The 55,041-nt window shown below is 65.5% G+C and carries 61 protein-coding genes (1 of these 61 only partly in view); 25 read left to right on the forward strand and 36 right to left on the reverse strand.

What is annotated here, in order from left to right; genetic code table 11:
• Positions 1-1,048, reverse strand: a 1,048-nt coding sequence (locus L288_RS27170) for a sigma 54-interacting transcriptional regulator (RefSeq protein WP_021237311.1), incomplete at its 3' end; no start/stop codon positions are given.
• Positions 1,049-1,376: 328 nt separating this feature from the next.
• Between L288_RS27170 and L288_RS27175 the strand changes: the two genes are divergently transcribed.
• The 3 genes from L288_RS27175 to mdoH all read left to right on the forward strand — a co-directional run bounded on the left by L288_RS27175 (position 1,377) and on the right by mdoH (position 5,846).
• Entirely contained in the window at positions 1,377-2,198 is an 822-nt protein-coding gene (locus tag L288_RS27175; protein ID WP_031304029.1) for a flagellin N-terminal helical domain-containing protein, read from the forward strand.
• 212 nt (positions 2,199-2,410) lie between these two features.
• A complete protein-coding gene (locus L288_RS27180; RefSeq protein WP_021237313.1) occupies positions 2,411-3,895 on the forward strand; it encodes a glucan biosynthesis protein in 1,485 nt (494 codons plus the stop codon).
• Between the two features lie 55 nt (positions 3,896-3,950).
• Positions 3,951-5,846, forward strand: coding sequence for a glucans biosynthesis glucosyltransferase MdoH (gene mdoH / locus L288_RS27185; RefSeq protein WP_021237314.1), 1,896 nt, complete (start codon positions 3,951-3,953; stop codon positions 5,844-5,846).
• A gap of 19 nt (positions 5,847-5,865) precedes the next feature.
• On the opposite strand, the gene L288_RS27190 is transcribed toward mdoH, so the two are convergent.
• The 8 genes from L288_RS27190 to L288_RS27225 form a co-directional block, all read right to left on the reverse strand.
• Complete coding sequence (locus L288_RS27190) at positions 5,866-6,597, reverse strand: sigma-70 family RNA polymerase sigma factor (RefSeq protein ID WP_021237315.1); 732 nt, start codon at positions 6,595-6,597, stop codon at positions 5,866-5,868.
• A 13-nt stretch (positions 6,598-6,610) separates the two neighbouring features.
• Positions 6,611-8,731 carry a flagellar biosynthesis protein FlhA gene (gene flhA / locus L288_RS27195; RefSeq protein ID WP_021237316.1) on the reverse strand — a complete coding sequence of 707 codons (2,121 nt, stop codon included), beginning with the start codon at positions 8,729-8,731 and terminating at the stop codon, positions 6,611-6,613.
• 9 nt (positions 8,732-8,740) lie between these two features.
• Positions 8,741-9,562, reverse strand: coding sequence for a lysozyme family protein (locus L288_RS27200; RefSeq protein WP_021237317.1), 822 nt, complete (start codon positions 9,560-9,562; stop codon positions 8,741-8,743).
• A gap of 241 nt (positions 9,563-9,803) precedes the next feature.
• Entirely contained in the window at positions 9,804-10,112 is a 309-nt protein-coding gene (locus L288_RS27205) for a hypothetical protein (protein ID WP_021237318.1), read from the reverse strand.
• Positions 10,113-10,121: 9 nt separating this feature from the next.
• The gene (gene flgM / locus L288_RS27210) at positions 10,122-10,400 is read right to left on the reverse strand and encodes a flagellar biosynthesis anti-sigma factor FlgM (protein ID WP_021237319.1); all 279 of its coding nucleotides are present in this window, start codon (positions 10,398-10,400) and stop codon (positions 10,122-10,124) included.
• Positions 10,401-10,445: 45 nt separating this feature from the next.
• Positions 10,446-10,994 (reverse strand): flagella basal body P-ring formation protein FlgA, encoded by a 549-nt coding sequence (locus tag L288_RS27215; RefSeq protein WP_021237320.1) that lies wholly within the window; start codon positions 10,992-10,994, stop codon positions 10,446-10,448.
• A gap of 65 nt (positions 10,995-11,059) precedes the next feature.
• The gene (locus tag L288_RS27220) at positions 11,060-11,551 is read right to left on the reverse strand and encodes a flagellar motor protein MotB (RefSeq protein ID WP_021237321.1); all 492 of its coding nucleotides are present in this window, start codon (positions 11,549-11,551) and stop codon (positions 11,060-11,062) included.
• Positions 11,551-12,219 (reverse strand): MotA/TolQ/ExbB proton channel family protein, encoded by a 669-nt coding sequence (locus L288_RS27225; protein ID WP_031304031.1) that lies wholly within the window; start codon positions 12,217-12,219, stop codon positions 11,551-11,553. Before L288_RS27225 ends, L288_RS27220 begins: the two co-directional genes overlap by 1 nt.
• A 262-nt stretch (positions 12,220-12,481) precedes the next feature.
• Between L288_RS27225 and flgB the strand changes: the two genes are divergently transcribed.
• From flgB to L288_RS27290, 13 genes are all read left to right on the forward strand, one after another.
• Positions 12,482-12,853: a flagellar basal body rod protein FlgB gene (gene flgB, locus L288_RS27230; RefSeq protein ID WP_021237323.1), complete on the forward strand. Its 372-nt coding sequence runs from the start codon at positions 12,482-12,484 to the stop codon at positions 12,851-12,853.
• A 2-nt stretch (positions 12,854-12,855) separates the two neighbouring features.
• A complete protein-coding gene (flgC, locus tag L288_RS27235) occupies positions 12,856-13,266 on the forward strand; it encodes a flagellar basal body rod protein FlgC (RefSeq protein ID WP_030540087.1) in 411 nt (136 codons plus the stop codon).
• Positions 13,263-13,922, forward strand: a complete 660-nt coding sequence (locus L288_RS27240) for a flagellar hook assembly protein FlgD (RefSeq protein ID WP_021237325.1) — start codon at positions 13,263-13,265, stop codon at positions 13,920-13,922. Before flgC ends, L288_RS27240 begins: the two co-directional genes overlap by 4 nt.
• A gap of 42 nt (positions 13,923-13,964) precedes the next feature.
• A complete protein-coding gene (locus tag L288_RS27245) occupies positions 13,965-14,828 on the forward strand; it encodes a flagellar hook-basal body complex protein (protein WP_021237326.1) in 864 nt (287 codons plus the stop codon).
• A 135-nt stretch (positions 14,829-14,963) separates the two neighbouring features.
• Positions 14,964-15,707, forward strand: coding sequence for a flagellar basal body rod protein FlgF (locus L288_RS27250; RefSeq protein ID WP_021237327.1), 744 nt, complete (start codon positions 14,964-14,966; stop codon positions 15,705-15,707).
• A 70-nt stretch (positions 15,708-15,777) separates the two neighbouring features.
• Positions 15,778-16,566, forward strand: a complete 789-nt coding sequence (flgG, locus tag L288_RS27255) for a flagellar basal-body rod protein FlgG (protein WP_021237328.1) — start codon at positions 15,778-15,780, stop codon at positions 16,564-16,566.
• A gap of 140 nt (positions 16,567-16,706) precedes the next feature.
• Complete coding sequence (locus tag L288_RS27260) at positions 16,707-17,348, forward strand: flagellar basal body L-ring protein FlgH (protein WP_201766631.1); 642 nt, start codon at positions 16,707-16,709, stop codon at positions 17,346-17,348.
• A gap of 17 nt (positions 17,349-17,365) precedes the next feature.
• Positions 17,366-18,601 carry a flagellar basal body P-ring protein FlgI gene (locus L288_RS27265; RefSeq protein WP_021237330.1) on the forward strand — a complete coding sequence of 412 codons (1,236 nt, stop codon included), beginning with the start codon at positions 17,366-17,368 and terminating at the stop codon, positions 18,599-18,601.
• Positions 18,601-18,912, forward strand: a complete 312-nt coding sequence (locus L288_RS27270; protein ID WP_021237331.1) for a rod-binding protein — start codon at positions 18,601-18,603, stop codon at positions 18,910-18,912. Before L288_RS27265 ends, L288_RS27270 begins: the two co-directional genes overlap by 1 nt.
• Positions 18,909-20,246, forward strand: a complete 1,338-nt coding sequence (flgK, locus tag L288_RS27275; protein WP_021237332.1) for a flagellar hook-associated protein FlgK — start codon at positions 18,909-18,911, stop codon at positions 20,244-20,246. Before L288_RS27270 ends, flgK begins: the two co-directional genes overlap by 4 nt.
• A 12-nt stretch (positions 20,247-20,258) precedes the next feature.
• Positions 20,259-21,104 carry a flagellin gene (locus L288_RS27280; RefSeq protein WP_021237333.1) on the forward strand — a complete coding sequence of 282 codons (846 nt, stop codon included), beginning with the start codon at positions 20,259-20,261 and terminating at the stop codon, positions 21,102-21,104.
• Between the two features lie 220 nt (positions 21,105-21,324).
• Complete coding sequence (motA, locus tag L288_RS27285) at positions 21,325-22,188, forward strand: flagellar motor stator protein MotA (protein ID WP_021237334.1); 864 nt, start codon at positions 21,325-21,327, stop codon at positions 22,186-22,188.
• A gap of 3 nt (positions 22,189-22,191) precedes the next feature.
• Positions 22,192-23,247, forward strand: coding sequence for a flagellar motor protein MotB (locus L288_RS27290; RefSeq protein WP_021237335.1), 1,056 nt, complete (start codon positions 22,192-22,194; stop codon positions 23,245-23,247).
• Positions 23,248-23,345: 98 nt separating this feature from the next.
• Here L288_RS27290 and L288_RS27295 read toward each other — a convergent pair whose 3' ends face one another.
• The 6 genes from L288_RS27295 to L288_RS27320 all read right to left on the reverse strand — a co-directional run bounded on the left by L288_RS27295 (position 23,346) and on the right by L288_RS27320 (position 28,939).
• Positions 23,346-24,695: a sensor histidine kinase gene (locus L288_RS27295; RefSeq protein WP_021237336.1), complete on the reverse strand. Its 1,350-nt coding sequence runs from the start codon at positions 24,693-24,695 to the stop codon at positions 23,346-23,348.
• Positions 24,692-25,411 carry a response regulator gene (locus tag L288_RS27300; protein WP_021237337.1) on the reverse strand — a complete coding sequence of 240 codons (720 nt, stop codon included), beginning with the start codon at positions 25,409-25,411 and terminating at the stop codon, positions 24,692-24,694. The genes L288_RS27295 and L288_RS27300 overlap by 4 nt, the downstream gene beginning before the upstream one ends.
• 70 nt (positions 25,412-25,481) lie before the next feature.
• On the reverse strand, positions 25,482-26,123 hold the full coding sequence (locus tag L288_RS27305) for an EF-hand domain-containing protein (RefSeq protein WP_031304034.1): 642 nt from the start codon (positions 26,121-26,123) through the stop codon (positions 25,482-25,484).
• Between the two features lie 177 nt (positions 26,124-26,300).
• On the reverse strand, positions 26,301-27,518 hold the full coding sequence (locus L288_RS27310; protein ID WP_021237339.1) for an argininosuccinate synthase: 1,218 nt from the start codon (positions 27,516-27,518) through the stop codon (positions 26,301-26,303).
• A gap of 148 nt (positions 27,519-27,666) precedes the next feature.
• Positions 27,667-28,590, reverse strand: coding sequence for a hypothetical protein (locus L288_RS27315; RefSeq protein ID WP_152522045.1), 924 nt, complete (start codon positions 28,588-28,590; stop codon positions 27,667-27,669).
• Positions 28,591-28,735: 145 nt separating this feature from the next.
• Complete coding sequence (locus tag L288_RS27320) at positions 28,736-28,939, reverse strand: DUF4169 family protein (protein WP_021237341.1); 204 nt, start codon at positions 28,937-28,939, stop codon at positions 28,736-28,738.
• A gap of 164 nt (positions 28,940-29,103) precedes the next feature.
• Between L288_RS27320 and hemW the strand changes: the two genes are divergently transcribed.
• Positions 29,104-30,276, forward strand: coding sequence for a radical SAM family heme chaperone HemW (gene hemW, locus L288_RS27325; protein ID WP_031304035.1), 1,173 nt, complete (start codon positions 29,104-29,106; stop codon positions 30,274-30,276).
• An 18-nt stretch (positions 30,277-30,294) separates the two neighbouring features.
• On the opposite strand, the gene grxD is transcribed toward hemW, so the two are convergent.
• The 7 genes from grxD to L288_RS27355 all read right to left on the reverse strand — a co-directional run bounded on the left by grxD (position 30,295) and on the right by L288_RS27355 (position 35,386).
• A complete protein-coding gene (gene grxD / locus L288_RS27330; RefSeq protein WP_021237343.1) occupies positions 30,295-30,627 on the reverse strand; it encodes a Grx4 family monothiol glutaredoxin in 333 nt (110 codons plus the stop codon).
• Positions 30,628-30,686: 59 nt separating this feature from the next.
• Entirely contained in the window at positions 30,687-30,920 is a 234-nt protein-coding gene (locus tag L288_RS27335) for a BolA/IbaG family iron-sulfur metabolism protein (RefSeq protein WP_021237344.1), read from the reverse strand.
• A gap of 20 nt (positions 30,921-30,940) precedes the next feature.
• The gene (locus tag L288_RS27340; protein WP_021237345.1) at positions 30,941-31,264 is read right to left on the reverse strand and encodes a DUF1476 domain-containing protein; all 324 of its coding nucleotides are present in this window, start codon (positions 31,262-31,264) and stop codon (positions 30,941-30,943) included.
• A 57-nt stretch (positions 31,265-31,321) separates the two neighbouring features.
• Positions 31,322-31,915 (reverse strand): 3-isopropylmalate dehydratase small subunit, encoded by a 594-nt coding sequence (leuD, locus tag L288_RS27345; RefSeq protein WP_021237346.1) that lies wholly within the window; start codon positions 31,913-31,915, stop codon positions 31,322-31,324.
• A gap of 109 nt (positions 31,916-32,024) precedes the next feature.
• Positions 32,025-33,479: a 3-isopropylmalate dehydratase large subunit gene (gene leuC / locus L288_RS27350; RefSeq protein ID WP_021237348.1), complete on the reverse strand. Its 1,455-nt coding sequence runs from the start codon at positions 33,477-33,479 to the stop codon at positions 32,025-32,027.
• A 139-nt stretch (positions 33,480-33,618) separates the two neighbouring features.
• Positions 33,619-33,771, reverse strand: a complete 153-nt coding sequence (locus L288_RS43600) for a hypothetical protein (RefSeq protein WP_021237349.1) — start codon at positions 33,769-33,771, stop codon at positions 33,619-33,621.
• 22 nt (positions 33,772-33,793) lie between these two features.
• Positions 33,794-35,386, reverse strand: coding sequence for an isocitrate lyase (locus tag L288_RS27355; RefSeq protein WP_021237350.1), 1,593 nt, complete (start codon positions 35,384-35,386; stop codon positions 33,794-33,796).
• Between the two features lie 136 nt (positions 35,387-35,522).
• Between L288_RS27355 and L288_RS27360 the strand changes: the two genes are divergently transcribed.
• The gene (locus L288_RS27360; protein ID WP_021237351.1) at positions 35,523-36,920 is read left to right on the forward strand and encodes a helix-turn-helix domain-containing protein; all 1,398 of its coding nucleotides are present in this window, start codon (positions 35,523-35,525) and stop codon (positions 36,918-36,920) included.
• Positions 36,921-37,155: 235 nt separating this feature from the next.
• Positions 37,156-37,686: a porin family protein gene (locus L288_RS27365; protein WP_021237352.1), complete on the forward strand. Its 531-nt coding sequence runs from the start codon at positions 37,156-37,158 to the stop codon at positions 37,684-37,686.
• Positions 37,687-37,751: 65 nt separating this feature from the next.
• Here the strand turns inward: L288_RS27365 and L288_RS27370 are convergent, their stop codons facing one another.
• Together L288_RS27370 and L288_RS27375 are read right to left on the reverse strand one after the other, a co-directional pair.
• Entirely contained in the window at positions 37,752-37,955 is a 204-nt protein-coding gene (locus tag L288_RS27370; protein ID WP_021237353.1) for a hypothetical protein, read from the reverse strand.
• 263 nt (positions 37,956-38,218) lie between these two features.
• Complete coding sequence (locus L288_RS27375; protein ID WP_021237354.1) at positions 38,219-39,157, reverse strand: right-handed parallel beta-helix repeat-containing protein; 939 nt, start codon at positions 39,155-39,157, stop codon at positions 38,219-38,221.
• A 45-nt stretch (positions 39,158-39,202) separates the two neighbouring features.
• On the opposite strand from L288_RS27375, the gene L288_RS44085 reads away from it, so the two are divergent.
• The 3 genes from L288_RS44085 to L288_RS27385 are packed head-to-tail and all read left to right on the forward strand — an operon-like array spanning position 39,203 to position 41,268.
• On the forward strand, positions 39,203-39,334 hold the full coding sequence (locus tag L288_RS44085) for a hypothetical protein (protein ID WP_269077971.1): 132 nt from the start codon (positions 39,203-39,205) through the stop codon (positions 39,332-39,334).
• Entirely contained in the window at positions 39,331-40,827 is a 1,497-nt protein-coding gene (locus L288_RS27380) for an ABC transporter substrate-binding protein (RefSeq protein WP_021237355.1), read from the forward strand. Before L288_RS44085 ends, L288_RS27380 begins: the two co-directional genes overlap by 4 nt.
• Before the next feature lie 18 nt (positions 40,828-40,845).
• Complete coding sequence (locus L288_RS27385) at positions 40,846-41,268, forward strand: DUF4112 domain-containing protein (protein ID WP_021237356.1); 423 nt, start codon at positions 40,846-40,848, stop codon at positions 41,266-41,268.
• Between the two features lie 9 nt (positions 41,269-41,277).
• On the opposite strand, the gene L288_RS27390 is transcribed toward L288_RS27385, so the two are convergent.
• The 5 genes from L288_RS27390 to L288_RS27410 form a co-directional block, all read right to left on the reverse strand.
• A complete protein-coding gene (locus L288_RS27390; RefSeq protein WP_021237357.1) occupies positions 41,278-42,075 on the reverse strand; it encodes a ribonuclease T2 in 798 nt (265 codons plus the stop codon).
• Complete coding sequence (nadC, locus tag L288_RS27395) at positions 42,068-42,910, reverse strand: carboxylating nicotinate-nucleotide diphosphorylase (protein ID WP_021237358.1); 843 nt, start codon at positions 42,908-42,910, stop codon at positions 42,068-42,070. The genes L288_RS27390 and nadC overlap by 8 nt, the downstream gene beginning before the upstream one ends.
• An 88-nt stretch (positions 42,911-42,998) precedes the next feature.
• Positions 42,999-43,985, reverse strand: coding sequence for a quinolinate synthase NadA (nadA, locus tag L288_RS27400; RefSeq protein WP_021237359.1), 987 nt, complete (start codon positions 43,983-43,985; stop codon positions 42,999-43,001).
• 41 nt (positions 43,986-44,026) lie between these two features.
• Entirely contained in the window at positions 44,027-44,746 is a 720-nt protein-coding gene (locus L288_RS27405; protein ID WP_021237360.1) for a DUF4230 domain-containing protein, read from the reverse strand.
• Positions 44,731-45,609 carry an MBL fold metallo-hydrolase gene (locus L288_RS27410; protein ID WP_031304036.1) on the reverse strand — a complete coding sequence of 293 codons (879 nt, stop codon included), beginning with the start codon at positions 45,607-45,609 and terminating at the stop codon, positions 44,731-44,733. Before L288_RS27410 ends, L288_RS27405 begins: the two co-directional genes overlap by 16 nt.
• Before the next feature lie 116 nt (positions 45,610-45,725).
• Between L288_RS27410 and L288_RS27415 the strand changes: the two genes are divergently transcribed.
• Positions 45,726-46,619 carry a tyrosine recombinase XerC gene (locus tag L288_RS27415; RefSeq protein WP_021237362.1) on the forward strand — a complete coding sequence of 298 codons (894 nt, stop codon included), beginning with the start codon at positions 45,726-45,728 and terminating at the stop codon, positions 46,617-46,619.
• A 42-nt stretch (positions 46,620-46,661) separates the two neighbouring features.
• Here L288_RS27415 and L288_RS27420 read toward each other — a convergent pair whose 3' ends face one another.
• The 4 genes from L288_RS27420 to rsmI form a co-directional block, all read right to left on the reverse strand.
• Entirely contained in the window at positions 46,662-47,261 is a 600-nt protein-coding gene (locus L288_RS27420; protein WP_021237363.1) for a DedA family protein, read from the reverse strand.
• A 64-nt stretch (positions 47,262-47,325) separates the two neighbouring features.
• Positions 47,326-48,300 (reverse strand): glutathione synthase, encoded by a 975-nt coding sequence (gene gshB, locus L288_RS27425; protein ID WP_021237364.1) that lies wholly within the window; start codon positions 48,298-48,300, stop codon positions 47,326-47,328.
• Between the two features lie 116 nt (positions 48,301-48,416).
• Entirely contained in the window at positions 48,417-48,770 is a 354-nt protein-coding gene (locus L288_RS27430; RefSeq protein ID WP_021237365.1) for a YraN family protein, read from the reverse strand.
• On the reverse strand, positions 48,767-49,609 hold the full coding sequence (gene rsmI, locus L288_RS27435) for a 16S rRNA (cytidine(1402)-2'-O)-methyltransferase (RefSeq protein ID WP_021237366.1): 843 nt from the start codon (positions 49,607-49,609) through the stop codon (positions 48,767-48,769). The genes L288_RS27430 and rsmI overlap by 4 nt, the downstream gene beginning before the upstream one ends.
• A gap of 11 nt (positions 49,610-49,620) precedes the next feature.
• Between rsmI and L288_RS27440 the strand changes: the two genes are divergently transcribed.
• On the forward strand, positions 49,621-50,823 hold the full coding sequence (locus tag L288_RS27440; RefSeq protein ID WP_021237367.1) for a penicillin-binding protein activator: 1,203 nt from the start codon (positions 49,621-49,623) through the stop codon (positions 50,821-50,823).
• Between the two features lie 5 nt (positions 50,824-50,828).
• Here the strand turns inward: L288_RS27440 and L288_RS27445 are convergent, their stop codons facing one another.
• Together L288_RS27445 and L288_RS27450 are read right to left on the reverse strand one after the other, a co-directional pair.
• Positions 50,829-51,602, reverse strand: a complete 774-nt coding sequence (locus L288_RS27445) for an ABC transporter ATP-binding protein (protein ID WP_021237368.1) — start codon at positions 51,600-51,602, stop codon at positions 50,829-50,831.
• Positions 51,596-52,591, reverse strand: coding sequence for a FecCD family ABC transporter permease (locus L288_RS27450; RefSeq protein WP_021237369.1), 996 nt, complete (start codon positions 52,589-52,591; stop codon positions 51,596-51,598). Before L288_RS27450 ends, L288_RS27445 begins: the two co-directional genes overlap by 7 nt.
• Before the next feature lie 122 nt (positions 52,592-52,713).
• Between L288_RS27450 and L288_RS27455 the strand changes: the two genes are divergently transcribed.
• A complete protein-coding gene (locus L288_RS27455) occupies positions 52,714-53,523 on the forward strand; it encodes an ABC transporter substrate-binding protein (RefSeq protein ID WP_021237370.1) in 810 nt (269 codons plus the stop codon).
• 36 nt (positions 53,524-53,559) lie between these two features.
• Here L288_RS27455 and L288_RS27460 read toward each other — a convergent pair whose 3' ends face one another.
• Positions 53,560-55,041, reverse strand: the 3' portion of a protein-coding gene (locus tag L288_RS27460; protein WP_021237371.1) for a TonB-dependent receptor plug domain-containing protein. 378 nt of this gene lie beyond the right edge of the window; 1,482 of the gene's 1,860 nt are visible here — the last part of the coding sequence; its start codon lies off the right edge, out of view; its stop codon occupies positions 53,560-53,562.

Here is a 55,041-nt window from a genome sequence, read left to right on the forward strand (position 1 = left end):
CGCGCAGCTGGGGCGCGCCAGCGATGTGCAGGTCCTCTGCCTCGATCCGGTCGCCTTCGCGCAGGACGATGGCGCGCTGGAGGACGTTGCCAAGTTCGCGGGCATTGCCGGGCCAGGCATGGGCGGCCAGCTTGTCCAGAGCGGCGGCGGTCGGCCAGACGAAATCCTGATGGCGCAGCAGCATGGCCGCCGTGATCGCGGTGATGTCGCCAGCGCGCTCGCTGAGCGGGCGCAGTTCCAGCGGCATGACGTTGAGACGCCAGTAAAGGTCTTCGCGGAAGCGCCCGGCGGCGACTTCGGCGGCAAGGTTGCGGTTGCAGGCGGCGATGATGCGGACGTTGACCGGCACCGGATGGGTCGCGCCCACGGGCAGGATTTCGCCTTCCTGCAACGCGCGGAGCAGCTTCGCCTGCAACGTCAGCGGCAGTTCGGCGATTTCATCCAGGAACAGGGTGCCGCCATCGGCCGCCAGAAACAGGCCGTCCGAAGCGGCGGCCGCGCCGGTGAAGCTGCCCTTCTTGTGCCCGAACAGCATCGCTTCCATCATCGTTTCGGGAAGCGCGGCGCAGTTGACGGCGATGAAATCATGGCTGATGCGGCCCGACTGGGCATGGAGGAAGCGGGCCATGCCTTCCTTGCCCGTGCCGGTGTCGCCCTGGATCAGCACGGTGGCGTCGCTGCGCGCGACCCGGCCCGCCAGCGTCATCAGGCGGGTGCTGGCGGCGTCGCCCACGGCAGGAATGCTCGCCGGGCGGGCCAGTTCAGCGATCAGGGCGAAGGCGAAGGCCATATCCTCAAGGGCGAAAGCGACGCGGGCGGGCAGGCCGTTGGCGGCCGGGACCAGCGAAGGCTTGCCCTCGATCAGGTTGATCAGGATGTCTCGATGGGTCGCATGGCCGATCTCGGTCGCCAGCAGGATGCGGCGGTCGTCGCGCTCACGCGGGCTCTGCGCATCGACGATGCGCACCATGTAGAAGGCGTTTTCCAGCCAGTGCTGCAAACCCGGAACGAGCGCGCAGACAGCTCGGCTCACGTCAAGCGATGACATGACAGTCCCCAATCATTTCGGCCGGATTGTGCCCCCGCACGTTCCAACCCCCTTCGATGGTTCTGAAAATGCCTTCGCATGGTTATCATCCGGTTAATGCGGCAATAACCTTGCCGGTGGGCGGCAATTTTCTTCCGCTTTGCCGGTGGCGTGGAAGGGCTCAATAAGACGCGCGCGCGTGAAAGCGGCTGATTTGAGCGGCTTTTGGGACTTTCCTCAAAAAAATCGCGGGCGGGGCTAAAAGCTTTTTTCGCGCCGCCGTTATCCCCTTTCGAGGCCGCAAGCAGCCTGATGGCAGCGACCTGATAGGACATAGAAAGGGAATATCATGACTGTTATCGGAACCAACTCTTCTGCTCTGCGGGCCATGAACGCTTCGGCTTCGGCCAGCAAGTCGCTGAGCACCGCGATGGAGCGCCTGTCGACCGGCAAGCGCATCAACAGCGCCAAGGACGACGCGGCGGGCCTCGCCATCAGCTCGAAGATGACGGCCCAGATCCGCGGCATGACCCAGGCGATCCGCAACGCCAATGACGGCATCTCGATGGCTCAGACGGCGGAAGGCGCGCTCGGCGAAGTCGCCAACATGATCCAGCGCATGCGTGAGCTGACGGTCCAGGCGGTGAACGGCACCAACGACACCGATGCCAAGACCAACATCAACTCGGAACTCACCGAACTGGCGAAGCAGGTGAACAACATCATGACGACCACCGAATTCAACGGTGTCGCCCTGTTCCCGACCACCGCCGCCACCGTCAACATCCAGTCCGGCGCCAACAACGGCGACACAACGACCCTGTCGCTGGGCGGCATCGCCCTGACCGGCGTCGTCACCGCCGCTGGCGCCCCGGCGATCACGGCGGCGGCCGCCACCACGGCTTCGCTCAATGCTTATGACACTGCGCTGACCAACATCTCCACCGCCCGCGCTTCGCTGGGTGCTGCGCAGAGCGGTCTGGAAGCGACGATCAACAATCTGACCGCGAACGTCACCAACCTCTCCGACGCCCGCAGCCGCATCGAGGACGCCGACTTCTCGGCGGAAACGACCGCGCTCGCCAAGTCGCAGATCCTGAGCCAGGCTTCCACGGCGATGCTCGCCCAGGCGAACCAGAGCCAGCAGAATGTCCTCAAGCTGATCCAGTAATCCGGACCGGCTGACCTGAATTGACTGGCTGAGGTATTGGTCACCGCCAGCCAGCCAAGCGAACCCGGCGCATCAACAGTCCCCACCGCGCCGGGCAAGCACCTTCGATCGAACGGCCAAAAATAGAAGCCTCCGTCCCCCCGGGCGGAGGCTTCATCGCATTTCCGGGCTGCCGGACTTGCATTATGTCGTTTCGATCCCATCATGAGCGCATGACGAAGATCGACCGCCGCGCCATGATCGCCGCTTCCGGCGCGGCGCTGCTCCTCCCCCGCCCCCTCCTCGCCCAGGCGCAGGCCGAACGCTTTTCCTGGGAAGGGCTGGTGACAAGAGCCCAGCGCCTGGCGCGCGCGCCCTACCGGGAAACGCCGCATCATCCGGGCGCGAAGAAGGTCGATTATGAGGCGCTCTACCGCGCCCGCTTCCGCGAGGACCGCACCATCTGGGGCGACCTGCCGGGCGCTACGGGCGTGCAGCTTTTCCCCTTGAGCGCATCGGCGGAACAGCCGGTGGAGATCGCGCTGGTGGAGCGCGGACGCGCCACGCCATTGCGTTACGATCCCGCCATGTTCGACGCGCCTGCGGACAATGCCGTGCGCCAGCTGGGCCCGGACGCGGGCTATGCGGGGTTTCGGGTCATGAACGCCGCCCGCGACGGCGACTGGCTATCCTTCCTGGGCGCGAGCTATTTCCGGTCGCCGGGCGCGACCAAGCAGTTCGGGCTGTCGGCGCGGGCCATCGCGATCAACACCAGCATGCAGGGGAAGGAGGAATTCCCCCGCTTCACTCATTTCTGGCTGGAGCGCACGGGGCCGAGCGGCCTTATCATCTGCGCCCTGCTGGACGGCGCATCGATCACCGGCGCCTACCGCTTTGCCAGCGAACTGACGCCGCAGGGCGTGCGGCAGGATGTCGATGCAGCGCTTTTCCCGCGCCGGGCGATCGCCGAACTGGGGTTGATGCCGATGACCAGCATGTTCTGGTATGATCAGGCGAGCCGCGCCACCCGCACCGACTGGCGGCCCGAAATCCACGATTCCGATCTGCTGGCCTTCGCCAGCGCCGACGGGACAAGCCATGCCCGGCCCCTGATCAATCCCTCCGTCCCGCGCGTGGATGCCTTTGCCGAGCGGAACCCGCGCGGCTTCGGCCTGATGCAGCGGGACCGGAATTTCGACCATTATCAGGATGACGGGGTTTTCTACGAGCGCCGCCCGTCACTATGGGCCAGCCCGCGCAAGCCTTGGGGCGCGGGGCAGGTGCGCCTGTATGAATTCCCGACAACATCCGAATATGTCGATAATGTCTGCGCTTACTGGACCCCCTCCGCCCCCGTCCGCGCGGGCGGCAGGATCGATGCCAGCTACCGGCTCGACTGGTCGTCCTCCGGCGGCCCGGCAAAGGGGCTGGCGGTGCTGGAGAATGTCTGGACGGGCCAGGCGGACGGCCCCGGCACAGACCGGCTGATCCTGGATTTTTCCGGCGTCCCGCAGAGCATGCGCCCGGAAATCTGGACGGATGTGGACGGTGGCGCGATGGTCAAGAAGGGCGGATATCCCGTGCTGCACCAGAAGGGACTGTTCCGCGTCGCGCTCGATATCCGGCGGGACAGCGGCAGGGCGACGGATATTCGCGTTCAACTTCGCGACGGCAATCGCCCGTTCAGCGAGTATATGCATTATCCGCTCGGCGCTTGATGGGTCCGCCGCTATGGGAGCGGCGCGCGGCTTTTCACGGCAGGTTGGGAATGAGATGAAAGCAAGCGGTGGCATGCAGGCAGGCGGGAAGGCAGGCGAAACAGCGCCGGTGCGCGGGTTCGAGATGGTGCCCGCGGAAATGCCGCTTGCCATGCCGGAGCAGGATTTCAGCGCCACGCCGCGCGATTTCCCGCCCCGTCCGCTGAATATCGATCAATGGGCGCGGCGCATTCTGGTCGTGCTGCTGGCCTTGCTGCCCGCCTCCATGGCCGCGCATGAGATGCGGCGGTCGATCGGACTGGACGGCATTTCGGCGTGGGAGGGCGTCTACCTCGCCCTGTTCATCCCGCTGTTCGCATGGATCGCCTTCGGCTTTGCGACCAGCCTGATCGGCTTCCTGATCCTGTCCATGGGCAAGGGCGCGGGCGTGCGCCGCCATCGGGTGCAGTTCGCGACGCCGCTCAAGGGGCGGACGGCGGTGCTGCTGCCGGTCTGCAACGAGGATTTTCAGGAGGTTCTGGGCCGCCTGTCGGTCATGGAGCGCTCCCTGACCAGGGTCATGGGCGGCGAGCGGTTCGAATTCTTCATCCTGAGCGATTCCAACCCGGCCAATGGCGAGATCGAGCGGCAAGCCTATCTCGACATCCGCAAGAGTTTCTCCCGCCCCGTCCATTACCGCCGCCGCGCGCTGAACACCGGGCGCAAGCCGGGCAACATCGCCGAATGGGTGCAGCGCTTCGGCGGCGGCTATGATTATATGATCGTGCTGGACGCGGACAGCGTGATGAGCGGGCAGACCATGGCCCGGCTGGCCGCCGACATGGAAAGGCATCCGCATGTCGGGCTGATCCAGACCGTCCCCACGGTGGTCGGCGCATCGACATTCTTCGCCCGCTGGCAGCAATTCGCCAGCCGCCTGTTCGGCCCGATTTCCGCCGCCGGCATGATCTGGTGGGCGGGTTCGGAAGGCATGTTCTGGGGCCATAACGCAATCCTGCGGACGAAGGCCTTCGCCCAGAGCTGCGGCCTGCCCGAACTGCCCGGCCGCGCGCCCTTCGGCGGGCACATCATGAGCCATGACATGATAGAGGCGGCGCTGCTGCGGCGGCGCGGATGGGACGTGCACATGGTCATGGCGGACGACAGTTTCGAGGAATTTCCCCCTTCCCTGCCCGACCTTGCCACCCGCGACCGGCGCTGGTGCCAGGGCAATATCCAGCATGTGCCGCTGATATCGCGGATCAAGGGCATGCATCCGGTCAGCCGTTTCCAGCTGCTGGTGGGCGCGTCGGCCTATTGCACGTCACCGCTCTGGCTGGCGCTGATGCTGGTGGTGCTGGGCGGCGCGCTGGCAGGCGTATGGCCGCCTAGCGCCATCCTGCCGTCAGGCGGGCTGCTGGCGCTGACGGCGGTGCTGCTGTTCGGGCCGAAGCTGCTGGCGATGCTGTGGGCGATGGCCGATCCCGCCCGCCGCATCGGCTTTGGCGGCGCGGCGCGGATGAGCCGGGGGCTGGCCGCCGACATCCTGCTGTCCATCCTGATGGCGCCGGTCAGCATGTTGACGCAGACCATCAACCTGTTCGGCATATTGATGGGCCGCAAGAGCGCGTGGAACGGGCAGACGCGCGACCGCGACGGCATGGCGATGGCGAGCGCCGTCTGGCTGTTCAAATATCATATCATGCTGGGCGGCGCGCTGACCGCCCTTGCGCTGAAGGCGGGCACGTCGATCGGGTGGATGATCCCGGTCGTGGCGGGACTGCTGCTGGCCCCCTTCCTCGCGGCGCTGACGGCGCGCAAGGATCTGGGGCAGAAAGCCGCGCAGAGCGGGCTGTTCCAGGTCGCCGAGCCATGGTGGCGCACGCAAAGCTACAGGGCGAGCCGCTATCGCCAGCTATCGCTGGACAATGCGCCGATCCGGCCTTCTTCCAATATTGCGAACGATCGATAGTTGCACGCCGGGGATAAGCTCAATCCCATTCCCGCAGCTTTTCACGAAGCTTGTCGAGCGCAGCCTTCTTGATCTGGCACACCCGTGCCGCGCCAATGTCCAGCGCCTGGCCGATTTCCTCCAGGTTCAGTTCCTCAACGAAATAGAGTTGCAGCACCAACGCCTCGCGCTGCGGCAGTTCGCCGATGCATTTGGCGAGCGCGGCCTTGAGCGATTCGCGCTCCATCACGTCGTCCGCGCGGTCTTCGACATCGGCGAACCACATGGACTGGTCGGAATAGACCTCATCCATGCTACTATGCTGGACCATTTCGCAGCCATCCGCCAATTCGCGATAGCTGGCCGCGTCCAACCCCATTTCGGCCGCCATCTCCGCTTCCAGCGGCGCGCGGCGGAGTTGCTGTTCGAGCCTGCCGCGGATCGCCGCAAGCTGCTTGCGGTTGGCCATGGCGGAGCGGGCGAGCGTCGCGCCCCGGCGCAGATGGTCAATCATCGCCCCGCGCACGCGCAACTGCGCGTAGGAGGCAAAGCCCAGGCCCCGGTCCTCAAACCCATTGGCGGCCTCGACCAGCGCCACCATGCCGATCTGTAGCAGGTCCTCGATCTCGACCGCGCTCGACACGCGGCCATGCACATGCCAGGCGATCTTGCGCACCAGCGGCATGTAGCGCCGTGCAAGCTGTTCGGGGCTGTTGTTCGACCGGCCGTAAGTGTTGGCATCGGAACCGGCGGCGACCTTCTTCATGAACATGGGTCAGTTGTCCTCAAGCGACGCGTTCGCGAGTGGGAAGCGGATCGTGGCGCGGCGCGGGCCGCTGCTCGCCGCCGACCACGGCGACGACTTCCACGCCCTTGCCATCGGGAATTTCCAGGAAGGACAGCACCGGCGTTTCGGGCAGGTGCGGCTTGAACAGGCGGGCGAGCGCGCGGCGGGCGACCGGCGACGTCACGATGGCGAAGTTGCGCGCCTGACCCATAATCGGGCGCGCCGCCTGCACCACTGCTTCGATGATGCGGTTGGCAAGCGCCGGTTCGATCGGATGCTTGGCATCGCCAGCAACGCGCATCGCCTGGGCCAGCAGCGCTTCGAGATCGCCGTCCAGCGTGATGACGGGCAGCGGCATCTTCACCGGGACGAGGCCCTGAATGATGAGCGCGCCGATGCGCTGGCGGACGGCCTCGACAAGCTGCTCATGGCTCATGTCGGGCCGCGCGGCGTCGACCATCGCCTCGCAGATGCGGCGGAAGTCCTTGAGCGCGATGCCTTCGGCCAGCAGCGCGCGGCAGAGCGCGGAGATCTGCGTCAGACTGAGCGTTCCGGGCGTGAGGCCATCGACCAGTTGCGGCGCGGCTTCCTTGAGGTTGTCGAGCAGCTTGCGAGCCTCGTCGAGGCCGAACATCTCGCTGGCGTTCATGGCGATCAGCTGGTTGAGATGGGTGGCGACCACCGTCGGCGGATCGACCACGGTATAGCCCGCAACTACCGCTTCGCTGCGCTTGGCAGGCGAAATCCATACGGCGTCCAGGCCGAAGGTCGGGTCCTTTGCCTCACGGCCGGACACCACGCCTTCCAGCGCGCCGCTGTCGAGCGCCAGCAGATCGTCGGGGAAAATCTCATCCTCGCCGACGACCACGCCTGCGATGGTGATGCGGTACTGGTTGGGTTCCAGCGCCAGATTGTCCTTCACACGGACCATCGGCACGACGAAGCCCAGTTCCTTGGAAAGCTGGCGGCGGATGCCGGTGATCCGCGCCATCAGCGGCGCGCCCTTGCGCTCATCCACCAGCGAAATCAGGCCATAGCCGATCTCCAGCCCCAGGATCGCGCCGTCCGAAACGTCATTCCATTCGATGAGAGCGGGATTGGCAGGCTCCGGCGCCGGGGCGGGCGCGGCGGCCTTCGCCTTGGCGGTCTTGCGCAGGTGCCAGGCGATATAGCCCGCCACGCCAGCGGCGGGCAGGATGATCATGTGCGGCATGCCGGGCAGGATGCCGAGGAAGGTCAGGATGGCGGCGACCGGGGTCCATGCCTTGCCCGAACCGAACTGGCTGGTGATCTGGTTGGACAGATCGTCCTCGCTGCCGACGCGCGTCACGATGGCGGCGGCGGCGATCGACAGCAGCAGCGCGGGAACCTGCGCCACCAGCGCGTCGCCGATGGCAAGGATGATATAGGTCTGCGCGGCCTCGCCCATGGACAGGCCATGGCTGACCACGCCCAGGATGATGCCGCCGACGATGTTGATGGCGAGGATCAGGATGCCCGCGACCGCGTCACCCTTCACGAACTTGGACGCACCGTCCATCGAACCATAGAAGTCCGCCTCGGTCGCGACTTCGCGGCGGCGGATCTTGGCTTCTTCCGGCGTCAGCAGGCCAGCATTGAGGTCGGCGTCGATCGCCATCTGCTTGCCGGGCAAGGCGTCCAGGGTGAAGCGGGCGGACACTTCCGAAACGCGGCCTGCGCCCTTGGTGATCACGACCAGATTGATGATCATCAGGATCGCGAAGACGAAGATGCCGACGACATAATCGCCGCCGATCAGGAAGTGGCCAAAGGCTTCGATGACATGGCCTGCCGCGTCGGAGCCTTCGTGCCCGCTGACCAGCACGACACGGGTCGATGCGACGTTCAGCGCCAGCCGGAGCAGGGTGGCGAACAGCAGCACGGTTGGGAAGCTGGAAAAGTCGAGCGGCTTGGCGGCATTGAGCGCCACCATCAGCACCGCCAGCGAAATCATGATGTTGGTGATGAAACCAACGTCCAGCATGAACGCGGGCACCGGCACCATCATGAACAGCACGACCATCAGCGTCGCGATGGGCAGCACGGCCCCCTTGGCGGCGCTCATCCAGATCTTCGCTTTGACTTGGGCGGGAGTCATAGGTGGCCGTTACCTTCCGAGGGTGGCGAGCATGAGATAGGCGAGGCGCGCGGTCTGCGGGTCTGGCCGGACGGAGACGTCCGCCGCATTCGCGAGGCGCTGGGTTTCGATCCGCACATAGTCGGCGGGCTGCACCGTCTTCGCGCCTTCGGGCAGCGAAGCGGCGGCATATTGAATGGGGCCGGTGTCGATCGAATCGACGCCCTTTTGCAACTTGGCGGCGAAGCGGTCGCGGATTTCGGCGAAGCTGCGCGGATTGCCGGAGCGGTCGTAGAAGATGGAGCGGTTCGCCCGCGCCGCCGCCGGGAACATCGACGCGGCGGCCGCGCCCGGCGCGCGATCATGCACGGACAGGAACTTGCTCGCCCCGCCGACGCCGAGGAAATGGGCGAGGTAAAGGTCAACCGGCTCAGCCTCCCGGCCGAGGCGCTGTTCCAGATAGGCCTTGTTGTCCGCGGCATGCTGCGCGGCCATGACCGATGCGGTTTCGGGATGATTGCGCAGGTCGAGGATCTGCTGACGCATTTCGGGGTCAGCGACATAATAGCGGCCGTTCTGGCCCCGGCTGATCATGTCGGCGGCCCAGCCCAGCCCATATTCGCTGCCATGCTTGTCGATGACGGCGAGCCAGCTCTGATCCACGAATTGATAAAGGCCCCGCGCCGACGAAGTGGTCGCGCGCGCCGTGGGATTGAGGCTGCTTTCGATCTTCGCCTGGCCGAGCAGATAGGCGAAGTCCACGCCTGTCCTGCGGCTCGCCATGGCGATCGCGTTGGTGACGCGGTTGCCGGTCGATGCGCCTGTCGCCGATATGTCTGCAAAAGCCGACAATGAAAAAATCCCCGTTGGTACCGGGGAGCATTAGAGCAAGGCTTATGCCAAGATTTGGTTAACGCGCGCTCCATAAATGTTGATGGCGCGTTCAGCATGCAAAGAAAAAGGCGCCTCGCGGGCGCCCTGTTTCCCTGACAAAATCTGTTTGATCCGTTCGGCTTTGCTCAGGCGAAGCTGCGGCACTTCGCTTTGCTCAGCGGAGGGCTTCGACAGGCTCAGCCCGAACGGAGGAGAGGGATTACCGGCCGTAGACCAGCGGGGCCTGGGTCGATCCGTGCGCGGCGAGGAGCGCGAGGCGCTGTCCGGCGTGGTCGGACAATATGTTGATCCGCACGCGCGCCGCTTCGATCAGGGGCAGCAGAGCCGTCACGCGCTCGCGAATCGCATCGTCGGCGCGCCAGACGCCGATAGAGCGCACGGCGGAGGCGCAGTGGCTGACCTGACTGGCGGCGGCATCGATCGTCGCGACGTCCGTGCCGTCAAGCGCGACTCGCAACTCCTCGAAGGCGGAGAAGAGGTCATCCAGCGCTGCAAGGCCGAGCGGCATGGGGAAGGGTTATCCGTTCACCGGCAGGTCGAGCGCGAGCATCTTGTCGGCGATCGCGGCCGGATCGACCGGATAGTTGCCCGACGCGATGGCGGCCTTGATGGCGGCGACGCGGTCCATATCCACCGGCGCGCCTTCCGCAGCCATGCGGGCGGCGGGGCTGGCCGACGCGGCAAATGACGACACGCCCGCCGGACCCTTGTCGGAAAAAGTCCGCGCCTTGCCGCTTTCGCGCAAACGGGAAGCCTCTATGGCGGCGCTCACATTCTGGCCGACAGATTTGATCATGGCTCGTTATCCTTCACTCGTCCCGCCTGTGTATAACGGCCGGGTTCAAAAATCATTAAATCCCGGAATGCGCACAGTGCCCATTTCTACCACCTGCGCCAGAATGGGCGCTGATTTCTTGTCCTCACGCACGCGGATGGTGTCGCCAACCGCGCCGTCTTCGTCCGCGATCATCACGCGCGAGACGCTGAAGCTCGCATTGCCAGCGATCAGTTGCACCGGGTCGCCGCGCTTCACCACCATGTCGCGCTGGGCCGGACGGACAGCCGCCGCGCCATAGCGCGCCACAGGAGCAGCCGCGCCAGCCCCGCCGCCGGTCAACGGCACGCGGATGCGCCAGCCAAGCGCGTCGCACTTCACGATCGCCGCGCCGAACACGGGCCCCTCTACGCTGGGCGTGGACGGGCAAGCCGCCAGCCGCAGCCGCCGGTCGACAGGTGCGGCCGGACCGCCTGGTTCGCCGATATTGGCGCCCACGGTCATCGCGACCAAGCCATCGAGCCGATCCAGATTTTCGAACTTCTGCTGTGCCGTTGCAGGCTGAACACCGGCTGTTGCCAGCGCAAGGACGGCGATCAGGGGCAGCTTCTTCACAGGACGTCTCCGAATGCGCACAGATTCATGCCACGCATTAAGCGCCGAAGATGGCTAACAAGCCGTTAACGCTGCGCAGGGCCCTGCCCGATGCGGATGATCTGGCCCTTGCCCGTGCCGCCGTCCATCTGATCGAGGCCCCGGATGCGCAGCCGCCCGCCGGGCAATCCCTGCGCCTTCAACTCACGCGCGACCGCGCCCAGCCGGGCCGCCGCGAGATCCCATGGATCGAAGCGGCGCCGCGCCGGATCGGTGCCCAGGCTGCTGATGTCGATCCTGCCGGAGCCGGAGCGCAGGCCTGCCGCCGCTTGCGCGATCAGGGCCCTGCCCTGATCCGACAGCATCGCCTCGTCAGGCAGGAAAAGCTCCGTCGCGCGCAGCTCCAGTTCCTTGGCGATGGCGCGGCCGCCAAATTGCTGACGCACCTGCGCCAGCATGGCGTCGCGCTTCTGCCCGCTCGCCTGCAAGAGGATGAAAAAGCCGAGCAGCAGCAGCAGCAGGTCGGCGAAACTCACCGCCCAGCGATTGCGCCGGGCCTGCGAGGCGGCAGCGGTCATCACGCGACCTCGCGGATCGACGCGCGCCGTGCAGGCACATTTTCCCGCCGGGCGATCGCGAGCATGCGGCCTGCCGCTTCCTTCTGCCAGGCGAGTTCGCGTTCGGAAAGGTCGCCAAGGCGGCTGGCGATGGGGGCAGCAATCAGGTTGGCGATCACCACGCCATAAAGGGTGGTCAGCAGCGCCAGCGCCATGGACGGGCCGAGGGCGGCGGGATCGTCCATCGCGGCGAACATGCCGATCAGGCCCAATATCGTGCCCGCCATGCCCAGCGCGGGCGCGGCGTCGGCGATCGACAGCCAGACGTTGCGCGCGCTGGCATGACGGCGTGCGCGGTCGGCGAGCGCCTGCGCCACCCAGATTTCGAACTGCTCGACCTTGTCGCTGTTGGCGAGGCGGCGGGCCGCTTCGGCAAGGAAGGGGTTGGCCGTCCTGACCCGGTCGGTGCAGGCAAGGCCGCGCAGCTGCGCGACCTGATCAATCTTGAGCAATGCCGCGCGCGCCGCCGCCTGATCCTTGTCCGGGTCGGCCCGGAACAGCGGCAGCAGCGCCAACAGCGCCCGGCCGATCGCCGGGCCGCCATTCTGGAACAGCGCGACCGCCCCTACGCCCGCGATCATGACCGCCAGCGTCAGGGGATCAAAGAGTTGCGTCACTATCCCGATCATCAACACGTCCCCCAACTCACCCGCGGCGGCAGCGGCAAAATCCTGCCAGAGGGCGGCAAAAACTTGCCGCTCCTGCCGCGTCCTTCACCCGCACCCGCGGATTTCCGCCATTTCCATGCCCATTGATGCGTCACCCACGCAAATTGGCACGGCTCTTGCGAATACCCGTTCGGATCACCCGCGGTTCACGCCATCAGGCCTTAGAACGGCGGAGTGGCCGCAACTTTTAGTCCCTCGGGGAAGAAAAGACGGAAGAGAGACAATGTCGCTGGAAGATGGACTGTTCGGGATACATGGAAAGGCGCTGGCGCTTCGCTCGCAACGCCTGTCCCTGCTCGCGTCCAACATCGCGAACGCCTCAACCCCCGGCTACAAGGCGCGCGACATCGATTTCGAGTCAGCGCTCAAGGAAGCGACGACGCGCCAGAAGGGCAGCTCGATCGCGGACGTGTCCAAGGCCGTGGACGACAGCATGGGCTATCGCGTGCCGCTTCAACCAAGCCTTGACGGCAACACGGTCGAACTCAGCACCGAACAGACGCTGTTCGCTGAAAATGCCGTCAAATACCGCACGACCCTGTCCTTCCTGGAAGGGCGCATCAACACCATCACGCGCGCATTGAAGGGAGAATGAGCATGAGCGGCTCGAGTCCCATGAACGTCTTCGACATCGCCGGGCGCGCCATGAGCGCGCAGCTGGTGCGATTGAACGCCACCGCATCCAACATGGCCAATGCGGGCAATGTCACCGGCAGCGAAGCGGAAGCCTATCGCGCGATCAAGCCCGTCTTCCAGTCGGTCACCGACAAGCCCGGCGTTTCCACGGTGAAGGTCGCCAATGTCCTCACCACCGACGCCAAGCCGACCAAGCGCCACGATCCCAACCATCCGCTGGCCGACGCCAATGGCGATGTGTGGGAAGCGGCCGTGGATAGCAGCGCGGAGCTGGTCGACATGATCGAAACCGCCCGCATGTACCAGAACAACGTGCAGGTGCTGAACACCGCCAAGTCGCTGATGCTCGAAACCATAAGGATCGGCAAATGAGCACGACCTCCACCGTCACCGACAGCGCAGGGCTTTCGGTCTATAATCCCTACAAGAATGTCGGCACCGGCAAGTCGGAAATGGGCCAGGCGGACTTCCTGCGCCTGCTCACCGCGCAGATGCAGACGCAGGACCCGTTCGAGCCGATGGACAATTCGCAGATGGTCGCCCAGATGGCGACCATCACCAATTCCAGCGGCATCGCGGAAATGAACGCCACGCTCAAGGGCATGGCGTCGCAGCTTAGCGGAACCCGCCTGGGCGATGCGGCGAGCTGGATCGGCAAGTCGATGCTGGTGCAGAGCAACATCGTCGCGCCGGACGCCTATGGCCAATATACCGGCCAGGTGACGTTCGCGGACGCGACCAGCGGCGCCACCATCGACCTGATGGACGGCAACGGCAATGTGCTGAAAACCATCGAGCTGGGCGACCGGCCCGCCGGTGACGTCAATTTCTACTGGGACGGAAAGGACGAGGCGGGGAACACCGTCGCTACCGACGCCCTCAAGATCCGCGTCAACGGCGCTTCCCCCTCGCGCGTCGCCAGCTGGGCGGCGATCGCCGCCGTCCAGTCACCCGCAGACGGCAGCGCATCCAAACTCATCACGCCGCTGGGCACCTTCAGCCCTTCGGACGCCCTTTCACTCGCCTGACCCACCCATCCACCAGATCCTTTTCACCCAAGGAGCAACGCCATGTCCTTCTACATCTCGCTTTCCGGCCTGAAGGCCGCCCAGACCGATCTGGCGACCATCGCCAACAATGTGTCGAACGTGAATTCCACCGCCTTCAAGAAGAGCAAGGCCGTGTTCGGCGACATCTTCGCCGCCGCGCCGATGCAAACGACCACCCAGGTGGCAGGCCAGGGCGCGCGCGTGCAGGGCATCACCCAGCAGTTCACGCAAGGAACGATCGAAGGCACCGACAAGACGCTGGACCTTGCCATTACCGGCGAAGGCTTCTTCACGGTCAAGCGTACTGGCGATAGCCAGGTCAGCTTCACGCGGAATGGCGCGCTTTCGCTGACCGAAGATCGCTTCGTCGTGGATACGACCGGCGCGCGCGTTCAGGTCATCCCCGTTGACCCCGCGACGGGCCAGCCAAGCGCCGCGATCGCTGCCGGTCTGGCCGCCGGTACACTGACCTCCGCTGACCTTACCGATCTACAGGTTCCGACCAACTGGCCTGCGGGCGGCACCGGCAATCAGCTGAACAGCGTCGGCGTCGGCAAGGACGGACAGATCACAGGCGTCTATGCGGACGGCTCGACCGTTTATCTCGGCACCACCGCCATGGCCGCCTTCAACAGCCAGGATGGCCTGCGCCAGATGGGCGACGCGCACTGGACATCAACCTCGGCGAGCGGCGAGCCGCGCTTCGGCACCGGCAACAGCGGCCTCTATGGCTCGGTGCGCTCCGGCGCGCTGGAACGTGCGAATGTCGACATCACCGAGGAACTGGTCGCACTGATCTCGGCCCAGCGCAACTTCCAGGCGAACTCGAAGGCGATCGAAGCGGCCAACACGCTGTCGACCACCATCGTGAATATGCGGACCTGATAAGACATACCGTTCGGGCTGAGCGAAATCGAAGCCTTCTGCTGAGCGAAGCGAAGTGCTTCGGCTTCGCTCGGCTGGGCACTTCGACAAGCTCAGGGCGAACGGATTTGGTCAAGGCAAACACAGGACTCACCCATGGACCGGCTCGTCAACACGGCACTCACCGCGATGCGCGGCGCGATGGCGCGGCAGGCGGCGATTTCCAACAATCTTGCGAACGTCAACACCGTCGGCTTCCGGGCGGAGATCGCCAATGCCGAAACGCGCTGGATCAAGGGCGACGGGTTCGACACGCGGGCGCAGCAGTCCGAACAGGTGATTGCCGCCGACATGGCGCAAGGCGCGGTCGTCGAAACCGGCAATCCGCTGGACGTCGCCATGAACGGCGATGCGCTGCTCGCCGTTCAGGCCGCTGATGGCAGCGAAGCCTATACACGGCGCGGCGACCTCAAGCTGTCGGATAGCGGCCTCCTCACGACCGGCGACGGGCTTCCCGTGCTGGGCGAAGGCGGTCCCATCACCCTGCCGCAAATGGACAGCGTTTCCATCTCGCAGGACGGCAGCATCTGGGGCGTGCCGCAGGGCGGCGACCCGGCGAACCCGCAGCGCATCGACGGGCTGAAACTCGTCCGCGCGGTCGGCTCCAGCATCGCCAAGGGCACGGACGGCCTGTTCCGCGAAACCAATGGCGGCGCGCTGCCGCAGGACCCGCTGGCGACCGTCACCGGCGGTTCGGTCGAAGGGTCCAACGTCAACGCGACATCCGCGCTGGTCGACATGATCGAGGCAAGCCGGGCGTGGGAGACGCAGGTGAAGCTGATCGACACGGCCAAGCAGCTCGACGATGGCGGCGCATCGCTCATGCGGCTTGATGGTTAATTTGGCACGAACCTTGCTTTTCCCAGAGCATAGCCATTGGGCAAGCCTGACGGCATCACGGAGTTAGACCATGAGCAACGCAGCCCTTCACGTCGCCCGCACCGGCCTCGACGCGCAGAACACGAAGATGCGCGTGATCGCCAACAACCTGGCGAACGTCAACACGACCGCCTTCAAGCGCGACCGCGCCGATTTCGAAACGCTCGCCTATCAGCAGATGATCGCGGCGGGCGCCAATTCGGATGCGGAAAACAAGTTCGCGACCGGCCTCAACCTGGGTTCGGGCGTCGCGATGCAGGGCACCAGCAAGATCAACACGCAGGGCACGTTGCAGCAGACCGGCAATGCGCTCGACATGGCGATCGAGGGATCGGGCTTTTTCCAGGTGCAGCGGACGGACGGCACCATCGCCTATACCCGCGCGGGCAATTTCAGCACCACGGCCGAAGGCGTGATCGTCACCAGCGACGGGCTGCCGCTGATCCCCCAGATCACCGTCCCCGAAGGCGCGACCGGCGTCACCATCGGCAATGACGGCACGGTCACCGCGACCTTGCAGGGGCAGAGCGAACCCACGCAGCTGGGCCAGGTCGAACTGGCGAGCTTCATGAACCCGGCCGGGCTCCAGCCGATCGGCGGCAACCTGCTCGTCGAAAGCGCCGCCAGCGGCACGCCGCAGGTGGGCGTCGCCGGGCTGGACGGGCGCGGCGTGATCCGATCGGGCAATCTTGAAACCTCCAACGTCAATGTCGTCGAGGAACTGGTCGACATGATCGAAACGCAGCGCGCCTATGAGGTGAACAGCAAGATGATCAAGGCGACGGACGAAATGCTCCAGTACGTCAACCAGCAGCTGTGAGCGGATTGATGGGACACTCCACGAAACCGTTCACGCTGAGCTTGTCGAAGCGCCCGGCAGAGCGGAGCGAAGCGGCTTCGCTGCCGCTCAGCTATGTCCTTCGACTTCGCTCAGGGCGAACGGTGGTCCTTGGCCTGGCGATGGCAGCCCTTGCCGCTACCCCGGCAACGGCCGGCAAGAAGCGCGATGCCGAGCGGCAATTTTTTGCCCCCACCGTCGTTGCCGCTCCTGCCGCTCCGGTGGCGAACGGGTCGATCTTTCAGGCGTCGATGGGCTACACTCCGCTCACCAGCGGCGCGCGGGCGCAGAGCGTCGGCGACATCATCACCATCGTGCTGGTCGAACGCACCCAGGCGACCAAGAGCAACAGCGCCGATACCAGCCGCAACGGCAGCATCGGCCTGACGCCGCCCAGCACCGGCCCGCTGTCAAAGCTGTTCTCCGCCAGCGATATCGGCGCGAGCGGCGATCAGGGCTTCACCGGCAAGGGCAATGCGACCCAGTCGAACGCGCTAAATGGCGAGATCACGGTGACGGTCGCGGCGGTCTACCCCAACGGCACGATGCTGGTAAAGGGCGAGAAGGCGCTGACGCTCAACCGGGGTGACGAGTTCATCCAGATCAGCGGCCTCGTCCGCCAGGCCGACATCAGCCCGGACAACCGCATCGCCTCCACGCGGGTGGCCGACGCCAAGATCATCTACACCGGCAAGGGCGAAATCGCCCGCGCGAGCCGCCAGGGCTGGTTGCAGCGCTTCTTCTCGATGATCAGCCCCTTCTGATGGAACGGACCCAGCACATGGCCGCCTTCATTCGCTTTCTTTCATCCGTCGTCCTCGCGAAGGCGGGGACCCATCTCGCCGCAACGCGCGCCGTTGAAGGAGGCACGATCGATTCCCGCCTTCGCGGGAATGACGAAGGTGGTTTGGGCAAGCGCCGCTTCCATCACGCGATCCTCGCCCTGGCCGCGATCCTTTGCTTCGCCGCTCCCGCGCATGCCGAACGGATCAAGGACCTGGGAACGTTCCAGGGCGTGCGCCCCAACCAGCTGACCGGCTACGGCATCGTCGTCGGCCTCGCTGGCACGGGCGACGACAGCCTCGATTATGCGACGCAGGGCGTCAAAGGCATGGTTTCGCGCTTTGGCCTTACGCTGCCGCAGGGCATCAATCCCTCGCTCAAGAACGCAGCGGCGGTGCTGGTCACCGCCGACCTGCCTGCCTTCTCCAAGCCCGGCCAGCGGCTAGACGTCACCGTCTCCGCGCTCGGCAAGGCGAAGTCGCTGCGCGGCGGCACGCTGATCATGACGCCCCTGCGCGGCGCGGATAACGAGATTTACGCCATGGCGCAGGGCAACCTTGCCGTCGGCGGCCTGGGCGTGTCCGGCGCGGACGGCAGCCAGGTTTCGGTCAACATCCCCTCGGCCGGACGCATTCCCGGCGGCGCGACGGTCGAGCGCGCGGTCGCGACCGGCTTCGACACGGCGCCCACCCTCACCTTCAACCTTGCCGAAGCTGACCTGACCACCGCGCTGCGCGTGGCGGACGGCATCAATCGTACGTTCGGCGACAATCGCGCGCGCGCGACGGACGCCGTATCGGTGAACATCACCGCAGCGCCCGGCGCTGAAAGCCGCATCATGATGATGGGCATGATCGAGAATATCGAGATCAAGCCAGCCGACGCGCCCGCCAAGGTGATCGTCAACGCCCGCACCGGCACCGTTGTCATCAACGGCGCGGTGAAGATCCATCCGGCGGCCGTGGCCCATGGCAAGCTGACCGTCAGCGTCAACGAAAGCCCCCGCATCGTCCAGCCCGCCCCCTTCTCCCAAGGGCGCACCGCCATGGAGCCTTCCAGCTCGATTTCGATCGATCAGGAAAAGAAACCAATGGTTAATTTTAAAGGTGGAGCATCGCTGGCCGATATAGTGAAGGCGGTGAATGCCATCGGGGCATCCCCCGCCGACATGGTCGCGATCCTGGAAGCGTTGAAGCAGGCAGGCGCGATGAAGGCTGAACTGGTGGTGTTGTGATGCAGATTTCAGGGGTTACAGCAGGGCCGCAGCCCGCCGGAGCGGCGCAGAAGGCGCAGCTTGAAAAGGCCGCGAAGCAGTTCGAGGCGATTTTCCTGCGCCAGATGATCGGCACCATGCGCCAGTCAGGCATGGGCGAAGGCCTGCTGGATTCCAGCGCCAGCGACCAGTTCCGCGACATGGCCGATGCGCGCACCGCCGACAGCATGGCGGAAAAAGGCACGCTGGGCATCGCGGAAATGCTGCTGCGCCAATATGAAAGCCGCGTTCCGGCTGCTTCGGCCACGCCCGCGCAGGACAAGAGCGCGTGAGCGACCTTTTCATCATCGGCGCTTCGGGCACCCGCGCCTACCGGCAGGCGATGGCGGCGATTTCAGAGAATATCGCCAACGCCAGCACCGAAGGCTATTCGCGCCGATCGCTGACGACGATCGAGTCGGGCTCCTCCACCGCGACGATGTCCACTTACATCCCGCGCGCCAATTTCGGCGGGACCGAGGTGAAAGGCGTCAATCGCGCCGCCGACCCCTATCTGGACGCGGCGGTGCGCTACACCGGCACGGCGCTCAGCAATTCGACCGCACGGCTGCGGTGGATGACCGATCTGGAAGGCGCGCTCAACGATACCGACACTGGCGTCGGCAAGCTGATGACGGCGATGTTCCAGAATTTCGAGAAGCTGGCCGCCAGCCCCAGCGACACGTCGCTGCGCGTGACGGCGCTGGACAGCGTCAGCCGCGTCGCCGAAGCGTTTCAGCGCACGTCCGCCGACCTCGCTCAGGTATCGAGCGGCATCGCCACCGAAGCGTCGGCGTCGGTCGAAACCATCAACCGTTCGCTGTCCCAGCTTGCGGACATCAACAACAGCCTGCTGCGGGCACAGCCGGGAACATCGGCCTATGCGCAACTGCTGGATAGCCGCGACGCCGCGCTGAACACCCTTTCGGCCAATCTGAACGTCGATATCAGCTTCGGCGCGCATGACGTGGCGACGATCAGCTATAACGGCACCACCATCGTGCAGGGCCAGAATGCCACGTCCCTGGCGCTGACCGTCAATGGCAACGGGACAATGGCGCTGGCCACCAGCGGCGGGGCGGCGCTTGCGGCCCCCTCCAACGGCACGCTGGGCGGCCTCTTCTCCGCCGCCAACACGACCGCGCAGCGCCGCACCAGCCTGGACACGCTGGCCCAGCAATTCGTGGCGAACATGAACGCCTGGCATGCGCAGGGCCTGACGAACGCCAATGCGGCGGGCGCGCCCCTGCTGTCCTATGGCGGAGGCGCGGCAAGCGTGACCGCGCTCATCACCGATCCCGCCGCTCTGGCCGCCAAGTCGGCCGATGGCACGCTGAATGGCAATCTGCTGACCGTTTCGACGGTGCTGCGGGGCAATGGCAGCGCCGAACAGGGCTGGACATCGATCATCGCGACGCAGGCCAATCTGCTTGCCTCCATCAAGGCGGAATATACGACCGCCCAGGGCCGCAGCGACCAGGCGATAGCCGCCCGCGAGGCGGTGAGCGGCGTCGACCTCGACATGGAGGCGGCGGAACTGCTGCGGCTGCAACAGGCCTATTCAGGTTCCGCGAAAATCCTTCAGGTGGCGAAGGAGACCGTCGACGCCATCCTGCAAATCATCTGAAAGGGCTGACCCATGGTAGGCATCACCAACAAGACGCTGATCGCCGAAATCCGCCGGCAGCAGCAGCTTTCCCAGGCCATTGTCGAAGGGCAGACCGCTATTTCGACCGGCGTCACCCTGACGAAGCCATCGGACAATGCGCTCGCCTGGGTGCAGGTGTCGGAAATCGGCAAGGCGCAGGCGCAGCAGTCCGCCTGGCAGGCCAATGTCAGCTACGGCACGAGCCGCGCCGCCAATGCGGAAGCCAATCTGGAAGAGATCAACAATCTGCTCGTCCGGGCGCAGGAACTGGTGACAAAGGCCCGCAACGGATCGCTCAACGATACGAACCGCGCCGCGATCGTCGAGGAAATAAAGACGATCCGCACGAGCGTCGCTTCCATGCTGAACCAGACGGACTATCAGGGCGTGCCCATATTCGACGATACGCAGAGCGTGCTCGTCCCCGTCAGCCGTGGCCTCAACCTTGCCGTGACCGGCACCCGGCAGGAAGTGTCCGAGGGGATCGATGTCGGCGGGACACCGATGTCGCTGGACGATATTCTGGGCCAGAGCGTGGCGGCGCTGCAAAGCGGGACCGATGCGGACCTTGCATCCGCGCTCGAAAGCATCAAGGCTGGGCAGGGCCACATCACCATCGAGCAGGCCAAGCAGGGCGTGCGGGGCGACCGGCTTGACGTGGTGAGCGAGCGCCTGACCAGCGTCGACCTGGACCTGACGGAACGGCGGCAGGGTCTGGAATCAACGGACCTCGCCGAAGTCATCTCTTCGGTGAAAAGCAAGCTGCTCCAGCTCGAAGCCGCGCAGTCGGCCTTCGCGCGCATTAACCAGCAGACGCTGTTCGACCTGATCCGCTAAACTTCGTAAAGTATGAACCGCGCCGCGCTCCTGCGGAGGCAGGAGCCTGGTCCGATGCGCAGAACTGGGCTGCGCGCGTCATCCTTACAGCGCAAGCGGACCGGACAACAAAATTCCGCCGTCCTAAACCTCCCGATAACCAATCCGTATTAACCATCTGACGAAAGCGCTGCGGCGCTGCCGGATGCAAGCCCACGGGCGGAATTTTTCAGGGGTACTCATGTTCGCAATCATCGGCCTGGTCGTGCTGCTCGCCATGGTGTTCGGCGGCTTCATCTTCACCGGCGGCGACATCGGCCCTGTCCTTCACGCCCTGCCGCACGAAATGATCATCATCGGCGGCGCGGCCGTCGGCGCGCTCATCATCGGCAATTCGGGCGCGGACCTGAAGGCGCTGGGTGGCGGGCTGGCCAAGGTGTTCAAGGGGCCGAAATACAAGAAGCAGGATTTTCTCGACTGCATCTTCCTCGTCTCGCGCCTGATGAAGACGCTGCGGGTGGAAGGTCCGGTGGCGCTGGAACCGCATATCGAGGACCCCGCCAGTTCCACCATCTTTTCCGAATATCCGCGCCTGATGGCTGACAAGACGCTGATCCACCTGATCAGCGATACGCTGCGTCTGGTGGTCGTCTCCTCCGGCACGCTCGATCCCCATGCGGTTGAGGAAGTCATGGATAATGCGCTCAAGACGCACCATCATGAAGCGCTGAAGCCCGCCGACAATCTGCAAGGGCTGGCGGATGCGCTTCCCGCGCTCGGCATCGTCGCGGCGGTTCTGGGCGTGGTGAAGACCATGGGCTCGATCGACCAGCCGCCCGCGGTGCTGGGCGGCATGATCGGTTCGGCGCTGGTCGGCACCTTCCTGGGCGTGCTGCTCGCCTATGGCATGGTCAATCCCTTCGCCAACCGCTGCCGCGCGGTGATCGAGGCGGACGGGTCCATGTATCATGTCGTGAAGCAGATCATCATCGCCTCGCTGCACGGCCATCCGCAGCCGCTGGTGATCGAAGCGGCGCGCTCCAGCCTCACCCACGCGAATCAGCCGGCCTTTGCCGAAGTGTTCGACGGCATGCGGGGCAAATAAGCCATGGCGGAAAAGAAACGCGGCGGGAACGAGCCTGAACCACGGCCTATCATCGTCAAGAAGATCATCGTCGATGGCCATGGCGGCCATCATGGCGGCGCGTGGAAGGTCGCCTATGCCGACTTCGTGACGGCGATGATGGCCTTCTTCCTGCTGATGTGGCTGCTGGGCGCGACCACGGAAAAGCAGCGAAAGGGCCTGGCCGACTATTTCACGCCGACGCTGGTGGAATTGAAGATGGCTTCGGCCGGTTCAAGCGGCCTGTTCGGCGGCGACTCCATGGTTAGCAAGGAAAATTATCCGACCACCGGCGGCCAGGGCAATCTCGCCATCACCATCCCGCGTGACGCGACCGGGACCAAGGATCAGGGCGGCAAGGCCACGCGCGCCGCAGACCGCGCCAAGTTCGAAGCGGTGAAGAAGGAACTGGAGGCGCGCATGGCCCGCAAGAAGGGCCTCGACAAGCTGCGCCGCAACGTCCGCTTCACCGAAACGCGCGAGGGGCTGCGCATCGACCTGATCGACGAAGCCAATTTCGCCATGTTCGCCATGGGCACCGATCGCCTGCTGCCCGAGGCCCGCGCCTTGGTCAGCGAAGTGGCGGGCGTCGTGCGCGGCATGCCCAATCCGCTGATCGTGCGCGGCCATACCGACGGCCTGCCCTATAGCGCGGGTCAGAGCATGAACAACTGGATGCTCTCCTCCGCCCGCGCGGAAGCCACGCGCAAGACGCTGGCGGCGAGCGGCATCGGCAACGACCGCTTCGCCCGCATAGAAGGCGTCGCCGACCGCGAACCCTTCGCCAAGGGCAATGTCTACGATCCGCGCAACCGGCGCATGTCGATCATCCTGGGCTGGACCCATGGCGGCGGTTCCGGCACGGACGATGAGGCGCTGGACGAGGAGACCAAGGCGGCCATCCGCGAACGGGACGATCCGAAGACGGTGGCGCGAACCGAAGCCACCAAGATCGACATGGGCGGCACGGGCCTTCCCTCCGGCGTGGAACTGATCAACCCGGCAGCGGCGGGAACGTCGAGCAAGCCGGGCAAGCATTGATGATTTTTCGGAGGGCGCAGGGCAAGCGCTGACGGGAGGGGGCCATTCCCCTCCACCGCCTTGCGGCGGTCCCCCTCCCCATCGTTGATGGGGGGATTTTATGATGCGGGCAGCACCAGGCTTGCTTCCAGTCCGCCGCCGGGCCGGTTCGCGAGTTTCAGCGCGCCGCCATGCTCCGCCATGATCGCGCGCACCAGCGCGAGGCCAAGGCCTGCGCCGCCGGTCTCGCGGTTGCGCGAGCCTTCCATGCGGGTGAAGGGCTCCATCATCTCCTCCATCCGGTCTTCGGCGATCCCCGGCCCATCGTCGGCAACGGCCAGCCGGATCGCGCCATCTTCCCGCACCACCGACACATGCGCGCGGTCGCCATAGACGATCGCATTTTCGATGAGGTTGCGCAGCGCCCGGCGAATCTGCTGGGGTCGCACCGACGCCACGGCGCGATCGCTGTCGGCCATGGTGGCGGGCGAGCCAAGTTCGACAAAATCCTCAACCACCGCATCGGCCAGCGCGGCAAGATCGACCTTCTGCGCCGCCTCGGTGCTCCGCCCGGCGCGCGCCAGCGAGAGGATATCCTCCAGCATCCGGTTCATCTCGTCGATGGTTTGCGACATGCGGGCCCGTTCGCCTTCATCCTCCACCGATTCGGCGCGCACCCGCAGCGACGCGAGCGGCGTGCGCAGGTCATGGCCGATCGCGCCGAGCATCCGGTCCTTCTCGTCCAGCATGGCGAAGATGCGGCTGCGCATTGCGTTGAAAGCGGTGGTCAGTTGCCGCACGTCGCCGGGCCCGCGCTCCTCCACCGGGTCAGCCGATCCGGTACGCGCGAACTGTTGCGCCGACCGCGTCAACTGGCCCAGCGGTCTCGCGAGCCGCCGCCCGACCCACAATAGTGGCAGCAGCACGATGGCATAAAGGATCAGCGTCTGCCATATCAGCCATCCGCCAAAGCGCGGCGGCCGGTCGCCCATGCGCGACTGAGTGACCACCCATTTGCCGGGCGCATATTCCGCCGCCATCGTCAGCCGCGCGACTCGCGGGCCGTCACGCAGATCGCCCATCGCGCGCATCCGCACCCGTTCCCAGCGGCGCAGCGGCATGGCGTGGTCCTGCTCGACCACCTGTACCGATCGCACAGGCAACCCGACATCGGCGAACATCACCATGGCACGGCGTTCCACATCCGGCCGATGCTCGCCCGTCAGGACCGGCGCCCTGTCAAGGAAGCGCGCGCGCGGCGGGCGGTCGCGCTCAGGCGGCTCGCCCCGGCTGTCCAGCGCATCGACGATGCGATAGACGCCCGGCGCGGTCTGCGCCGTCAGCGTCAACCGGTTACGCTCCCGCAGCAGCAGGCCGAAGTTGATCGCCTGCGCCACGAACAGCGCGATCGCAACCAGAATGATGATCTGGCCGACAAGGCTTTGCGGCCAGAGGCGGAGACGCTTCACAGCTTCCTCACATCAGCGGACAGCGTATAGCCGCCGCCCCATACGGTCTTGATCAGCGTCGGATTCTTGGGATCGGGCTCGATCTTCTTGCGCAGGCGGCTGATCTGATTGTCGATCGCCCGGTCGAAGGCATTGGCCTCACGCCCCTGGGTGATGTCGAGCAACTGGTCCCGGCTCAGCACCTGATTGGGCCGCGTGGCAAAGGCGAGCATGAGATTATATTCCGCCGTGGACAGCGGCAGCGCCACGCCTTCCTGATCCACCAGCACCCGCTCCTGCGTCTTCAAAAGCCAGCCCGCAAAGGCGTAGGTCGATCCGTCCGGGGCCGTCACCCGCTGGCCGCCGGTCGCCACGCGGCGGAAGATGACCTTTATGCGCGCCACCAGTTCGCGCGGCGAAAAGGGTTTCAGCACATAATCGTCCGCCCCCATCTCCAGCCCGACGATGCGGTCGGTCTCCTCCGACCTGGCGGTCAGCAGGATGACGGGAATCTCGCTCGTCTCACGGATATGGCGGCAGAGCGACAGCCCGTCCTCCCCCGGCATCATGATGTCGAGGATCACGAGGTCGATCGCATTGGCGTTGAGCCGCACCCGCGCCTCCGCGGCGCTTTCGACGGCGGTCACGCGAAAGCCGTTGCGCGAGAGATATTGCGCCAGCGGTTCGCGGATCGAACGCTCATCGTCGACGAGCAGCAGGTGGGGTTTTTCACTCATGGGGGATATCTGTCATGACTATCTGCGGGTTGGAAGGGTGAAGGACGCCGCCTTCACCCTTCCCCGGCTGTCAGTTCTTCGGCGCGGCGTCCGCACCACGGCGGGCCTGCCATTCACTGCGCATCGCGGCGCGGGCGGCCTTCATCTCGTCAGCGGTGACGAAGCCGTCCTTGTTGCTGTCGGCCTTGTCGAACATGGCGAGCGGCCCGGCCAGGAATTCGGCCCGCGTCAGCGCGCCGTCCTTCATCGCCTCGCCGCGGCCGGGGCCGCCGAACATCATGCCGCCGCCACGGCCATGATGGCCGCCGCGCCCGAAGCGCTTGCCTTCACTATTCCGGCTATCACCATCGCGCCGGTCGAACCGCGCCTGATGCCCGGCGGTGAACTCGGCCTTGCTGATCTGGCCATTGCGGTCGGTGTCCAGCGCCGCAAAGCGCTGGTCAAGCCGCGCCTGACGGCTGATTTCCCGGTCTTCCTTCGTCAGCTTGCCGTCGCGATTGGCGTCCATCTTCACGAAGCGCGCGTCGATAGCGGCGGTCAGTTCAGCCTTGCTGATCTTGCCGTCCTTGTTCGTGTCGGCCATTGCCATCATGCCGCCATGGCGGCCGACAGGGCCACCGGGGCCCGGCTGCGCCAGGGCCATGTGCGAAGCCGCGAGACCGCCGACGAACAGCGATCCAACCGCGACCGTGCCAAAAAATTTGCGGATCATTTTCTTCTCTTCCTCATAAAGGGTGTGACGAACGGCCATCGCCGTTCCTGAAACCCCTTATGAGCAAGACTTGTCCCGCAAACTTGTCATGTCACGGCGGAAATTGTCGTAATTTGTAACGCGCATGATGATGGAATGAAGGGGGGCGCGCATCACCCCTCCCCTGCCATTCTCCCGTCAGCCGTCCCGCCGTCCCAGCAGCCGCAGGCGCAGCGCGTTGAGCTTGATGAAGCCTGCCGCGTCGCGCTGATCATAGGCGCCCGCGTCATCCTCGAACGTCACCACCTTTTCGCTGTAGAGCGAATAAGGCGATTTGCGCCCGACGACCTGCACGCCGCCCTTGTAGAGTTTCAGCCGGACGGTGCCGGTCACCTTTTCCTGGCTGTGGTCGATCGCTGCCTGGAGCATCTCGCGTTCGGGCGAGAACCAGAAGCCGTTATAGATGAGTTCGGCGTAGCGGGGCGCGAGTTCGTCCTTCAGATGCGCGGCGCCACGGTCCAGCGTCAACTGCTCGATGCCACGGTGGGCCAGATGATAGATGGTGCCGCCCGGCGTTTCATACATGCCGCGCGACTTCATGCCGACGAAGCGGTTCTCGACCAGATCGAGACGGCCGATGCCATGCTTGCGGCCATATTCGTTCAGCGTTTCGAGCAGCGTCGCCGGACTCATGCCCTCGCCATTAATCGCCACGCCATCGCCGCGCTCGAAATCGATAGTGATATATTCCGGCGCGTCGGGCGCATCCTCCGGGTTGACGGTGCGCGAATAGACATAGTCGGGCACTTCTTCCCACGGATCTTCCAGCACCTTGCCCTCGGACGAGGTGTGCAGCATGTTCGCGTCGGTCGAAAACGGGCTTTCGCCGCGCTTGTCCCGCGGGATCGGGATCTGGTGCTGCTCGGCGAATTCGATCAGCCTGGTGCGGCTGGTAAGGTCCCATTCCCGCCACGGCGCGATCACCTTGATATCGGGCTGGAGCGCGTAATAGCCCAGTTCAAAGCGGACCTGGTCATTGCCCTTGCCCGTCGCGCCATGGCTGACGGCGTCAGCGCCGACCTGCCGCGCAATCTCGATCTGCCGCTTGGCGATCAGCGGGCGCGCGATCGAGGTGCCCAGCAGATACAGACCCTCATAAAGGGCATTGCCGCGCATCATCGGGAAAACATAGTCCCTGACGAACTCTTCGCGCAGATCGTCGATGAAGATATGTTCGTCGCGCACGCCCATCAGCTTGGCCTTTTGCCGCGCAGGCTCCAGTTCCTCGCCCTGTCCCAGGTCGGCGGTGAAGGTCACCACTTCGCAACCATAGGTCTGCTGCAACCATTTCAGGATCACGCTGGTGTCGAGCCCTCCCGAGAAGGCCAGGACAATGCGGTTGATCTTATCGGACATGGTGGAGCGGCCTTCCTTCAAACTGGCGCGAAATTACCGGCGCGCCGGTATCAGGGGTCGGCCCTGAGTGCAACCGAATCGAAGGCGAATGCGCATGCGGAGGGGCGACGGCAATCGCCATCGCCCCTTTCCTGGGTGATCGAACAGCTTAGCGCGTCTGCGGCCTGAAGCTCATCCGGCGGCTGCGATCGCCACCCATGCGATAGACGGTCTGCATCTGCGGTTCGGTATGGATGGTCTGCGGCGGGACCGGAGCGATTTGCGCTGGCCTGTGCATATTTGCCCTGTTTTCCTGCTGGGCAAGAAGGAACCGCGCCCGGCGCATGCGATTGTGACGGGTGCGGAAGGGATTTTCCGCGCTTGGCGGAGCGGCCACCATGGCGGCGAGATCGCCATGAGCGGTGGCCGATGGCATCGGCTGGGCGAGCGGAGACCGGACGGCGGGTGCCGCGGGTGCCACGACAGGCTCCGGCGCATGGAGCGGCAGGTCCGCTTCGGGCTCGCTCACTGCTGCACGGCGGCGGCGCATGAAGGCGGCCGCGCCCAAACCCAGCAACAAGAGCGCGCCCGCGCCAAGCGCGGCGGGAAGCGTCCAATCGGTCGTGACGGCGCTTTCTTCCGCCACGCGATCGGTGGCAGCGGGGGGCACTACAGCAGGAGCCGGTTCGGCTGCGCTTACGCTGCGGACAGGTACAGTGGTGGCGGGCGCAGGCGCAGGCGGTGTCGCGCGCTGCTCGGCCACGGGAGCAGCGGCGGGCGTTTGAACCGGCGTGGCGCGGCTGACCCGGCTTTCACGCGTAGCGGCTGGGGCTGGAGCGCTCTCGGCCGCTTCCTGTTCGGCAGCGGCGCGGGCCGCGGCGATTCGCTCCTCGACCGGAGCGGTCGGCTGCACCATCGGCTGGGCCTCCGCCGGGGCGGGCACGGGCGCGACCGGGGGCGGCACGATCACCGCCGCTGGCGGAGGCGCAACTGGAGCAGGCGCTTCCTGCGCAAAGGCATAAGTGGAACCAAGGGCCAGAACAGCGGCAATCGCGGAGCCAGCGGGGCGAATTTTCTGAATATATCCTCTCATAGTGCAAGAAGAACTCTCATCCCGATCAATTTAGCACATGAGAACCTTCAGATTTTGGACCAGATGATCCTTTAGGCCGGTGAACCGTTCTTCATTAAGTCGATGTGAACAGATATTCATCGTGAACCCATAGAAAAGGCGCGATCTATTCCTTGCCATCATCGCCAGAGTCCTGGGGATCACGCTTGCTCTGTTCAAGCTGATTGGATTGGCGCTTTGCCTCGCGCTGCTCAAGCTCGCGCTCGCTTTTGGTGCGGCCGAACTTGGCGCGGTTCGCCTGCGCCGTGCGTTCCTTTTCGGCGCGGGCTTTTGCCTTGCGAGCCTGCCGCAGATTGATGACCTCGCCCATCCTGCCTCCTTAAAGCCGATGCGCCGCCTTCCATGGAAACAAGCGAATCAGATAATTGGACCGAGGTAACCGGAGCCTGACCCTTCCGCCAGATGGTGATCCGCAAGCGCCTCGCCGCTATCGCTGGCCGCGCGGCACAAAGCGGTCTAAGAGCGCCCTCGCCCATGTCCTCGCCCCCATCCCGTTCTGCGCCCTCCTCCGAACCGATGGCGCTTTATGTGCATTGGCCATTTTGCGTTTCGAAATGTCCTTATTGCGACTTTAACAGCCATGTCCGGGCGGAGATCGATAACGCTGCGTGGCGCGATGCGCTGCTGAGCGACCTCGCCCATGAGGCAGCGCTGAACGAAAGGCGGGTTCTGGGGTCCATCTTCTTTGGCGGAGGGACACCTTCGCTAATGCCGCCCGCGATCGTGAGCGCGCTGATCGATGCGGCGGCGCGCCGCTGGACGCTGGCGCCCGGAATAGAGATCACGCTGGAGGCGAACCCCAGTTCGGTGGAGGCAGCGCGTTTCGCAGACCTTGCCGCCGCGGGGGTGAACCGCGTGTCGCTGGGGCTGCAATCGCTGGAGGACGAGGCGCTGCATTTCCTCGGCCGGGCGCATGATGTGCGGGAGGGGTTGGCGGCGCTGGACGTAGCGCAATCCGTGTTCGATCGCGTCAATTTCGACCTCATCTATGCGCGGCCGGGACAGAGCGAGACGGATTGGGAAGCGGAACTGGCGCGCGGCCTGTCTCTGGGCACCGGGCACCTGTCGCTCTACCAGCTCACGATTGAGCCGGGGACGCGATTTGCAACGCTGGCGGCGCAGGGCAAGCTGACGCCCGCCGATCCCGACCATGGTGCGACGCTCTATGAGATGACGCAGGCGATGACGCAGGCTGCGGGCCTTCCCGCCTATGAGATCAGCAATCATGCGCGGCCGGGCGAGGAGAGCCGCCATAACCTCACTTATTGGCGCTATGGCGATTATGCGGGCATCGGCCCCGGTGCGCATGGCAGGCGGGCGGGCATGGCGACGCTGCGGCACAGGAAACCGGAAAACTGGATCAGCGCGGTGAGCCGCAACGGCCATGGGTTGCAGAGCGAAGAGGTGCTGGACGCCGCCAGCAAGGGGCGCGAGGCGCTGCTGATGGGCCTGCGCCTCGCCGAAGGGGTCGATCTCGACCGGATCGCGCGGCTGGCGGAACGGCAGGTCGAACAGTTGGTGGATGAAGGCGCGATCGCCCGGCTGGCGGCGCTGGGCCTGCTCCGCCGGGAAGGCCCCCGGCTGCGCGTGACGCCTGCCGGGATGCTGTTGCTGGATGCGATCCTGCCCGAAATCGTCACAGTCTGACGATCGCGGGCGAGAGAATCAGTTGGCGGAGGCGACGCCGCCTTCGGACAGAAGCTGCTGAAGCTCGCCAGCCTCATACATTTCCATCATGATGTCGCTGCCGCCGACAAATTCACCCTTCACATAAAGCTGGGGGATGGTCGGCCAGTCGGAAAAGCTCTTGATCCCCTGACGGATCAGCTGGTCCTGGAGAACGTCGACGGTTTCATAGGCGACGCCCAGATGATCGAGGATGGCGATGGCGCGGCTGGAAAAGCCGCATTGCGGGAACAGGGGCGTTCCCTTCATGAACAGCACCACATCATTGCTGTTCACGATGTCGGCGATCCGCTGGTGGACGGCGTCGGTCATGGGTCGATCCATTCTTGTCACGCGCCGGTCCAGCCGGACGCTCATGAAAATATAGGGCGTTAGTTGGGAACGGCCGTAGTCAGTTGCAAGGCGTGGAGCACGCCCCCCATCCGCCCGCCCAGCGCCGCATAGACGGCGCGCTGCTGGGCAACGCGGCTCATGCCCCGGAAGCTTTCCGCCACGACGCGCGCCGCATAATGATCGCCGTCACCGGCAAGGTCGGTGATTTCGACCTCCGCATCCGGGATGGCGGCCCGGATCATGTCGGCGATTTCGTCAGCGGCCATCGGCATCGCGGAAGGCTCCTGCTGCTTTACTGCGCTTCGATGAACTGGCGGCGGGCGGCGACCTGCTTTTCCTCAAGCGCGGCGCGCACGTCCGCTTCGACGATGTCGAGCCCGGCCTGGGTCATGTCGCCCAGCAGCTTGCGGATCACGTCCTCGTCGCCCGCTTCCTCGAAATCGGCCTGCACCACCGCCTTGGCATAGGCGTCGGTTTCTTCCGGCGTCAGCCCCATTTTGGCGGCGGCCCATTCGCCCAGCAGCCGGTTGCGCCGCGCCTGGATGCGGAACTGCATCTCCTGATCATGGGCGAACATGTTTTCAAAGGCTTTTTCACGGTCATCGAAAGTCGTCATGCTGTGCCCTGCAAGAATGAGGATAAACTAAAGAGCGAAATAGGAAGCTCGCGGCGCTTAGGCAACGGCGGGAACGAGCCAGGGCCGTTCCCCGGCCGCCCTGGCTTCATAGGCGCCGATCGTGTCCGCCTGACCCAAGGTGAGGCCGATTTCATCCAGCCCGCCCAGCAGGCAATGCTTGCGGAAGGGATCGATTTCGAACTGAAAACGATCCTGAAACTGCGTCGTCACCGTCTGCTGCTCCAGATCGACATGGATGGGGTCGGTCTGCGCCACCTCCATCAGCCGGTCGATCGCTTCCTGCGGCAGGACCACGGTCAGGATGCCGTTCTTGAAGGCGTTGCCGGAGAAAATGTCCGAAAAGCTGGGCGCGATCACGACCTTGATGCCCAGGTCAGCCAGCGCCCAGGCGGCATGTTCGCGGCTGGACCCGCAACCGAAATTATCGCCCGCGATCAGGATCGGGCTGCCTGCATATTCCGGGTCGTCGAACACATTGCCCGGTTCCTTGCGCAGCACCTCGAACGCGCCCTTGCCAAGGCCGGAGCGCGAGATGGTCTTGAGCCAATGCGCAGGGATGACGATGTCGGTGTCGACATTCTTCATCCCGAACGGATAGGCGCGGCCTTCAACGACAGTCAGCTTGTCCATCAGTGCGCCTGCCCCGCCTGCTGGTCCGCCCGGTCTTCCGCGCGCCCCAGACTTGCGGCCATGGCGGCGCTGGCCAGCGCGCCCAGCGCCAGCAGCCAGAATACCTTCTTCATGCGACCACCTCTCCCCTCTTTTCTTCCAGCAGTTCCCGCACGTCGGTCAGATGTCCGGTGATGGCGGCGGCGGCGGCCATGGCGGGCGAGACGAGATGCGTCCGCGATCCGGGCCCCTGCCGCCCCATGAAGTTGCGATTGCTGGTCGAGGCGCAGCGTTCGCCCGCGGGCACCTTGTCCGGGTTCATGCCAAGGCATGCGGAGCAGCCCGGCTCGCGCCATTCGAACCCGGCCTCGGTAAAGACGCGGTCCAGCCCTTCGGCCTCCGCCTGCTGCTTGACCAGTCCCGATCCGGGAACGACCAGCGCCTGCTTGATGCCGCTGGCGATATGCTTGCCCTTGAGCAGGGCGGCGGCGGCGCGCAGATCCTCGATCCGGCTGTTGGTGCAACTGCCGATGAAGATATGCTCGACCGTCACATCCTCCATCCGCTGCCCGGCGGTGAGGCCCATATAGTCGAGCGACTTCTGCGCGGCGGCCCGCTTGGACGCGTCGGCGAAGCTTTCCGGGTCAGGCACGACGCCGGTGACCGGCACCACATCTTCGGGGCTGGTGCCCCAGGTGACGTTGGGCACGATATCGGCCGCGTCGATGACGATGCTCTTGTCGAAGACGGCGCCCTCATCGGTGTGCAGCGTCTTCCAATAGGCGACGGCGGCATCCCATGCAGCGCCCTTGGGAGCGAGCGGACGGCCCTTGAGATAGGAGAAGGTCTTTTCATCCGGCGCGAACAGACCAGAGCGCGCGCCCGCCTCGATCGACATATTCGCGACGGTCAGCCGCCCCTCGATCGACATATCGCGGAAGACGGAGCCGCGATATTCCATGACATAGCCGGTGCCCCCCGCCGTACCGATGCGGCCGCAGATGGCGAGCGCCACATCCTTGGGCGTGACGCCGAAGCCCAGTTCGCCTTCGACCACGACTTCCATCGTCTTCGACTGTTTCAGCAGCAGCGTCTGGGTGGCGAGCACATGCTCCACCTCCGACGTGCCGATGCCGAATGCCAGCGCGCCCAGCGCGCCATGCGAACTGGTGTGGCTGTCGCCGCAGACCAGCGTGGTGCCCGGCAGGGTAAAGCCCTGTTCGGGACCTACGACATGGACGATGCCCTGTTCCAGGTCCGCGTCGCCGATGAGGCGCACGCCGAATTCAGGCGCGTTCCTTTCCAGCGCCGCAAGCTGCTGCGCGCTTTCGGGATCGGCGATCGGGATACGATTGCCCTGCGCATCGCGGCGCGGCGTCGTGGGCAGATTATGATCCGGCACCGCGAGCGTCAGGTCGGGACGGCGCACCTTGCGCCCGGCAAGGCGAAGGCCTTCGAACGCCTGGGGACTCGTCACCTCATGAACGAGGTGGCGATCGATATAGATGAGGCAGGTTCCATCCGGGCGGCGTTCAACGACATGCGCGTCCCAGATCTTTTCATACAGCGTGCGGGGCTTGACCATAACAACATCCCCCTAGACCCAGAGCGGGCCGGGCGGAAGAGGCAATATTGCTGTGACGGCTGCCCCTGCGCGTCATAGCAGCCAGAAGCCCGCCGCCCGGAATAGCGGCAGCGGGCTTCTGTCACCGGCAAGGGGGCAATCAGCGCAGGCGGCCGAGCCGATGATAGAGATTGGCGAACTTCACCGATTCCGGCGTATCCTTCACCTTCTGCATATAATCGGCCACCGCCGCCTTGAGCAGCGAGAAATCCTCGGTCGAGAAGACCGCGCGCGTCCGTGCAGGTTCAGTCATTTCGTCCTCCTTCTTTCGTGCTTCATGCCGCGAACTGGTTCATGGTGTTGTGCGCGCCGCCCGCCTTGAGCGCCGCTTCGCCAGCGAAATATTCCTTATGGTCATCGCCAAGGTCGCTGCCCGCCATATTCTGATGCTTCACGCAGGCGATGCCCTGTCGGATTTCCTTGCGCTGGACGCCTTCGACATAGCCCAGCATTCCCGCTTCGCCGAAATATTCGCGGGCGAGATTGTCCGTGCTGAGCGCCGCCGTGTGGTAGGTCGGCAGGGTGATGAGGTGATGGAAGATGCCAGCGCGCGCTGACGCGTCCCGTTGGAAGGTACGGATCTTCTCATCGGCTTCCCGCCCCAGGTCGGTCGCGTCATAATCCGCGCTCATCAGCTTCGCGCGATCATAGGCGCTGACGTCCCGGCCCTCCGCCTGCCAGCGGTCGAAAACCTGCTGACGGAAATTCAGCGTCCAGTTGAAGCTGGGCGAATTATTATAGACCAGCTTGGCGTCGGGGATGACCGCGCGGATGCGGTCCACCATGCCGGCGATCTGGTCGATATGCGGTTTTTCCGTTTCGATCCACAGCAGGTCGGCCCCATTTTGCAGCGAGGCGATGCAGTCCAGGACAACCCGGTCCTCGCCAGTGCCGCTGCGGAACTGGTAGAGGTTGGACGGCAGGCGTTTGGGGCGGAACAGCTTGCCGCCGCGCGCCAGCACGACATCGCCGCGCAGGCTGGAAAGGTCGGTCACCTCCTCGACATCGAGGAAGCTGTTATACTGGTCGCCCAGATCACCTTCCTCGCGGCTGTAAGCGATCTGCTTGGTGAGCCCAGCGCCCAGCGAGTCGGTGCGCGCGACGATGATGCCGTCATCGACCCCAAGTTCAAGGAAGGCGTAGCGGACCGCGCGGATCTTCGCCAGGAAATCCTCGTGCGGGACGGTGACCTTGCCGTCCTGATGGCCGCACTGCTTTTCGTCCGAGACCTGATTTTCGATCTGGATGCAGCAGGCGCCCGCCTCGATGAACTTCTTCGCGAGCAGATAGGTCGCCTCCGCATTGCCGAAGCCCGCGTCTATGTCAGCGATGATGGGCACTATGTGCGTTTCATACTGGTCGATCGCATTGGCAAGGCGCTGGACCTCGACGTCGTTGCCGTCCTCCCGCGCCTTGTCGAGATCGCGGAACATCATGCCCAGTTCGCGGGCGTCGGCCTGACGCAGGAAGGTGTAAAGCTCCTCGATCAGCGCGGGCACGCTGGTCTTTTCATGCATCGACTGATCGGGCAGCGGCCCAAATTCGCTGCGCAGCGCGGCGACCATCCAGCCCGACAAATAGAGATATCTGCCCTTCGTCGTGCCGAAATGCTTCTTGATGCTGATCATCTTCTGCTGGCCGATGAAGCCGTGCCAGCAGCCCAGCGACTGGGTGTAGTTGGCGGGATCGGCATCATAGGCCGCCATGTCGCGGCGCATGATGGCGGCGGTATAGCGCGCGATGTCGAGCCCGGTGCGGAAGCGGTTTTGCAGGCGCATGCGCGCGACCGGCTCGGCGGCGATGCCCTGCCAATGCGCCTGTCCGCCGATGATGCCGTCCGCCTTCGCGATTTCCTGTATGTAGGTCATGGTCCCTCATTCCCTGATTGGATGGAATGGGCGTAACGCCTCCTTTCCCGCGGCGTCAGGGTGCGTGAGGTTCAGTTGTGGAACTTTACAAGCATACTGTGTAAAGTTGTACAGCTTTGCACAGGAACGGTGGGACATGGCCAAGGACAGACCCGTTTACATGGGACCGCGCCTGCGGAGGCTGCGGCGCGAACTGGGACTGACTCAGGCGGACATGGCGGCTGACCTGGAAATATCCCCTTCCTATGTCGCGCTGCTGGAGCGGAACCAGCGGCCTCTGACCGCCGATATGCTGCTGCGGCTGGCGCGCACCTATCGCATGGACATGAGCGAACTGGCAGGGGATGGTGGTGCCGAGCAGACGGCGCGGCTGCAAGCGGCGCTGAAGGAGCCGATGTTCGCCGATATCGACCTGCCCGCGCTGGCGATGCAGGATGTGGCGGTCAACTATCCCGGCTTTGCCGAAGCGCTGCTGCGGCTGCACACCGCCTATCGCGAGGAGCAGCTGACCCTGGCGGATCGCGGCGGCGTGGCGAGCGGCGATGCGGCCGCGCCCGATCCGGTGGCCGAAGCGCGGCGCTTCATCGCGGCGCGGCGCAACAGCTTCCCGCTGCTGGACGATGCGGGCGAGAGGCTGGCGGCGGAAGTCGCCCAGGCCGGGGGCATGCCCCAATGGCTCAAGACGAGGCATGGGCTGCGGGTCAGGCGGCTGCCTTCGGAGGTGATGGCGGGATCGATGCGCCGCCTGGACCGGCATCGCGACGCGGTGCTGATCGACGACACGCTGGACGAGGCAAGCGGCAACTTTCAACTGGCGCAGCAGGTCGCCTATCTGGAGATGCGGGGCGAGATCGATGCACTGTTGAAAGAGGGGCAGTTCGTCAGCGATGGCGGGCGGCGGCTCACGCGGCGCGCGCTGGCGAGCTATGGCGCGGCGGCCATCCTTATGCCCTATGCCGCCTTCGCCAAGGCGGTGGAGGCGCGGCGCTACGATGTGGAAGCGCTGGCGCGGCAGTTCGGCGCGAGTTTCGAGCAGGTGGCGCACCGCCTGACCAGCCTGCAAAAACCGGGGCAGGAGCGCGTGCCCTTCTTCTTCCTGAGGGTCGATCCGGCGGGCAATATCAGCAAGCTGCTGGACGGCGCGGGTTTTCCCTTTGCGCGGCATGGCGGTTCATGCCCCCTCTGGTCGGTGCACCAACTGTTCGGCCGCCCGCGCGAGGTGGTGACGCAATGGCTGGAGCTGCCCGATGGCCAGCGCTTCTTCTCGATCGCGCGCACGGTGAGCGCAGGCGGCGGCGGATGGGGCATGCCGCGCGTCGAACGGGCGGTGGCGCTGCTGTGCGCTGCCGAACATGCGCACCGGCTGATCTATGCGCAGGGCCTGCCGCCGTCCGAGCCCACGCCGGTGGGGGTGACGTGCCGCCTGTGCCACCGCAGCCGGTGCCTCGCACGGTCCGCGCCGCCCATCGGACGCGACCTGCTGCCCGAGGATTTCCGTCGCGGCCATGCGCCCTTCGGCTTTTCGGACGGATAAGACCAATACATTTTTTGCGCTGTAAGGCCCTTTCCAAGGCAGGGAAAAATCGCTGATTCCTGCGGGAAAAGGGTAGCCTTGGAACGTGGCATGCACATTTCAAGACTGGTGCAAGATTGCCACAGCCATTTGTGCAAATGCATTAAGATCTTGTTTCTTCGCCTTTACGGGACGCCGGAAACGACTCTAAACCGCGCCCGTTCGTGGGAAAACGAACTCAGGAGGAGAACCCACTATGAAAAAGCTCATCGCTTCCGCGCTGCTGCTCGCCAGCGTCACCGCCCCTGCCATGGCGCAGGACGCCGTCCCCTTTTCGGGCCCCTATATCGGTGGCGTCGTCGGTCTCGACCATTTCGACTTCAATGCCGACGATCATGACAGCGGCCTGCTCTATGGCGGCGTGATCGGTTATGACATCAACGTCAACGGCGCCGTGTTCGGTCTCGAAGGCGAATATTCCGACTCCGACGTGAAGGAAGGCCTCGCCCGCACGGACCGCGACCTGTACGCAGGCGTCCGCGTCGGCGGCGAAGTCGTCCCCAACGTGCTGCTGTACGCCAAGGGCGGCTACACCAACGCGCGTCTGGAAAGCCGCGTGGATGACGACAGCGTCAAGCTGGACGGCTACCGTCTGGGCGCAGGCGTGGAAACCACCATCCAGGGTTTCATCGCTCGCGCCGAATATCGCTATTCGAGCTATGAGCGCATTGCCGGCACCAAGCCGGAGCGCCATCAGGCTGCCCTGATCCTGGGCTACCGCTTCTGATCGGAAGCCTAGCGCTTTGAAAAAGGAAGGGGCGTCCTCATCGGCGCCCCTTTTTTGTGCGTGGATCAGTCGCCGATCAGGTCGAGATAGGCGATCACGTCATTGTCGGTGGCAAGGAACAGGCCGTCCTGCACATCCTCCGGCTGCTGAGCGGCGATGCGCATCGCCTCGTCGAGAGAGCCGTAGAATAATGTGGTGGCGGCGCCGCCTTCCTGAGCATCGCTGAGATGATAGAGGCGGACGGTCGCCGATCCGTAGGTGGTGTGCATGGGGCCGAGCTATAGCATGGCGACGGGAATTGGCATTGCCTTACCTGAGGTTCCGAGCAGGCTGACACAGGCACGGCCTGCTTATTGCAGAAGAATGGGCTTTAGACTGCCTGCTTGCAGCAGGCGCTCAGGACAGGCTTCGACAAGCTCAGCCCGAACGGGGAGAGGTGGTGCCGATTACGGCGTGATGCCGAAAAGGGAATGGTGAGGCAAGTGACTGGTTCAGGCGGTCCGAACCGGGCGGACATCCAGCCGGACGCCCCTCAGCGCCGATCCGAAACCTTGATGCCGCTGGCCAGCTTATTGGGACCGATCCGCACCGCATCATCGGTGAAGTTGGCAACGAAGCTGCTGTTGCGGTCCAGACCCGGCACGAAGGAGGCGCTGTTGTTCAGGATCGACAGGCCCGCGCTGTCATTCTCCCGCCCTTCCGGCGCAACGGTGATGAAGGCGCTGTGATTATCCTTGTCCTTACCCTGCACCATTTCATTGCGGCTGATCTCTCCGCTCGCGCCGTTGGACAGGTCGATCATATAGTTGGTGAGGTGGCCGCCGCTGTCGTCGAAGCTGTTGTCGGTGATGGTGACGCGGGGCGTGCGGGTTTTCAGATAATGGCCGCCATCGCCCTGGTCGAAGCGCGATCGCGTCACCTTCAGGCTGCCATAGCGGCCGATATAGACGCCGTGGGCGCAGTCCAGGTCGCGGTCGCACCGGCCAAGATGGCGGAAGGTCGAACGGTCGATGGTGACGCTGGCCTGCGGGCCGTCGCCGCTCAATATGCCTTGCTCGCTGTTGCGGAACAGGCTGTTGGTGACGGTGAGATTGCCGTTTTCCAGCCGGATGCCAGCGCCATTGCCATCTGGCACGCGCAGATTCTGGAAGACGATGCCGTCGACGACGCTGGCCCGGCCGCGCAGGACGAGCGCCGCCTTGCCCTCGCATGGTACGCCATCGAGGATCACGGTGCCGGGCGTCCGCGCGCGGAAGGTGACTTCGCCCGCTTCCTGCACGGCACACTGCGCATAGGTGCCGGGCGCGATCAGCACGGTTCCCCTACCCCCGCCGATCGCCGCGACCGCTTCCCCAAGCGAGGCATAGCCCCTGCCGCTTTCCTCGATAGTGAAGGGCGTCGGCCTGCCTTGCGCAAGAGCGGTGGCGCCAGCGGCGGCGAAGACGAGCAGGGTCGTGGAGAGGATACGCATGAGGGATGGCATAGGCCCCTGAACTGGCCCGGCCAATGCAGACTCATGGTTAACAAAATGCTGTTCCGCGATGGGACAGCTTTGGGCGTGATGATGAAAATGGCAGCGGGCGGCTTTACCGCGCCGCACCGGGTTGGCGGCGGCGCGCGGGCGGGTTACTCCTACGGCGCGTCATGACCCTGCCTGCATCCCTGCCCCGTCCGATCCTGACCTGCCTGGCCGCTGGCGCCGCGGCGGCCGGAGCGGCGATGCTGGGTTCCTGTTCGGAAAAGGCGAGCGGGCCGGTGGCCGTCAGCGTGATCGGCACGCCAGCGGAACTGGCCAAGCCTCTGAACCATCTGCCCGCGCCCGCGGCGAAGCTGATGCTGGAGGCGACGGCGCAAGGGCTGGTGGCGTTCGACGCCAGCGGTGACATCTTGCCCGCGCTGGCGCAGCGCTGGATCGTGGAGGATGACGGCCGCAGCTACATCTTCCGCCTGCGCCGCGCGCTATGGGCCAATGGCGACAAGGTGACCGCCAGCGACGTGGCGCGGCTCTTGACGGCGCGGATCGATGCGCTGCGGCGGCTGGACCCCGAAGGGCCGCTGGACGTGGTGGAAGCGGTAGTGCCGATGACCGGCGAGGTGATCGAGATCAGGCTGGGAGCACCCCGCCCCTTCCTGCTGCAAATGCTGGCGCAGCCGCAAATGGCGATACTGTCCCGCGACGGGGGCACCGGCCCCTATCGTTCAAAACGCTGGGGCAAGGCGCTGCTGCTGACCCCGATCGAGCCCGAATCCGGCGACGAGGATGAAGAAGGCGCGCCTGCGCCGTGGCGCACGCGCATCCTGCAGGCGGAGCGGGCGGCGATGGCCGTCATCCGCTTTCGCCAGGGCGCGGCGGACATGGTGCTGGGCGGGCGCTTCACCGACCTGCCGCTGCTGGTGCCAGCGGGCGTCGACCGCGACGCCGTGCGGGTAGATCCGGTGCAGGGGCTGATGGGGCTGGCCGTGACGGGCAAGGGCAAGCTGCTGGACGATGACGATGTGCGGCTGGCGATCAACATGGCGATCGACCGCAGCCAGTTGCCCAAGCTGTTCCCGCTGGGCGGATGGGCGGTGACGGAGCAGATCGTGCCAGCCCAGATCGACCTGCCCGCTCCACCTGCGCGGCCCGCCTGGGCGGGGATGCCGCTGGAGGAGCGGCGGACACGGGCGCGGGCGGCCGTCGCCCGCTGGCGCGGCGAAAATGGCGATCCGCCCGTGCTGAAAATAGCCCTGCCCAAGGGACCGGGCGCGACCACCCTGTTCGCGCTGCTGCGCCATGATCTGGGGCTGATCGGGCTGGCGGCGGAGCGGGTGGAGTTGAAGGACGAGGCCGACCTGCGGCTGGTGGACGAAGTCGCCGCTTATGACAGCGCGCTCTGGTATCTTGGCCGCATTGGCTGCGCGCGCAAGGTGCATTGCTCCGCGCAGGCCGACGCGCAGTTGCAAGCGGCCAGCCTGGCGACGAGCACGGCGGAGCGGATGGCGCGGGTGGCGCAGGCCGAAGCGCTGATGCAGGCGCATAACGGCTATATCGCGCTCGGCGCGCCAGTGCGTTGGTCGCTGGTGGCGCGCCGCCTGACGGGCTTCACCCCTTCCCCCCGCGCGCGGCACCCATTGAACCACCTGTTCCCCAGCCCCAATTAGGGTTCAGGAGGAACGGGCATGGCTTTGTCGCAAGATCAGTTCGACCGGATGGTGCGCGACCTTCCCGGCTTTGGCCGCGACGCCGCATCCGTGCGGCGGCGGATCGAGGCTATGGAAGCGATGCTGGAGGGCCTGTTCGTCATCCCCGGCACCAACCGGCGCGTGGGGCTGGACAGTCTGGTGGGCCTGATCCCCGTCGTGGGCGATGTGGCGACCGCCGCGATGGGCGCATGGATCGTGTGGGAAGCGCGCAATCTGGGCATGCCCAAATGGCAATTGGCGCGCATGGCGGCTAATGTCGGCTTCGACACTGTGGTGGGCGCCATTCCCTTCGCTGGCGATGTGTTCGACTTTCTGTTCAAGTCCAACACGAAGAATTTGCGGATCATCCGCAGGCATCTGGACAAGCATCATCCCTCCACCGTGACGATCGAGGGTTGAGGTCCGTTGTCAGTCCGCCGGAACCCTGGCGTTCGGATCAAGGTCCAGCTTCAGGGACGGGCGCGGCGCGGGCGCGGCGCGGCTTCTGACTGGCAGGATGTTGGGGCCGGGCTGAATGCGCAGCCTTGCGCCTGCGGGCGCGCCGCGCTGATGGACGGGGCAGCGGGCATATTCCATCGCCCGGTCCATGCAGAGCCACACTTCGCTGAGCCAATCGCCGCGCGTGGTCCTGACGCGGATCATGTCAGCTTTCAACCCCTTGTTCGCGCGGGCGAATTCAGCGGCGAACTGGCCCACGGTCAAACTCTTGCGCCGGGTGAGCAGCGTCATGTTCGGATAGCGTATCGCGTCGTGGAAGGCGCGGGCGAGGTTGAAATATAGTTCTGGCCGCGTCGTCATGCAGGTGCCGTGCTTGGCCCATTCATGCTGGAGCAGCTGGGCGGAAGGCGTGGTGCACAGATTTTGGCGGATGATCTGGCGGGGCAGGAGATCGGCAGGTCGGCAATATTGCGGCCAATCCCTCCCCTTACCCTCCGGCCAGAGACCATGCAGGACGAAGCCGAACCTGCCGTTGCGGCCGCTGCATTGGAAGGCGCTGTCAGCCCCGCGCGCCGTGGCGCAATATTGCGGCGACCAGCTGAGCGCGAGGGTATAGCCCGCGGCCGGGATCAGGCGGCGCGGCTCGCCCGCTGGCGGTGGTTCGGGCCGGGGGCGCGGCACCTGCTGCGGGATGGAGCAATAGGCCGCCTGCGCCAGCGCGGGGACCGGCATTACGAGCAGCAGCAGGGCCAGCAGGCTCTTAGGCAAAGTCCAGGCCGATGTCGGCGGCGGGGGCCGACTGGGTGAGGCGGCCGACGCTGATATAGGTGACGCCGGTTTCCGCCTTGGCACGGATGGTCTGGAGCGTGACGCCGCCTGACGCTTCGGTCGGCACGCGTCCGCCGACCAGCGTGACCGCGCCGCGCAGGGTGGGCGCGTCCATATTGTCGAGCAGCAGGTGCGTGGCCCCGGCCGCCAGCGCCGGTTCGATCTGGTCGACCCGATCGACCTCCACGATGATGCGTTCGATCCCGGCAGCAGCGGCGCGGCGAACGGCTTCCCCGACGGAGCCCGCGACCGCGACATGATTGTCCTTGATCATCGCCGCATCCCACAAGCCCATGCGGTGATTGGTCGCACCGCCCTGACGCGTGGCATATTTTTCCAGCACGCGAAGGCCGGGGATCGTCTTGCGCGTGTCGAGCAAGGTCGCGCCCGTGCCCAGGATCGCGTCGGCATAGGCGCGCGTCATGGTGGCGATGCCGGTCAGGTGCTGGACGGTGTTGAGGGCCGAACGCTCCGCCGTCAGCATGGCGCGGGCCTTGCCACGGATGCGCATGATGTCGGTGCCAGCGGGCACGCGGTCGCCATCCTGACGCAGCAGCTCGATCTCCACCTGCGGGTCGAGCGCGCGGAAGAAGGCGGCGGCAATCGGCAGGCCCGCCAGAGTCACCGCGTCGCGGCTGTCCATCACGCCGTCGAAGACCGCGTCGGCGGGGATCACCGCCTCGCTGGTGACGTCGCGGCCATCAGGCCCCAGATCCTCGGCGAGGGTGGAGGCGACGAAGGCGTCGAGGTCGAAGCCGGGGAGGGAGAAGGTCATGGCGCTTCCTGAAACTTGCCGTTCCCGCAAGGCGGGAATCCGGCTGGAATGGCTGAACTGGACTCCTGCCTTCGCAGGAGCATGCGGCTCAACGGTTGCCTACGTCGCCCTTGCCAACGGTGCCGCTGGCGAGTTCCAGCATACGGTCGAGGCTTTTCCTGGCGGCGAGGCGCAGATCCTCGTCCATCTCGATCCGGGGCTGGAGGTCGCGCAGCGCCAGATAGAGCTTCTCCATCGTGTTGAGCGCCATATAGGGGCAGACATTGCAGTTGCAGTTGCCGTCCGCGCCCGGCGCGCCGATGAAATTCTTTTCCGGCACCGCCTTGCGCATCTGGTGGATGATGTGCGGTTCGGTCGCGACGATCAGCGTGTCGCCGGGCATCGTCTTGGCATATTGCAGGATGCCGCTGGTCGATCCCACATAGTCCGCATGGTCGACGATATAGGGCGGGCATTCGGGATGCGCGGCGATCGGCGCATCGGGATGCTGCGCCTTGAGCTTGAGCAATTCGGTCTCGCTGAACGCTTCATGCACGATGCAGACGCCCGGCCACAGCAGCATGTCGCGGTTGAACTTGCGCTTGAGATAGCCGCCCAGATGCTTGTCGGGGCCGAAGATGATCTTCTGTTCGCGCGGGATCTGGCTCAGAATCGTTTCGGCGGACGAGCTGGTGACGATGATGTCGCTGAGCGCCTTCACCTCGGCCGAACAGTTGATGTAGCTGAGCGCGATATGGTCGGGATGGGCTTCGCGGAACGCCTTGAACTGAGCGGGCGGGCAACTGTCCTCCAGGCTGCATCCGGCGTCCATGTCAGGCAGCACCACGATCTTTTCGGGGCTGAGGATTTTCGCCGTTTCCGCCATGAAGCGGACGCCGCAGAAGGCGATGACATCCGCATCCGTTTCCGCCGCCTTGCGCGAGAGTTCCAGGCTGTCGCCCACGAAATCGGACAGGTCCTGGATTTCGGGCTTCTGATAATAATGGCCAAGGATGACGGCATTGCGTTCCTTGCGCAGCCGGTCGATCTCTGCGCGCAGGTCAGTCCCCTGCGGGATTCCGGTGATGGCGTTCATGTCCCTAACTCCTCGGTGCCATTCAGGGCTTGCGGCGCGCCCTAACGCTCCTGCCGCTTATTGGCCAGTACCTCGTTGATCGGCGTGGTGACGTCCCACTGCTCGCGATTGCCGTTCTTGCGTTCGGGCGGGAAGGTGACGAGCACCCGCGCCCCATCATAGCCCATGGCGCTAAGCGGCGCAGCCATCAGCCTGGCTATCGCCGCGCGGCCATATTCGCGCGCTTGCGCCATGCGCTCAGGCGATCGCGCTGAAGCCTGGGCGCGCACCTCTGCATGGGCCGACGCCTGACGGCTCAGCGCCTCGCCGGCCTCCCGCGTCACAAACAGGCCGCTGGTGCGCACCAGCGTGCGGCGCGCTTCATCCAGATTGGGTTTGCCCGGCTTCACATCAGGCGCGTTGACGATCAGCGTGCGGCTGCCTTCGTCCCATTCCAGATCGCTTGCGGACAGCCCCGACAGGTCGACGAAATAATCGACCGAATAGGGCATCTTCACCACCTGGTCGGATTTCAGCCAGCCAAAACCGCGCACGTCGCGCGCCGTGCTCTGGATCGTGCCGTTCAGTTGCGACACGCGCAGGCTCGCTGCGCCGGAAATCTTTTCCGCAATGATCCTTGTCACCGCCGATCCATCATCCTCGACGCTGACCACATAGTCGCGATTATAACGCTGCCATCCCGCCAGCATCGCCCCGCCCAGCAGCAGGATCAGCAGCGCGGCAGCGGCCGGACCGGCATAGCGTTTCAGGCTGTCCGCCACAGCCCATCCCCAGCGGACGCGGCAAGCCCGCGTCCGTCCAGATCGATCAAATGCGCCAGCACGGATCGCCCGGCGGCGGAATGAAGCCGCGGGTCGATGCCCTTGTACATCTCCGCCACCATGTCCGGGATCGTGCTGGCCCCGTTGCGCTCCAGAAAGCGCATTATCTGCCCTTCGCGCTGCTTGCGATGGCCCATCATGCCGCGCACCAGACGGCGCGGATTTTCGACCGGATCGCCGTGGGCGGGATAGTAGATCGCGTCGTCGCGGTCGAGCAGCCGCTGCATCGAGCGCATATAGTCAGCCATGTCACCATCGGGCGGCGAGATGACGCTGGTGGACCAGCCCATTACATGGTCGCCGGTGAACAGGGCATTCTCCTCCGCCAGAGCGAAACAGAGATGGTTGGACGTATGGCCGGGCGTCGCCAGCGCTTCCAGCGTCCAGCCTTCGCCCCTCACCTGCTCGCCATCGGCGAGGACACGGTCGGGCCGGTAGGAGGGGTCGAAGGCGGCGTCGGCGCGCGGGCCGTCATCGTCCAGAACCAGGGGCGCGCAGCCAGTGACGCGCGCGCCGGTCTGCGCCGAAAGCGGCCGGGCCGCCGGGCTGTGATCACGATGGGTATGGGTGCACAGGATCGCGCGGACAGGGCGGCCCCCGATTGCGGCGAGCAGCGCGTCGAGATGGTCCGCATCGTCCGGGCCGGGATCGATGACGGCGAGATCGCTGGTGCCCACCAGATAGGTCTGCGTTCCCGTATAGGTGAAGGGCGACGGATTGGGCGCGAGGACGCGGCCGATGCGCGGAGACATCTGGAGCAGCGTGCCGGTGGGCATTCCGGCAGGATCGGGAGCAGTTGCCATGCGCTCCATGTGCCCATCTGACGGGGATTTTCAAGGCCCGGAAGCATCGGGGATTCCGTTTGGGGCGGCGCTGGCTTACTGTCTTTGCCTCCGCTCGACACGAACGGACGTGGAGAATGGACGTGCGGGATCTTGTGGAAGCATGGCGAAGTCATCTGGCGCTAGACCGGCGGCGGTCAACGCACACGGTGCGCGCCTATGTGGCGACGGCGGAGCGGCTGATCGCTTTCCTGGAGGAGCATCGCGGGGAAACGGTAACGGCGGCAAGCATCGCGGGCATTGGTCAGGCGGACCTGCGCGCTTTCCTAGCGGCGCGGCGCATGGACGGGATCGGCAATGTGTCGGCGGCGCGGGAATTGTCGGCGGTGCGCGGTTTCCTGAAGTTCATCGGCGGCGCGGATGCGCAGGTGCCGCTGCTGAAGGGGCCGAAGGTCAAGCGCGGGCTGCCCCGGCCGGTGTCGCCCGATGAAGCGGTGGCGCTGGCGAGCGATATCGCTGAAACGGCGCGGGAGGGATGGATCGGCGCGCGCGATTGGGCGGTGCTGCTGCTGCTCTACGGCGCGGGGCTGCGCATCGGCGAGGCGATGGGGCTGATGGGCGATGTCCTGCCCCTGGGCGACACGCTGCGGGTGACGGGCAAGCGCGGCAAGACGCGGATGGTGCCGCTGCTGCCGCAGGTGCGCGCAGCGATCGAGGCCTATGTCGCGGCCTGCCCCTATCCGGTGGCGCGGCAGGAGCCGCTGTTCCGGGGGGCGCGGGGCGGTCCGCTATCGGCTGCGATCATCCGGCGGGCGGTGCAGGGCGCGCGGGGACGGCTGGGGCTGGCGGAACGCACGACGCCGCATGCGCTGCGCCACAGCTTCGCGACGCACCTGCTGGGGCGCGGAGCGGACTTACGATCGTTGCAGGAACTGTTGGGGCATGCCAGCCTGTCGTCGACGCAAATCTATACGCAGGTGGATGCGGCGCATCTGCTGGATGTGTACCGGCATGCGCATCCCCGGGCGTGATCGGATGATGCCATAGATAACAAAGGCGGGAGAGCGTTTGGCTCACCCCCTCGGTTTCCATGTCGCGAGGCGCCACAGATATAGCGCGATAGCCCCCACCACGCAGGCGGTGGCGACGGGACCAACATATTTGTCGATATCGCGGAAATTCTGGCCCAGCACATAGCCCGCATAGGCAAGGATGATGTTCCAGATCAGCGCGCCGCCCGCCGTCCAGGCGAGAAACCTGACATGGCCCATGCGGAACAGCCCCGCCGGTAGCGAGATCATGGTGCGGAAGGCGGGCAGGAAGCGGAAGACGAAGACGACGATCTGGCCATATTTGCCGAAAATATGGTCAAGCCTTTCGACATCCCTCCATTCCAGCGTGGCCCAGCGGCCATAGCGATCGACCAAGGGTTTGAGCCGGTGAAAGCCCAGGATATGGCCCACCAGATACCAGAAATAGTTGCCGACGGTGGTTCCCACGGTCCCGGCGAGCAGCAGCCATTCCATCGCCATGCGCCCCTGGCCGACCCGGATGCCGCCGATGCCCATGATCAGTTCGGACGGGATCGGCGGAAAGACATTTTCCAGGATCATCAGGACGAAGATGCCCCAGTAGCCGCCCGCGTCGATGAGGTGCAGGACCCATTGGGTCATCCTTCACGCCGCCCGGCGCTGCCCTGCGCTCCTGCCTTCGCGGGAGCGTGATGCGCCGTTCCAGTCAGGCGGCCACCCGTGCGGCCAGGCGGGCGTCTATGGCATCCCAGATCATGCCGCCGGTATCAGTGCCGTTGAACGCGTCGATCGATACGATGCCGGTGGGCGAGGTCACGTTGATTTCGGTCAGCCATTCGCCGCCGATCACGTCGATGCCGACGAACAGCAGGCCGCGCCGCTTGAGTTCCGGGCCCATGGCGGCACAGATTTCCAGTTCGCGGTCGGTGAGTTCCGTCCGCGCGGCCGATCCGCCGACCGCAAGGTTGGAGCGGATTTCGCCAGCGCCGGGAATGCGGTTGATCGCGCCCGCGACCTCCCCATCCACCAGCACGATGCGCTTGTCGCCCTGCGCGACACCGGGGATGAAGGCCTGAACCATGAAGGGTTCGACCCATGAGGCGTTGAACAGTTCCACCAGCGCCGACAGGTTCGCGCCGGATTGCCCGACATGAAAGACGGCGTTGCCCGCATTGCCATAGAGCGGCTTGACGACGATCTCGCCATGTTCGGCAAGGAAGCTCCTGACCTCCGCCAGATCGCGGGTGATCATGGTCGGCGGCATGAAACGGGCATAGTCGAGCACGAACAGCTTTTCGGGCGCGTTGCGGACGGAGGCGGGGTCGTTCACCACCAGCGTTTCGGGCTGCACCCGCTCCAGCAGATGGGTGGCGGTGATGTAGCTGAGGTCAAAGGGCGGGTCCTGCCGCATGAGGACCACGTCCACATCGCGGCCAAGGTCGAGCAGTTCCGGCTCCCCGAAGGCATAATGGTCGCCCTCCACCTTCTGCACCTTCACCGGATGCGCCTTCGCCAGCACGCGGCCGTCGCGATAGGTTAGGTCCGGCGCGAGATAATGGTAGAGGCGATGCCCCCTCGCCCGCGCCGCCAGCATGATGTGGAAGGTGGAATCGCCCTTGATGTTGATCCCTTCCATCGGGTCCATCTGCACGGCGACGGTGAGAGGGTTGAGTTGGGTCATCCAAAAAGCCTTCTTACAAGCTCCGTTCGTTTCGAGCGCAGTCGAGAAACGCGTGTTGCGCTATCTGCTTCTCGACTTCGCTCGAAGCGAACGGGAGGTGGAGCCTTGGGCAGAGGTCAGCCCCCATGCCAGACATTCGCCAGATGGCGCGGCGGGCGGCCCGGCGCAAGGAGGATCACGTCGATCCGCATGTCATCGCCCGGCTCGGCAAGCTGATGGAAGAGGATTTCCGCCGCCGAAGCGACGCGGGAGAGGCGGCGCTCGTCGATGGCGAGGTCAAGATCGGCGGCGGTGGCGCGGGCCTTCACCTCGACAAAGGCGAGCATCGCGCCGCGCCGCGCGACAAGGTCCACCTCCCCCGCCGGCGTGCGCAGGCGGCGGCCGACGATGCGCCAGCCCTTGAGGCGCAGCCACCATCCGGCGATGCGCTCCGCCTGACGGCCGCGCTTTTCGGCCTGCTGCCGCTTCACCCCTTGAGTTCCATGGCGCGCGCGTAGAGGGCGCGGCGGTCGAGGCCGAGCTTTTTGGCCACCTTCCCGGCGGCCTTGGACACGGGCAGGCGTTCCATCGCTTCGATGAGCGCGGCGTCGGCGTCTTCGGCGCTTGGCGGCGGGGCTTCGCCGGGCGGACCGGCTATGACGACGATTTCGCCCTTGGGCGGGGCGTCGGCGTACAGGGCGGAAAGTCCGGTGAGGGTGCCGGTGCGGGTCTCCTCGAACGCCTTGCTGATTTCGCGGCTGACGGCGGCGTCGCGATCGCCCAGCGCTTCGGCCATGGCGGCAAGGCTTTCGGACAGGCGCGGGCCGCTTTCGTAGAAGATCAGCGTGGCGCGCAGGGCGGCGACCTCGGCAAGGGCGTCGGCGCGGGCTTTCTGCTTGGCGGGCAGGAAGCCCATGAAGAGGAAGCGGTCGGTGGGAAGGCCCGAGAGCGTCAGCGCGGCGATGGCGGCGCTGGGGCCGGGCAGCGTGGTGATGTTCCGCCCCGCCGCGCGCGCGTCGCGGACAAGCTTGTAGCCGGGATCGGAAATGAGCGGCGTCCCCGCGTCGGAAAGGAGCGCGACCGATTCGCTGGCCATACTCTCGATCAGGCGCTGCCGCACCCCTTCGGCGCTGTGATCGTGATAGGGGATCATGGGACGATCCGATCCGGCATGGCGCAGAAGCCGTGCGCTCACCCGTGTATCTTCCACGGCGATCACATCGGCGCGGCGCAGGACATCGGCCGCGCGGGGGCTAAGGTCTCCGAGGTTGCCGATCGGCCCCGCAACGATGTAAAGCCCCGGTTCCAGACCAGACGTTGTAGTTTCCATAAGGACGCCAGATGACAGAGACGGATGCCCTCCGGCAAGCGGCCATGTTCGCGGCAATGAAGCGCGGTGCGCGTATTTTGTTCGCCGCCAGCGCGCTGCTGGTGGCCGCCTGTCAGTCGATCGTCCCGCGCGGGCCGGGGCCGGTGCGCCCCACCGAGCCCGTGTCCACTGCCCCGGACGTGACGCAGGGCCTGCCCACCGATACGCAGCGCCACCGCGTCGCGCTGCTGGTGCCGATGAGCGGCCCAAATGCGGGCGTGGGCCAGTCGATCGCCAATGCGACGACGCTGGCGCTGCTGGACACCAAGGCGGACAAGGTGCGCATCACCACCTATGACACCAGCATGGGCGCGGCGGCGGCGGCGAACCGGGCGCTGGCGGAAGGCAACCGGCTGATCCTGGGCCCGCTATTGGCGGAGGACGCGCGGATCGTGGGGCCGATCGCGGCCAAGGCCGATGTGCCGGTGATCAGCTTTTCCAACGATGTGAGCATCGCCGGGAACGGCGTCTACATCATGGGCTATAATCCGGGCCAGTCGATCGAGCGCGTGGTCGAGTTCGCCAAGGGCAAGGGGCTGTCGAAATTCGCGGCGCTGGTGCCCAAGGGCGTCTATGGCGAGCGGTCGGGCACGTCGCTGCTGCGCGCGGTCGAGCAGGAAGGCGGCACGGTCGTATCGATGCAGACCTTCGACCGGTCGCCCGCTTCGATGACGGCGGCGGTGAAGAAATTGCAGGCATCGTCCAGCTATGACGCGCTGCTGATCGCGGACAGCGGGCGAGTGGCGCTGCAACTTGCGCCCATCGTGCGGAAGAATGGCGGCGCGACGGCGCGCCTGCTGGGGACGGAATTGTGGAATACCGACCGCAGCATCGCCTCCAGCCCGGCGCTGCGCGGCGCGTGGTTCGCGAGCGTTTCGGACGGGCTCTATGGCCAGTTGGCGAGCAAATACCGCGCCCGCTATGGCAGCGCGCCCTTCCGCCTGTCGGCGCTGGGCTATGACGCCGTGCTGCTGACCGTGCGAATCGCGCGCGACTGGAAGCCGGGGACGCCCTTCCCCGCGTCGAGGCTGCGCGATTCGGGGGGCTTTTCCGGGATCGACGGAGCGTTCCGCTTCGGGCGCAGCGGGGTTGCCGAACGGGCTCTGGAAGTGTCGGAGGTGGGTGCGGGCACCTATACGGTGGTGGCGGCAGCGCCGCGGGCTTTCGCGGAGTAAGGCGGCTAGACGCGCCCCAGAGGAACGATCACCGGCCAATCACCATCCGCTTCGATACGGACGGCGATGCCATAGACCCGCGCGAGGTTCTGTTCAGTCAGGACCTGCATGGGAGGACCGTCAGCCACCAGCCTGCCGCTGTCCATCAACAGCAGGCGATCGCAATAGCGCGCGGCCATGCTGAGGTCGTGGAGGACGGTGACCACCAGCGACCCGGCGCGCGATTCGGCGCGCAGCAGGTCCATGACGTCGATCTGATGGCCAGGATCGAGCGCCGCGAGCGGTTCGTCGGCGATCAGGGCTGGCGCGCCGACCGCCAAAGCGCGCGCCAGCAGGACACGGGCGCGTTCACCGCCTGACAATTCGGTCGCGATCCGCCCTTTCAGGTGAATAACGTCCGCGCGGGCCAGCGCTGCGTCGACCAGCGCCTCGTCCTGCGGGGAGAGACGGGAGAGCGGGCCCAGATGCGGCATGCGGCCCAGCGCCACCAGCCGTTCGACCAGCAGCGGCCAATGGAGCGTCTGGCCCTGAGGCAGATAGGCGGCGCGGCGCGCCACGTCCTTCCGGCCGAGGCTGGCGATCGGAATGCCGTCGATCGACACGACGCCCCTTTCGGGACGGACGAGGCCCAGCAGCGCGCGGATCAGGGTGGACTTGCCCGCGCCGTTGGGACCGATAATACCGGCAAGCTGCCCCGGCTCCAGCATCGTGGAGACGCTCGTCACGGCGGCATGACGGCCGAGGCGCACGGAAAGGTCCTGGGCACGAAGGGTCACCATAGCCGCCGCTCCCGCATCAGATGGACGAGGAAGACGGGGACGCCCAGCAAGGCGGTCAGGACTCCCAGCTTGAGTTCGCTGCTGGTCGGGATAAGGCGCACGCCGATGTCGGCAAAGGTGAGCAGCGCCGCGCCGCCCAGCAGCGATGGCAGCAGGACGGCGGAAGGAGAGCGATCCGTCAGCGGGCGGACCAGATGGGGTACGATCAGGCCGACGAAGCCGATCGCGCCCGACACCGCGACGGCGCCGCCTACGCCGATCGCGACGCCCAGCATCATGCGCAACCGCGCCTTGCCAAGGTCGACGCCCAGCGCCTGCGCGCCTTCCTCACCCAGTGTCAACGCATCAAGGCTGCTGCCGTCGGCGATCAGCAGCGCCGCGCCGATGAGAACGCAAGGGAAGGCGATCCAGACATGGGCGTAACTGCGGTTTTCGAGACTGCCCATCAGCCAGTTCATGATCTCCATCGCGGCGAAGGGATTGGGCGACAGGTTGAGCGACAGGCTGATCCCCGCGCCCGTCAGCGTCGCCACGGCAATCCCCGCCAGGATCAGCGTCAGCGGGCTTTCAGAAGGGCCAGCGAGCAGGAACAGCGCGGCGATGGCGATGAGGCTGGTGATGATGGCGAGGATGGGAAGGACGATCGGGTGAAGCTGCGCCAACCCGAAATAGAGGGCGCAGACGGCCCCCAGCGCGGCGGCGTTGGACGCGCCCAGCACTGACGGTTCGGCGAGCGGGTTGCGAAGATAGCCCTGCAACGCCGCTCCGGCGAGGCCGAGCATGCCGCCGACGATGAGGCCAAGGAGCATGCGCGGCAGGCGCAGATCAAGGAGGATGGCGCGCGCGACCTCGTCACCCCCGCCGGTGAGCACGGCGACCATGCGGGCGGGCGAGAGCGGGACCGCGCCCAGGGTGATGGAGCCCAAGGCGGCGGCGAATGTGAGCGCCATGAGGATGGGGAGCAGCAGCGGGTGGCGGCGAATGCTCATGGCTTGCTTCCCCGCTGCCTGTGAGTAGACGACATGCTCCTGCGCAGGCAGGAGTCCAGTCCCACCGCATCAACTGGGCTCCTGCCTGCGCAGGAGCAGGGCGCGTTTTGAAGGCAGGCTTTATGCACAAAAGGATCATCGCGGCATTGTGCCTGCTCAGCCTGACAGCCGCTGCGCCAACGCCGCCGAAGCGAATCGTGTCGCTCAACACCTGCGCCGATCAATATGTGCTGGCGCTTGCCGATCCGGGGCAGATCGCGGCCTTGAGCCCTTATGGCCACGACCCGGAATTGTCCGCCGCCGTCGCCAAGGCGCGGCAGATCCGCGTGCTCAAGCGCCCCGCCGAGGAAGTGCTGGCGATCGGGCCGGACCTGGTGGTGGGCTTTCCTGATGGCGCGGGTGGCGTGGTGGGTGCGCCACAAGGGCGGTGGCGCAAGCTGGGGCTGGCGAGCGCGGACGGTTTCGCGGCCATCCGCGGCCAGATCCGTCAGGTGGCGGCAGCGGTCGGCCATCCGGCGCGCGGGCAGGCTCTGATCGCGCGCATGGAGCGCGACCTTGCGGCCCTGCCCCGTCCCCGGCGCGGCGGCGTGGCGGCCTATTATCAGAGGCGCGGCTATATGACGGGCACCGGCACGCTGGTGGATGATCTGATCCAGCGGGCGGGACTGACAAATCTGGCCGCGAAGCTGGGCAAGCCCGCGCTGGCGCAGGTGTCGCTGGAGGAGATGATCGCTGCCCGTCCCGACTATCTGATCGTGGAGGAAGGCAGCGAGAAGATCGTCGACCAGGGGACGGAGATGCTGCACCATCCGGTCCTGCGATCCATCCCGCGCATCCGCGTGCCGCAGGCGTGGACCGTCTGCGGCGGCCCGGCCTATGTACAGGCCGCGCGCAGCATCATTGCGCAGATCAACGCCGCGCCGGAGCGTTGAGGGGCGAGCGGTCACGCCCGCCCCCCTAGCCCTTCATCAGAAGCGGACACGCACGCCGCCATAGGCCGAGCGGCCGTAAGTGCCATAGCCATAGGCGGTCGCATATTCCTGATCGAACAGATTGTCGATGCGGCCGTAGATTTCGAGATTTTCCGTGAGGGGGAAGGAAGCGCGCAGGTCGGCGACGGCATAGCCGTCCAGCTGGACCCGATTGCGGGTGACGGGATCGAGATCGATGCTGTCGCCGACCATGGTCACGGTCGCCCCCGTGGACAGGCCGAAGGACCAGACATAGTCCACGGACGTGCTGACGGCATTGGCGGCGCGGCGCAACAGGCGCTGGCCACGGGCCGTGCTGCCGGGCGAACGGTCCCGCGCATCGACATAGCTGTAGGCGGCGGTGAAGGTCAGCGCCTCCACGGGCCGCAGCGTCAGTTCCGCTTCCACGCCCTTGGCGCGGGTGCGGTCCAGATTTTCATAAGTGGACGTCGCATTGTCGTAATTCAACTGATCCTGCGTGTCGCGCCAGAAGCCGGTGACGGACAGCACGGCCTTTTCGCTGCCCAGATTCTGGTCGAAGCCGATGTCATAGCTTTTGGAGCGTTCCGGCTTCAGGGCGGGATTGCCGCTGTAGGTGTCGTAAAGCTGATAGAGCGAAGGCGCCTTGAACCCTTCCCCATAGCTCAGGCGGAAATTGGTGACGCCGCCATTGGGCGAATAGTTGGCGTTGGCGCCGAAGGTGGTCGCCCCGCCGAACTGGCTATGATCGTCGCGGCGCACGCCAGCAGTCACTGACAGACCTGTGAGCGGCTTCACCACGGCGAGGCCATAAACGCTGTCGATGTTCGCCCTGTGGCTTTCGCGCGATCCGAAGCCGAAAAATTCATAGTCGGGCCGCTCATGCTCATAGCCGAGCAGCAGCTTCACTTCGTCGGCGGGCTGATAGACGGCTTCATATTCGAAGCGGAGATTGTTGCCGGAATAGCCGAAATCGGGATCAGTGCCGCGCAAATAATAATAATCGCGGTCCTGCCGATACCAGGTCACCGCCGCGCGGTTGGTCAGCGTGCCGTCGAGCAGTGCGAAGTTGAGGCCCGCATAGCCGATATACTGGTTCGACCGGGCGACGTCCGGGCTGTCGGCAGGCGCGCCGAAGAAGCTGTCATAGTCAAGATCGCCATGGATATAATAGCCGCGAAGATCCAGGCTGACATTATCGGTGAAGGCGATCTTCAACCGGGCGTTGCCGGTGACATTTTCATAACCGTCCTTTTCCGATCCGCCGAAGCCGGGCGAGACGGCGGAAATACCGTCCGTCCTGAAATAGGCGACGCCGACGCCGCCGGAAACGATGCCGCTGGTGCCCGACACGTCCGCCTTCGCGTTCAGCGTGTCGGCATAGCCATAATCGACCGACGCCTTGCCGCCGAAGCCTTCACCCGGCACGCCGGTCATGACGTTGACGACACCGCCGATCGCCTGGCTGCCATAGGCGATGGAGTTGGAGCCGCGCAGCAC

This window comes from Sphingobium quisquiliarum P25 (assembly GCF_000445065.1).
Lineage (GTDB): Bacteria > Pseudomonadota > Alphaproteobacteria > Sphingomonadales > Sphingomonadaceae > Sphingobium > Sphingobium quisquiliarum.

Coding starts and splice junctions, on each gene's coding strand:
- L288_RS27415 (WP_021237362.1), top strand. CDS start 45,726: ATGGACGTGCGGGATCTTGTGGAAGCATGGCGAAGTCATCTGGCGCTA.
- L288_RS27385 (WP_021237356.1), top strand. CDS start 40,846: ATGGCTTTGTCGCAAGATCAGTTCGACCGGATGGTGCGCGACCTTCCC.
- L288_RS27375 (WP_021237354.1), bottom strand. CDS start 39,157: ATGCGTATCCTCTCCACGACCCTGCTCGTCTTCGCCGCCGCTGGCGCC.
- L288_RS27305 (WP_031304034.1), bottom strand. CDS start 26,123: ATGATCCGCAAATTTTTTGGCACGGTCGCGGTTGGATCGCTGTTCGTC.
- L288_RS27340 (WP_021237345.1), bottom strand. CDS start 31,264: ATGACGACTTTCGATGACCGTGAAAAAGCCTTTGAAAACATGTTCGCC.
- L288_RS27260 (WP_201766631.1), top strand. CDS start 16,707: ATGGCAGCCCTTGCCGCTACCCCGGCAACGGCCGGCAAGAAGCGCGAT.
- L288_RS27175 (WP_031304029.1), top strand. CDS start 1,377: ATGACTGTTATCGGAACCAACTCTTCTGCTCTGCGGGCCATGAACGCT.
- L288_RS27225 (WP_031304031.1), bottom strand. CDS start 12,219: ATGATCGGGATAGTGACGCAACTCTTTGATCCCCTGACGCTGGCGGTC.
- motA (WP_021237334.1), top strand. CDS start 21,325: ATGTTCGCAATCATCGGCCTGGTCGTGCTGCTCGCCATGGTGTTCGGC.
- L288_RS27190 (WP_021237315.1), bottom strand. CDS start 6,597: ATGTTCATGAAGAAGGTCGCCGCCGGTTCCGATGCCAACACTTACGGC.
- L288_RS27280 (WP_021237333.1), top strand. CDS start 20,259: ATGGTAGGCATCACCAACAAGACGCTGATCGCCGAAATCCGCCGGCAG.
- L288_RS27440 (WP_021237367.1), top strand. CDS start 49,621: ATGACAGAGACGGATGCCCTCCGGCAAGCGGCCATGTTCGCGGCAATG.
- L288_RS27445 (WP_021237368.1), bottom strand. CDS start 51,602: ATGGTGACCCTTCGTGCCCAGGACCTTTCCGTGCGCCTCGGCCGTCAT.
- flgC (WP_030540087.1), top strand. CDS start 12,856: ATGAGCGGCTCGAGTCCCATGAACGTCTTCGACATCGCCGGGCGCGCC.
- mdoH (WP_021237314.1), top strand. CDS start 3,951: ATGAAAGCAAGCGGTGGCATGCAGGCAGGCGGGAAGGCAGGCGAAACA.
- nadC (WP_021237358.1), bottom strand. CDS start 42,910: ATGACCTTCTCCCTCCCCGGCTTCGACCTCGACGCCTTCGTCGCCTCC.
- rsmI (WP_021237366.1), bottom strand. CDS start 49,609: ATGGAAACTACAACGTCTGGTCTGGAACCGGGGCTTTACATCGTTGCG.
- L288_RS27290 (WP_021237335.1), top strand. CDS start 22,192: ATGGCGGAAAAGAAACGCGGCGGGAACGAGCCTGAACCACGGCCTATC.
- L288_RS27380 (WP_021237355.1), top strand. CDS start 39,331: ATGACCCTGCCTGCATCCCTGCCCCGTCCGATCCTGACCTGCCTGGCC.
- grxD (WP_021237343.1), bottom strand. CDS start 30,627: ATGACCGACGCCGTCCACCAGCGGATCGCCGACATCGTGAACAGCAAT.
- L288_RS27420 (WP_021237363.1), bottom strand. CDS start 47,261: ATGACCCAATGGGTCCTGCACCTCATCGACGCGGGCGGCTACTGGGGC.
- L288_RS27315 (WP_152522045.1), bottom strand. CDS start 28,590: ATGAGAGGATATATTCAGAAAATTCGCCCCGCTGGCTCCGCGATTGCC.
- L288_RS27335 (WP_021237344.1), bottom strand. CDS start 30,920: ATGCCGATGGCCGCTGACGAAATCGCCGACATGATCCGGGCCGCCATC.
- L288_RS27370 (WP_021237353.1), bottom strand. CDS start 37,955: ATGCACACCACCTACGGATCGGCGACCGTCCGCCTCTATCATCTCAGC.
- flgG (WP_021237328.1), top strand. CDS start 15,778: ATGAGCAACGCAGCCCTTCACGTCGCCCGCACCGGCCTCGACGCGCAG.
- leuC (WP_021237348.1), bottom strand. CDS start 33,479: ATGGTCAAGCCCCGCACGCTGTATGAAAAGATCTGGGACGCGCATGTC.
- L288_RS27245 (WP_021237326.1), top strand. CDS start 13,965: ATGTCCTTCTACATCTCGCTTTCCGGCCTGAAGGCCGCCCAGACCGAT.
- hemW (WP_031304035.1), top strand. CDS start 29,104: ATGTCCTCGCCCCCATCCCGTTCTGCGCCCTCCTCCGAACCGATGGCG.
- L288_RS27300 (WP_021237337.1), bottom strand. CDS start 25,411: ATGAGTGAAAAACCCCACCTGCTGCTCGTCGACGATGAGCGTTCGATC.
- L288_RS27310 (WP_021237339.1), bottom strand. CDS start 27,518: ATGTCCGATAAGATCAACCGCATTGTCCTGGCCTTCTCGGGAGGGCTC.
- L288_RS27455 (WP_021237370.1), top strand. CDS start 52,714: ATGCACAAAAGGATCATCGCGGCATTGTGCCTGCTCAGCCTGACAGCC.
- flgM (WP_021237319.1), bottom strand. CDS start 10,400: ATGATCAAATCTGTCGGCCAGAATGTGAGCGCCGCCATAGAGGCTTCC.
- L288_RS27270 (WP_021237331.1), top strand. CDS start 18,601: ATGCAGATTTCAGGGGTTACAGCAGGGCCGCAGCCCGCCGGAGCGGCG.
- L288_RS27265 (WP_021237330.1), top strand. CDS start 17,366: ATGGCCGCCTTCATTCGCTTTCTTTCATCCGTCGTCCTCGCGAAGGCG.
- L288_RS27450 (WP_021237369.1), bottom strand. CDS start 52,591: ATGAGCATTCGCCGCCACCCGCTGCTGCTCCCCATCCTCATGGCGCTC.
- L288_RS27180 (WP_021237313.1), top strand. CDS start 2,411: ATGACGAAGATCGACCGCCGCGCCATGATCGCCGCTTCCGGCGCGGCG.
- L288_RS27320 (WP_021237341.1), bottom strand. CDS start 28,939: ATGGGCGAGGTCATCAATCTGCGGCAGGCTCGCAAGGCAAAAGCCCGC.
- gshB (WP_021237364.1), bottom strand. CDS start 48,300: ATGACCCAACTCAACCCTCTCACCGTCGCCGTGCAGATGGACCCGATG.
- L288_RS27360 (WP_021237351.1), top strand. CDS start 35,523: ATGGCCAAGGACAGACCCGTTTACATGGGACCGCGCCTGCGGAGGCTG.
- leuD (WP_021237346.1), bottom strand. CDS start 31,915: ATGGACAAGCTGACTGTCGTTGAAGGCCGCGCCTATCCGTTCGGGATG.
- L288_RS27355 (WP_021237350.1), bottom strand. CDS start 35,386: ATGACCTACATACAGGAAATCGCGAAGGCGGACGGCATCATCGGCGGA.
- L288_RS27220 (WP_021237321.1), bottom strand. CDS start 11,551: ATGACCGCTGCCGCCTCGCAGGCCCGGCGCAATCGCTGGGCGGTGAGT.
- L288_RS27240 (WP_021237325.1), top strand. CDS start 13,263: ATGAGCACGACCTCCACCGTCACCGACAGCGCAGGGCTTTCGGTCTAT.
- flgB (WP_021237323.1), top strand. CDS start 12,482: ATGTCGCTGGAAGATGGACTGTTCGGGATACATGGAAAGGCGCTGGCG.
- L288_RS27250 (WP_021237327.1), top strand. CDS start 14,964: ATGGACCGGCTCGTCAACACGGCACTCACCGCGATGCGCGGCGCGATG.
- L288_RS27410 (WP_031304036.1), bottom strand. CDS start 45,609: ATGGCAACTGCTCCCGATCCTGCCGGAATGCCCACCGGCACGCTGCTC.
- L288_RS44085 (WP_269077971.1), top strand. CDS start 39,203: ATGGTTAACAAAATGCTGTTCCGCGATGGGACAGCTTTGGGCGTGATG.
- L288_RS43600 (WP_021237349.1), bottom strand. CDS start 33,771: ATGACTGAACCTGCACGGACGCGCGCGGTCTTCTCGACCGAGGATTTC.
- nadA (WP_021237359.1), bottom strand. CDS start 43,985: ATGAACGCCATCACCGGAATCCCGCAGGGGACTGACCTGCGCGCAGAG.
- flhA (WP_021237316.1), bottom strand. CDS start 8,731: ATGACTCCCGCCCAAGTCAAAGCGAAGATCTGGATGAGCGCCGCCAAG.
- L288_RS27365 (WP_021237352.1), top strand. CDS start 37,156: ATGAAAAAGCTCATCGCTTCCGCGCTGCTGCTCGCCAGCGTCACCGCC.
- L288_RS27205 (WP_021237318.1), bottom strand. CDS start 10,112: ATGCCGCTCGGCCTTGCAGCGCTGGATGACCTCTTCTCCGCCTTCGAG.